This window comes from Pseudoalteromonas sp. PSi26 (assembly GCF_054960575.1).
The window spans coordinates 1-57,671 of record NZ_JBHNYT010000004.1 but is presented as its reverse complement, the minus strand read 5'-3'; the positions used below and the strand labels follow the sequence as shown (position 1 = coordinate 57,671).

At 40.7% G+C, this 57,671-nt stretch carries 54 protein-coding genes and 4 pseudogenes (1 of these 58 running past the window's edge); 32 read left to right on the top strand and 26 right to left on the bottom strand.

From position 1 onward, the window contains the following. On the top strand, positions 1-276 hold the 3' portion of the coding sequence (locus ACFI34_RS05600) for a TetR/AcrR family transcriptional regulator (protein WP_462672724.1). Its footprint begins 252 nt before the window's first position; the window shows 276 of its 528 coding nt (coding positions 253-528); its start codon lies off the left edge, out of view; the stop codon is at positions 274-276. Positions 277-344: 68 nt separating this feature from the next. Here the strand turns inward: ACFI34_RS05600 and ACFI34_RS05595 are convergent, their stop codons facing one another. Together ACFI34_RS05595 and ACFI34_RS05590 are read right to left on the bottom strand one after the other, a co-directional pair. After that, positions 345-1,811, bottom strand: coding sequence for a carbon starvation CstA family protein (locus ACFI34_RS05595; protein WP_462672723.1), 1,467 nt, complete (start codon positions 1,809-1,811; stop codon positions 345-347). Positions 1,812-2,112: 301 nt separating this feature from the next. Then, complete coding sequence (locus ACFI34_RS05590; protein ID WP_462672722.1) at positions 2,113-3,030, bottom strand: carbohydrate kinase family protein; 918 nt, start codon at positions 3,028-3,030, stop codon at positions 2,113-2,115. A gap of 129 nt (positions 3,031-3,159) precedes the next feature. Between ACFI34_RS05590 and ACFI34_RS05585 the strand changes: the two are divergent. The 8 genes and pseudogenes from ACFI34_RS05585 to ACFI34_RS05550 form a co-directional block, all read left to right on the top strand. After that, a pseudogene (locus tag ACFI34_RS05585) lies at positions 3,160-3,291 on the top strand (ankyrin repeat domain-containing protein); the annotation flags it as partial. 231 nt (positions 3,292-3,522) lie between these two features. Further along, entirely contained in the window at positions 3,523-4,176 is a 654-nt protein-coding gene (locus ACFI34_RS05580; protein WP_462672721.1) for a TetR family transcriptional regulator C-terminal domain-containing protein, read from the top strand. A 3-nt stretch (positions 4,177-4,179) separates the two neighbouring features. Further along, the gene (locus ACFI34_RS05575; RefSeq protein ID WP_462672720.1) at positions 4,180-4,665 is read left to right on the top strand and encodes a putative 4-hydroxy-4-methyl-2-oxoglutarate aldolase; all 486 of its coding nucleotides are present in this window, start codon (positions 4,180-4,182) and stop codon (positions 4,663-4,665) included. Positions 4,666-4,998: 333 nt separating this feature from the next. Further along, entirely contained in the window at positions 4,999-6,207 is a 1,209-nt protein-coding gene (locus ACFI34_RS05570; protein ID WP_462672719.1) for an amidase family protein, read from the top strand. After that, entirely contained in the window at positions 6,204-7,769 is a 1,566-nt protein-coding gene (locus ACFI34_RS05565; protein ID WP_462672718.1) for a gamma-glutamyltransferase family protein, read from the top strand. The genes ACFI34_RS05570 and ACFI34_RS05565 overlap by 4 nt, the downstream gene beginning before the upstream one ends. A gap of 11 nt (positions 7,770-7,780) precedes the next feature. Beyond that, a complete protein-coding gene (locus ACFI34_RS05560) occupies positions 7,781-8,605 on the top strand; it encodes a sulfite exporter TauE/SafE family protein (protein WP_462672717.1) in 825 nt (274 codons plus the stop codon). Positions 8,606-8,608: 3 nt separating this feature from the next. Beyond that, complete coding sequence (locus tag ACFI34_RS05555; protein ID WP_462672716.1) at positions 8,609-9,838, top strand: pyridoxal-phosphate-dependent aminotransferase family protein; 1,230 nt, start codon at positions 8,609-8,611, stop codon at positions 9,836-9,838. Positions 9,839-9,853: 15 nt separating this feature from the next. Further along, positions 9,854-11,140, top strand: a complete 1,287-nt coding sequence (locus ACFI34_RS05550; protein WP_462672715.1) for an allantoate amidohydrolase — start codon at positions 9,854-9,856, stop codon at positions 11,138-11,140. Positions 11,141-11,931: 791 nt separating this feature from the next. On the opposite strand, the gene ACFI34_RS05545 is transcribed toward ACFI34_RS05550, so the two are convergent. The 3 genes from ACFI34_RS05545 to ACFI34_RS05535 form a co-directional block, all read right to left on the bottom strand. Then, positions 11,932-12,318, bottom strand: a complete 387-nt coding sequence (locus ACFI34_RS05545) for a hypothetical protein (RefSeq protein WP_462672714.1) — start codon at positions 12,316-12,318, stop codon at positions 11,932-11,934. A gap of 313 nt (positions 12,319-12,631) precedes the next feature. Next, the gene (locus ACFI34_RS05540; protein ID WP_462672713.1) at positions 12,632-12,883 is read right to left on the bottom strand and encodes a Rho-binding antiterminator; all 252 of its coding nucleotides are present in this window, start codon (positions 12,881-12,883) and stop codon (positions 12,632-12,634) included. Positions 12,884-12,893: 10 nt separating this feature from the next. Further along, entirely contained in the window at positions 12,894-13,733 is an 840-nt protein-coding gene (locus tag ACFI34_RS05535; RefSeq protein WP_462672712.1) for a DUF417 family protein, read from the bottom strand. Between the two features lie 501 nt (positions 13,734-14,234). Between ACFI34_RS05535 and xdhA the strand changes: the two genes are divergently transcribed. Genes xdhA through puuE form a run of 8 tightly spaced genes read left to right on the top strand, consistent with a single transcriptional unit; the run spans position 14,235 to position 23,306 of the window. Then, the gene (gene xdhA, locus ACFI34_RS05530; RefSeq protein WP_462672711.1) at positions 14,235-15,743 is read left to right on the top strand and encodes a xanthine dehydrogenase small subunit; all 1,509 of its coding nucleotides are present in this window, start codon (positions 14,235-14,237) and stop codon (positions 15,741-15,743) included. Continuing rightward, a complete protein-coding gene (xdhB, locus tag ACFI34_RS05525) occupies positions 15,730-18,069 on the top strand; it encodes a xanthine dehydrogenase molybdopterin binding subunit (RefSeq protein ID WP_462672710.1) in 2,340 nt (779 codons plus the stop codon). Before xdhA ends, xdhB begins: the two co-directional genes overlap by 14 nt. Continuing rightward, positions 18,062-18,952, top strand: a complete 891-nt coding sequence (gene xdhC / locus ACFI34_RS05520) for a xanthine dehydrogenase accessory protein XdhC (protein WP_462672709.1) — start codon at positions 18,062-18,064, stop codon at positions 18,950-18,952. The genes xdhB and xdhC overlap by 8 nt, the downstream gene beginning before the upstream one ends. Next, positions 18,949-19,449: a 2-oxo-4-hydroxy-4-carboxy-5-ureidoimidazoline decarboxylase gene (uraD, locus tag ACFI34_RS05515; protein WP_462672708.1), complete on the top strand. Its 501-nt coding sequence runs from the start codon at positions 18,949-18,951 to the stop codon at positions 19,447-19,449. Before xdhC ends, uraD begins: the two co-directional genes overlap by 4 nt. Next, a complete protein-coding gene (uraH, locus tag ACFI34_RS05510) occupies positions 19,446-19,796 on the top strand; it encodes a hydroxyisourate hydrolase (RefSeq protein WP_462672707.1) in 351 nt (116 codons plus the stop codon). The genes uraD and uraH overlap by 4 nt, the downstream gene beginning before the upstream one ends. A 2-nt stretch (positions 19,797-19,798) precedes the next feature. Beyond that, positions 19,799-21,163: a guanine deaminase gene (gene guaD / locus ACFI34_RS05505; protein WP_462672706.1), complete on the top strand. Its 1,365-nt coding sequence runs from the start codon at positions 19,799-19,801 to the stop codon at positions 21,161-21,163. A gap of 3 nt (positions 21,164-21,166) precedes the next feature. Next, on the top strand, positions 21,167-22,378 hold the full coding sequence (locus ACFI34_RS05500; RefSeq protein WP_462672705.1) for a urate hydroxylase PuuD: 1,212 nt from the start codon (positions 21,167-21,169) through the stop codon (positions 22,376-22,378). Position 22,379: 1 nt separating this feature from the next. Beyond that, positions 22,380-23,306, top strand: coding sequence for an allantoinase PuuE (gene puuE, locus ACFI34_RS05495; RefSeq protein ID WP_462672704.1), 927 nt, complete (start codon positions 22,380-22,382; stop codon positions 23,304-23,306). A 35-nt stretch (positions 23,307-23,341) separates the two neighbouring features. Here puuE and ACFI34_RS05490 read toward each other — a convergent pair whose 3' ends face one another. From ACFI34_RS05490 to ACFI34_RS05470, 5 genes and pseudogenes are all read right to left on the bottom strand, one after another. Then, complete coding sequence (locus ACFI34_RS05490; RefSeq protein WP_462672703.1) at positions 23,342-23,860, bottom strand: hypothetical protein; 519 nt, start codon at positions 23,858-23,860, stop codon at positions 23,342-23,344. 67 nt (positions 23,861-23,927) lie between these two features. Continuing rightward, a pseudogene (locus tag ACFI34_RS05485) lies at positions 23,928-25,082 on the bottom strand (EAL domain-containing protein); the annotation flags it as partial. After that, the gene (locus ACFI34_RS05480; RefSeq protein ID WP_462672702.1) at positions 25,082-25,702 is read right to left on the bottom strand and encodes an SGNH/GDSL hydrolase family protein; all 621 of its coding nucleotides are present in this window, start codon (positions 25,700-25,702) and stop codon (positions 25,082-25,084) included. The pseudogene ACFI34_RS05485 and the gene ACFI34_RS05480, both read right to left, overlap by 1 nt. Next, positions 25,702-26,211 (bottom strand): DsrE family protein, encoded by a 510-nt coding sequence (locus ACFI34_RS05475; protein ID WP_462672701.1) that lies wholly within the window; start codon positions 26,209-26,211, stop codon positions 25,702-25,704. The genes ACFI34_RS05480 and ACFI34_RS05475 overlap by 1 nt, the downstream gene beginning before the upstream one ends. A 66-nt stretch (positions 26,212-26,277) precedes the next feature. Then, positions 26,278-26,751 (bottom strand): flavodoxin family protein, encoded by a 474-nt coding sequence (locus ACFI34_RS05470; protein WP_462672700.1) that lies wholly within the window; start codon positions 26,749-26,751, stop codon positions 26,278-26,280. A 78-nt stretch (positions 26,752-26,829) separates the two neighbouring features. Between ACFI34_RS05470 and soxR the strand changes: the two genes are divergently transcribed. The 3 genes from soxR to ACFI34_RS05455 all read left to right on the top strand — a co-directional run bounded on the left by soxR (position 26,830) and on the right by ACFI34_RS05455 (position 29,146). Then, positions 26,830-27,291 carry a redox-sensitive transcriptional activator SoxR gene (gene soxR, locus ACFI34_RS05465; protein ID WP_462672699.1) on the top strand — a complete coding sequence of 154 codons (462 nt, stop codon included), beginning with the start codon at positions 26,830-26,832 and terminating at the stop codon, positions 27,289-27,291. Between the two features lie 138 nt (positions 27,292-27,429). Continuing rightward, positions 27,430-28,071 (top strand): hypothetical protein, encoded by a 642-nt coding sequence (locus ACFI34_RS05460; protein ID WP_462672698.1) that lies wholly within the window; start codon positions 27,430-27,432, stop codon positions 28,069-28,071. Next, positions 28,061-29,146 carry a rhomboid family intramembrane serine protease gene (locus ACFI34_RS05455; protein WP_462672697.1) on the top strand — a complete coding sequence of 362 codons (1,086 nt, stop codon included), beginning with the start codon at positions 28,061-28,063 and terminating at the stop codon, positions 29,144-29,146. Before ACFI34_RS05460 ends, ACFI34_RS05455 begins: the two co-directional genes overlap by 11 nt. 56 nt (positions 29,147-29,202) lie before the next feature. Here ACFI34_RS05455 and ACFI34_RS05450 read toward each other — a convergent pair whose 3' ends face one another. After that, on the bottom strand, positions 29,203-29,589 hold the full coding sequence (locus ACFI34_RS05450; RefSeq protein WP_462672696.1) for a DUF1294 domain-containing protein: 387 nt from the start codon (positions 29,587-29,589) through the stop codon (positions 29,203-29,205). Positions 29,590-29,641: 52 nt separating this feature from the next. Between ACFI34_RS05450 and ACFI34_RS05445 the strand changes: the two genes are divergently transcribed. Further along, complete coding sequence (locus ACFI34_RS05445; protein ID WP_462672695.1) at positions 29,642-30,172, top strand: hypothetical protein; 531 nt, start codon at positions 29,642-29,644, stop codon at positions 30,170-30,172. A 63-nt stretch (positions 30,173-30,235) separates the two neighbouring features. Here ACFI34_RS05445 and ACFI34_RS05440 read toward each other — a convergent pair whose 3' ends face one another. Then, the gene (locus tag ACFI34_RS05440; protein WP_462672694.1) at positions 30,236-30,778 is read right to left on the bottom strand and encodes a carboxymuconolactone decarboxylase family protein; all 543 of its coding nucleotides are present in this window, start codon (positions 30,776-30,778) and stop codon (positions 30,236-30,238) included. A gap of 110 nt (positions 30,779-30,888) precedes the next feature. Between ACFI34_RS05440 and ACFI34_RS05435 the strand changes: the two genes are divergently transcribed. Beyond that, positions 30,889-31,476 carry a TetR/AcrR family transcriptional regulator gene (locus tag ACFI34_RS05435; RefSeq protein WP_462672693.1) on the top strand — a complete coding sequence of 196 codons (588 nt, stop codon included), beginning with the start codon at positions 30,889-30,891 and terminating at the stop codon, positions 31,474-31,476. A gap of 77 nt (positions 31,477-31,553) precedes the next feature. Here the strand turns inward: ACFI34_RS05435 and ACFI34_RS05430 are convergent, their stop codons facing one another. The 5 genes from ACFI34_RS05430 to ACFI34_RS05410 form a co-directional block, all read right to left on the bottom strand. Then, on the bottom strand, positions 31,554-33,674 hold the full coding sequence (locus tag ACFI34_RS05430; protein ID WP_462672692.1) for a methyl-accepting chemotaxis protein: 2,121 nt from the start codon (positions 33,672-33,674) through the stop codon (positions 31,554-31,556). 103 nt (positions 33,675-33,777) lie between these two features. After that, complete coding sequence (gene arsJ, locus ACFI34_RS05425) at positions 33,778-34,995, bottom strand: organoarsenical effux MFS transporter ArsJ (protein WP_462672691.1); 1,218 nt, start codon at positions 34,993-34,995, stop codon at positions 33,778-33,780. Between the two features lie 29 nt (positions 34,996-35,024). After that, entirely contained in the window at positions 35,025-36,035 is a 1,011-nt protein-coding gene (locus ACFI34_RS05420; RefSeq protein WP_462672690.1) for an ArsJ-associated glyceraldehyde-3-phosphate dehydrogenase, read from the bottom strand. Between the two features lie 38 nt (positions 36,036-36,073). Next, a complete protein-coding gene (locus tag ACFI34_RS05415) occupies positions 36,074-36,427 on the bottom strand; it encodes a metalloregulator ArsR/SmtB family transcription factor (protein WP_462672689.1) in 354 nt (117 codons plus the stop codon). Between the two features lie 187 nt (positions 36,428-36,614). After that, positions 36,615-37,043: an organic hydroperoxide resistance protein gene (locus tag ACFI34_RS05410; protein ID WP_286248757.1), complete on the bottom strand. Its 429-nt coding sequence runs from the start codon at positions 37,041-37,043 to the stop codon at positions 36,615-36,617. Positions 37,044-37,178: 135 nt separating this feature from the next. Between ACFI34_RS05410 and ACFI34_RS05405 the strand changes: the two genes are divergently transcribed. Beyond that, positions 37,179-37,637 (top strand): MarR family winged helix-turn-helix transcriptional regulator, encoded by a 459-nt coding sequence (locus ACFI34_RS05405; RefSeq protein ID WP_462672688.1) that lies wholly within the window; start codon positions 37,179-37,181, stop codon positions 37,635-37,637. On the opposite strand, the gene ACFI34_RS05400 is transcribed toward ACFI34_RS05405, so the two are convergent. Continuing rightward, a complete protein-coding gene (locus ACFI34_RS05400) occupies positions 37,626-38,525 on the bottom strand; it encodes a LysR family transcriptional regulator (RefSeq protein ID WP_462672687.1) in 900 nt (299 codons plus the stop codon). The two genes, ACFI34_RS05405 and ACFI34_RS05400, sit on opposite strands and share 12 nt — an antisense overlap. Positions 38,526-38,635: 110 nt before the next feature. On the opposite strand from ACFI34_RS05400, the gene ACFI34_RS05395 reads away from it, so the two are divergent. From ACFI34_RS05395 to astB, 3 genes are all read left to right on the top strand, one after another. Beyond that, entirely contained in the window at positions 38,636-39,652 is a 1,017-nt protein-coding gene (locus tag ACFI34_RS05395; protein ID WP_462672686.1) for a zinc-binding alcohol dehydrogenase family protein, read from the top strand. After that, a complete protein-coding gene (locus tag ACFI34_RS05390) occupies positions 39,649-40,752 on the top strand; it encodes an L-dopachrome tautomerase-related protein (protein WP_462672685.1) in 1,104 nt (367 codons plus the stop codon). Before ACFI34_RS05395 ends, ACFI34_RS05390 begins: the two co-directional genes overlap by 4 nt. A gap of 412 nt (positions 40,753-41,164) precedes the next feature. Then, positions 41,165-42,511 (top strand): N-succinylarginine dihydrolase, encoded by a 1,347-nt coding sequence (gene astB, locus ACFI34_RS05385; RefSeq protein ID WP_462672684.1) that lies wholly within the window; start codon positions 41,165-41,167, stop codon positions 42,509-42,511. 77 nt (positions 42,512-42,588) lie between these two features. Here astB and ACFI34_RS05380 read toward each other — a convergent pair whose 3' ends face one another. After that, a complete protein-coding gene (locus ACFI34_RS05380) occupies positions 42,589-43,443 on the bottom strand; it encodes a mechanosensitive ion channel family protein (RefSeq protein ID WP_462672683.1) in 855 nt (284 codons plus the stop codon). Positions 43,444-43,787: 344 nt separating this feature from the next. Between ACFI34_RS05380 and ACFI34_RS05375 the strand changes: the two genes are divergently transcribed. Both ACFI34_RS05375 and ACFI34_RS05370 read left to right on the top strand, forming a co-directional pair. Next, positions 43,788-44,786 (top strand): DUF4382 domain-containing protein, encoded by a 999-nt coding sequence (locus ACFI34_RS05375; RefSeq protein ID WP_462672682.1) that lies wholly within the window; start codon positions 43,788-43,790, stop codon positions 44,784-44,786. A 227-nt stretch (positions 44,787-45,013) separates the two neighbouring features. Then, positions 45,014-45,694, top strand: coding sequence for an SDR family oxidoreductase (locus ACFI34_RS05370; protein WP_006794417.1), 681 nt, complete (start codon positions 45,014-45,016; stop codon positions 45,692-45,694). Positions 45,695-45,818: 124 nt separating this feature from the next. Here the strand turns inward: ACFI34_RS05370 and ACFI34_RS05365 are convergent. The 3 genes and pseudogenes from ACFI34_RS05365 to ACFI34_RS05355 all read right to left on the bottom strand — a co-directional run. Beyond that, a pseudogene (locus ACFI34_RS05365) lies at positions 45,819-45,914 on the bottom strand (VOC family protein); the annotation flags it as partial. Next, positions 45,910-46,317, bottom strand: a pseudogene (locus tag ACFI34_RS05360) (transposase); the annotation flags it as partial. The pseudogenes ACFI34_RS05360 and ACFI34_RS05365, both read right to left, overlap by 5 nt. Before the next feature lie 214 nt (positions 46,318-46,531). Continuing rightward, positions 46,532-46,873 (bottom strand): hypothetical protein, encoded by a 342-nt coding sequence (locus tag ACFI34_RS05355; protein ID WP_025256661.1) that lies wholly within the window; start codon positions 46,871-46,873, stop codon positions 46,532-46,534. Between the two features lie 404 nt (positions 46,874-47,277). On the opposite strand from ACFI34_RS05355, the gene ACFI34_RS05350 reads away from it, so the two are divergent. Further along, on the top strand, positions 47,278-48,591 hold the full coding sequence (locus ACFI34_RS05350; RefSeq protein WP_462672681.1) for a M20/M25/M40 family metallo-hydrolase: 1,314 nt from the start codon (positions 47,278-47,280) through the stop codon (positions 48,589-48,591). 64 nt (positions 48,592-48,655) lie between these two features. On the opposite strand, the gene ACFI34_RS05345 is transcribed toward ACFI34_RS05350, so the two are convergent. The 3 genes from ACFI34_RS05345 to ACFI34_RS05335 all read right to left on the bottom strand — a co-directional run bounded on the left by ACFI34_RS05345 (position 48,656) and on the right by ACFI34_RS05335 (position 51,316). Beyond that, on the bottom strand, positions 48,656-49,453 hold the full coding sequence (locus tag ACFI34_RS05345) for a response regulator transcription factor (protein WP_462672680.1): 798 nt from the start codon (positions 49,451-49,453) through the stop codon (positions 48,656-48,658). 133 nt (positions 49,454-49,586) lie between these two features. After that, entirely contained in the window at positions 49,587-50,303 is a 717-nt protein-coding gene (locus ACFI34_RS05340) for an SIR2 family NAD-dependent protein deacylase (protein ID WP_462672679.1), read from the bottom strand. Then, the gene (locus ACFI34_RS05335) at positions 50,303-51,316 is read right to left on the bottom strand and encodes a Kelch repeat-containing protein (RefSeq protein WP_462672678.1); all 1,014 of its coding nucleotides are present in this window, start codon (positions 51,314-51,316) and stop codon (positions 50,303-50,305) included. Before ACFI34_RS05335 ends, ACFI34_RS05340 begins: the two co-directional genes overlap by 1 nt. Positions 51,317-51,797: 481 nt before the next feature. On the opposite strand from ACFI34_RS05335, the gene ACFI34_RS05330 reads away from it, so the two are divergent. From ACFI34_RS05330 to ACFI34_RS05320, 3 genes are read left to right on the top strand one after another with little or no spacing between them, the layout of a single operon-like run. Beyond that, positions 51,798-53,858 carry a TonB-dependent receptor plug domain-containing protein gene (locus ACFI34_RS05330; RefSeq protein ID WP_462672677.1) on the top strand — a complete coding sequence of 687 codons (2,061 nt, stop codon included), beginning with the start codon at positions 51,798-51,800 and terminating at the stop codon, positions 53,856-53,858. A gap of 9 nt (positions 53,859-53,867) precedes the next feature. Then, a complete protein-coding gene (locus ACFI34_RS05325) occupies positions 53,868-54,398 on the top strand; it encodes a YfiR family protein (RefSeq protein WP_462672676.1) in 531 nt (176 codons plus the stop codon). A gap of 1 nt (position 54,399) precedes the next feature. Next, positions 54,400-56,409, top strand: a complete 2,010-nt coding sequence (locus ACFI34_RS05320) for a putative bifunctional diguanylate cyclase/phosphodiesterase (RefSeq protein WP_462672675.1) — start codon at positions 54,400-54,402, stop codon at positions 56,407-56,409. 7 nt (positions 56,410-56,416) lie between these two features. On the opposite strand, the gene ACFI34_RS05315 is transcribed toward ACFI34_RS05320, so the two are convergent. Further along, positions 56,417-57,052 carry a methyltransferase family protein gene (locus tag ACFI34_RS05315; protein ID WP_462672674.1) on the bottom strand — a complete coding sequence of 212 codons (636 nt, stop codon included), beginning with the start codon at positions 57,050-57,052 and terminating at the stop codon, positions 56,417-56,419. Positions 57,053-57,671: the final 619 nt, after the last annotated feature.

The window sequence follows — 57,671 nt, the reverse complement described above, 5'->3', positions numbered from 1 at the left end:
CTATTTAGACTCGCATTGGTGACCGATAAAAAAATGTGCTTATGCGGTTTACTTGGCGCCGAGAGTGACAGCTTACCTGAAAAAGTACGTGAAGAAGTAAAGCGCTTTTTCACTCAAAATTTAACCTGGCTAAGCGCAGCGCATTCGGTCAACGGTGAACAAAACCCACAAAAAGCAGCTATTCAAACGGTAAGTATGCTTGAGGGTGCAATGATGATCAGTAAAACACTCGAGGATCACAGCTACTTTGATTTAGCAACGCGAGATAGTAATTAACCACACGTTTTAGCGCATAAAAAAAGCGAGCTTAAATAGCTCGCTTTTTAGTTTTACACAGAAATTATTTAAACTGCTGGGCTCGGTTTATGCTTAGCATGCACAATGGCAAGTATGATCAGGCCAACCACCGCGACCCCTGCACCTATGGGTTTACCTAAATCGCTCGATAAGTTAAAACCAATTGCAGCTGTTGTGATATACGACAAGGTCACAGCCGTTGCAATTACCGCAGGAACACTGACAATCCAATGAAAGGTACCACGGTCAAACAAATACTTAGTAGCAAGCCATAGTACACTGGTAGAAAGCAACATATTTGAAAACGCAAAGTAACGCCAAATTAATGAAAAATCCAACTTAGTCATAAAGTAAGCAATAGTTAGAATAGGCAAAGCCAACAACAGACGATTACGTATACTTTGCGGAATATTAAAGGCATCAACTACCGTTAAGCGCAGTGAACGAAATGCGGTGTCGCCTGAGGTAATAGGGAAAACAGCAACCGCAATAATTGCCATAATACCGCCAAATACACCTAAGTAACTATTTGCAATATGGTTTACAACTAAGCCAGGACCACCTTGATCAAGCATTGCTTTTAAACCAGCATAACCTTCAGGGAAAGCCGCAATACCAGCCAATGCCCAAACACAACCAACTATGCCTTCACACATCATGGCACCGTAATACACCGGGCGTACATATTTTTCGTTTGTTAAGCAACGAGCAATAATAGGTGCTTGCGTTGAATGAAAACCACTAATAGCACCACAGGTAATGGTTATGAATAATAGGGGCCAAGTTGGTAACCCGTCGGGGTTTGGTGCTAAAAAGTCATGCGCGTGATCGGCTTCAAAATACGCCAAAAAGTCGCCAGCAACCGGTAAATGTGGCGCGTTAATAAGTAACGACACGGCAACAGCGACTGTCATTACAATCATTAACAAACCAAAAATAGGGTAAAAGCGTGTAATGATCTTATCAATTGGTAACAGCGTCGCTAAAAAGTAATAAGCCAAAATAGCCAATACCCAAAAAGTATTATTGGCTAAAAATGTACCTTCAAATAAATTTAAGTTACTAAGTAAACCCGCTGGGCTCATTATGAATACTACACCAACAAAAAATAACAGCATTGCGGTGAAAATAAGCATAAAGCCTTTAAATACAACATTGTAATAGTGACCAGCTATTTCAGGTAAGCTTTTACCGTCTTCTTTTATACTCATTACACCTGAGAAAAAGTCGTGAACAGCGCCACCTAATACATTTCCTAACACAATCCATACAAGCGCAACCGGACCATATAAAGCGCCCAGTATAGGGCCAAAAATTGGACCCACACCCGCAATATTTAAAAATTGAATTAAAAAAGCACGAACAGGGTGAATAGCCACGTAATCAACACCTTCACTAAAGCGTTTTTGTGGTGTATCAACCGTTGAATCCATGCCTGCTTGTTTTTCTACAAATGGGCTATAAAACTTATATCCCAAAATTAATATGGTGAGGCAAATAAAAAAGATAATCATAAAGCACGTTTCTCTTTTGTATGTGTATTTAGAAGCGCAGTGTGAATCGCTCCGCATTATGTTGACCTAATAACCTCAGAACAGTATCAAAGCTGTTTGTGACAAACAATTAGACGTTTAGCTAATACCTTAGTCGCAATCGCTCATGATTTGTTCACTTTATGAAGTAATTTGAAAGCTCGTTTATAAACCTGACGAATGCAGCTGTTTAAGCGTTCACAATGTGTGTTTACCACACTATTTTTAGACAAAAAAAAGCGGCTAAGCACATTGCTTAAGCCGCTTTCAACACACAATTTTTTTAAAGAGGACGCATAAATTCGTTAATTTTTTCATGAGTCAATGTAGGTGTAGCACCTGCACTTTCTGCAACCATAGCCCCTACCGCACAGGCAAAATCAACCGCATGCTGAGCACAATCGCTACTACATAACTGATATATCAATGAACCTAAGAATGAATCCCCAGCACCCACTGTGTCTACAACACTAATTAAATAGCCTGAATTGTAATAATTTTGGCCCTTAACCTTTAACAGTGCGCCGTGACTGCCTTTGGTTACACATAAATATTCAGTGTTAGTTTGCTGTGCAATAAACGCTAAGTTTTGCTCAAGCGAATGGAACTTACAGCCCATTGCTTTGGCAATTTCGTAAAGCTCTTCATCGTTTAACTTGATAAAATCTGCTTTATTCATTAAATCTACTAATGTGTCTAACGTGTAGTGTGGCGCACGTAAATTTACGTCAAACACTTTAAAGTTAGCTACATCAACTAATTGGTTTAGCGTAGCAAGAGAGGCTTCGCTTTGGCCAATTAGGCTGCCAAATACAAATACATCACTGGCTTGTACTTTTTCAATAAGTGAGTCAGTAAGCTCAATGTTATCCCACGCAGTGTCGGCTACTATTTCGTAACTGGCTGAACCGCTTTTATCGAGAGTAACTTGTACGGTGCTGGTTTTTTTGTCGTTATTAACAGCAATATAATCGCAACTTACGCCTTTGCTTTTAATTTCGCTTAAAAGCTCAGCACCTAACTTATCGTTACCTACAGCGCTTATCATGTCGGCTTTAATACCAAGCGAGTTAATACGTACACACATATTCAGAGGTGCGCCACCTAAACGTTTACCAGAGTCAAAACAGTCCCATAGCACTTCGCCAAAGCAACTTACGCTTACGTCTTTACCTTGTTTAGAATCAATTAAAATGCTCATTATTAGTTACCTTTAGGCTCAAGCACGTTTTTCATAATTGCTTTAATTTTACTTGCAGGTGCGTATAACGCGTCTACATTGTTTTTGTAGTGAGACGTAAATGCGCTTTGCGTGTTTAAATCACCAAATAAGCTTGTTAGCCTTGATTGCGATAACGCCCACCGAAATAAAGCAGGACAAACAGCCGAGCAATTTGCACAAACTTTTGGCCAACAAAAAGTGCTCGACTTATTAGCACAGGTAAATAATGAAAAGAAATAACAAGGGGCTGTTGATCTTTGTGAATTAACACGTTTATAAACTGGGCGTTATTTGATCAGGGCGCGAGATTTGTAATCCAGTGGGCTTAGTAAAGTTCAAAATAAAATAGTAAACGTCATTAGTCGAAGCATTAGCTAATGTGTGTATTGAAGTGTTGAAGCTACTTTAGTAATTGACCTTTCGGTCAGTAAAGCTACAATCAATCAACACGTTAAACTCGCATAATAAATAATGACCACACAAACAAAACCAAATAAAAAAGAAGTCACTCGGGAAAAAAACCAACTGCTTATTTTAAATGCTGCCGAGCAATTGTTTTCTCTTAATGGGTATGACGGTGCAAGCATGAGTATGGTTGCAAAAGAAGCGAACGTGCCTAAAGCTAACATACTGTATTACTTCAAAAGCAAAGATGGCCTTTACGAAGCCGTGATAGACCGAATAATAGCAAACTGGAACTTAGGCCTTGATAACGTCACCGCTGAAGACGATCCTGCTGTAGTGCTTTATAACTACATAAAAAGTAAAGTAATACTTGCCGTAAACCAACCTCTACAATCTCGTTTATTTGCCAATGAAATTTTACGGGGCGCACCGTATTTACAAAACTACTTTAGAACAAATACCCGCCCTTGGGTTAAACAAAAAATTGATGTGTTTCAGTCCTGGATGGACGCAAAAAAAATAGACCAAGTAGACCCTCATCACCTTTTATTTACTATTTGGTCAACAACACAATACTACGCTGACTTTCAGGCAGAAGTACTTTTAGTAATGAATAAACTTGAATATGACGAAACCGACGTGGCACAAATAACACAATCAATTGCCCACATAATTTTAAAAGGTATTGGCTTAAAAATACCCGTTCAAAATGAGAGCTAACACATGGAAAACTTTACAACCCCCGACCTATTCGACGATCACCGCAATTCGGTTCAAGTAGCAGATAGTGGCTTGCGCCACTTTGGTAAAAAAACCACCTTTAGTGGCCAAGCAGTAACGGTAACCTGCCCAGAAGACAACTCGTTTGCCGCCGATGTTCTTCATCAAGATGGTAAAGGGAAAGTGTTAGTAATTGATGGATTTGCTAGCAAACGCTTTGCTTTTATTGGCGACATTATGGCCGAACGCGCGCTACAAAATAACTGGGAAGGTGTTGTAATAAATGGTTGTTGCCGCGATATAGAAATACTTGCAACAATGGATTTACCGGTAATGGCCCTTGGTTCAACCCCTCGCAGCACTCTTAAGCGCGGTTTTGGCGATAAAGACCAAGCTATCAATATGCTAGGCACCGCAATAGCGCCAAACGATTGGTTGTACGGTGACGTTAATGGCCTAATAATTAGTAAAACCCCCCTTATTAAATAAGCTCATGGAAAAAACAAACCAACTTGGTGCAACAATGCACCAAACTGGTTTGTTTTACGCTTAAAAACACCCATTCTCAAACGTTAAAATTATAAATACCCCTCTGCAACGCCTAAAAACCTGACCAATCGGACAAGAACAGAGTTTTGGCATCTGTTTTGCTTATACTAAGTTTGCTAAAACCAAAGTCACCAATTAAAAGTGCAATGAATACTTTGTAAATAAAATAATATATTACGTAATGAACTTAAAAAAATAACGACAACAGTCTCTTTTAATCAATTTAAAATTAGTAAATAACCATTTGGTCAGTTTTATTTCATAGGTTACAAAATGAACACGCAATCAAAAACTAAAAACACAGGCATATTTTGTGATCATGGACCGAGTAATTGGCAATCAAAACAAACAGGCACACTAAATACTAAGCGCATTGCCGTAAAAGATGTATTTGCCGTTAAAGAGCATAAAAACAGTGCAGGTAATCCACGCTGGTTTAAAACACATCCACCAGCTAAACAAACCGCAAGTAGCGTAAACAAATTAATGGATGCGGGTTGTATTTTTACAGGCTTTACCCATACCGACGAACTTGCTTACAGCTTAGAAGGTAATAATATTCATTATGGCGCAGCACAAAACCCTAAATTAAAAGGGCACGCGTGTGGGGGTTCAAGTATGGGCTCAGCCGCCGCGGTAGCCGGCAATTTAGCTGACATTGGGTTGGGCACCGATACCGGCGGCTCAATTAGAATACCCGCAAGTTACTGCGGCTTATTTGGCATTAGGCCAAGCCATAACGTAATTGAAAAAGACGGCCTAATCCCGCTAGCACCGCCTTTTGATACCATTGGTTGGCTTACCCAAAGCGCAGAACTATTAGAAAAAGTAGGCGACTTATTGCTACCAAATCAAACGGTGAGTAGCGTAAATACCTTGGTTATTTGCGAGCCGTTATTTGAGCTAGTAAGCCCAGACTTGCAAGCACCTATTAAGCAACTACTAGAAAAAACCAAACCTTATTTTAAACACCACAAAGAATTTGCGCTGCCGAAAAACAGCATTTTAAGCGAACTTGCCGATAGCTTTAGAATACTGCAAGGTCGTGCTATAGCTAAAGCGCATAAAGATTGGCTTCAATTGCCAGGGCACCCTCCCCAGTTTGCTCCGGCAATTGCAGCCCGTTTTAAAATGGCACTGGCACTAACTGCCCAAGAAGAACAAGAAGCACTTAATATACAAACCGAGTGGCAAACATTAATCGCTAAAAACTTAAACTCAAACAGCTGCTTATTTTTGCCAACCACGCCAACAACCGCACCTAAATTGGGCGCCGACACAAGCGCACTGCGCATGCAAATTATAACTTTATCTGCTATTGCGGGCTTGAGCCGCTCGGCACAGGTTCACTTACCATTGGCTAATTTAGATAATGGCCACCCTTATGGGTTTTCACTCATGATGAGCCATAACAACGATAAAAGCTTACTTGCCTGCGCAACACAATTAGCTGCATATTTTAAACAGGAAACTCTCACATGAACGCACACAACATTGCATTTACAGCCCCGCACTTTGCTGCAACAGAGGCGGGCACATTAATATTAAAACAAGGCGGCACGGCATCAGAAGCAATGGTAGCAGCAGCCGCTGCTATTAGCGTGGTTTACCCTCATATGAACTCAATTGGTGGCGACAGCTTCTGGCTTATTGATAACCCAAATCAAAATACCCCTACAGCAATTGATGCCTGCGGGCGCGCACCAAACGACATCAGCGCCTACAGCAATGAGCAACAAATACCAGAGCGCGGCGGTTTAAGCGCGCTTACTCAAGCAGCTACGCTCCGCGGCTGGCAAAAAGCCCTTGAGGTAGATGAACACGCAGCCCTGCCATTAAGTACCATTTTAGGCCCCGCTATTAAGCTTGCCCGCGAAGGTTTTACTGTTACCAAAAGCCTTCAAGCAGGTTGCGAAAAACTAGCAACGGTTGCTAATACCAACGATGCCTTTAAAGCGCTATACATTCCCAACGGTAAACCGTTACAAGCAGGGCAACACTTTAAAAACCCAAAACTTGCCAATACCTTTGAGAATTTAGCTAAACATGGCTTAAATGCGTTTTATCAAGGGCCTTTAGCTGACTCATTTGCGGCCGATTTAGCAAACGCAGGTAGCATTATTACCCCAGCCGACATTGCCAATACACAAGCCGATGTAGTTGCCCCACTGAGCGCTAATTTGTCGGGTATTAATTGCTATAACTTACCGGCACCTACACAAGGTGTGCATTCGCTGCAAATAATTGGCGCGGTCAATAAGTTAAAACACAACGCCAACACCGAAGCCGACTGGACCCACTTAATTGTTGAGGCAACCAAACAAAGCTTTACTCACCGCCCTACACTTTGGGCCGACCCGGAAGCACTCGGCGATGATTACAAAAATGCACTAACCGATGATCGCCTAAACGAGCTTGCCAATAATATTGATATGAATACCGCCCAAAAATGGCCGTTCAATACTGAGCCCGGCGATACCGTTTGGATGGCAGCACGCGATAAAAACGGCCAACTAGTGAGCTTTATTCAAAGTATTTACTGGGAATTTGGTAGCGGCATACTCATGAGCGAAGGCGGGTTTGTATGGAATAACCGCGGTTTAAGCTTTAGCTTAAACAACCAAGATACCAATGCACTAGCGCCAAATAAACGCCCAGCACATACCCTTAACCCGGCTATGGCTAAATTTGACGATGGCAGACGCCTTGCCTATGGCACTATGGGTGGTGAAGGCCAACCACAAACTCAAGCCGCTGTATTTGCCGGATACGCGTGGCGAAATAAGTCAATTAACCAAGCGGTAAGCGATCCGCGCTGGTTACTTGGCCGCACATGGGGCGACACCAGCACAAATTTAAAAATAGAACACAGCCTCGCTTTGCAAATACAAGATGAGTTAAATCAACGCGGACACGACTGGGTAAGCGTTGAAAACAACAACGAAATGATGGGCCATGCAGGTGCAATTTTAGATACACCCACAACCCTTGAAGCTGCAACGGATCCTCGCTCTGATGGCCGTGCAACTGTTTCATCAACGTAGTAGGAACACACATGACAGAAATAATAAACCAATGGCCAATTATTGTGGCCTTAATAGCAACCGGCATTTTTGCAGGTATTTTAGCAGGCCTTTTTGGTGTAGGCGGCGGTATTGTTATCGTACCTGTACTGTATTTTTTACTACAAGGGTTTGGCGTAAGCCCTGAGTCGGCCATGATGATAGCCACCGCGACATCGCTTGCCACCATAGTGCCTACGTCTATTTCATCTATTCGCTCGCACCATGCAAAGGGAAACATTGACCTTGCTTTAATTAAATACTGGGCGCCGTTTATTTTAGCAATGGCCGTTGTAGGCAGCTACTTAGCGCACTCAATACGTGGTAATGCACTGGTACTTATGTTTGCGTGTATTGCTATTTTAGTTAGCCTTAACATGTTATTTAGAGCCGGCGCCCCTGCCCTTGTAAGTAAGTTACCAGGTAAATTTGGCCAAGGCATAATGGCAAGTATTGTTGGTGGCTTATCGGTAATGATAGGCATTGGCGGCGGCACAATTGGTGTGCCCATGCTTAGCGCATTTAACGTACGTGCCCATGTTGCCGTAGGCACTGCAGCCGTATTTGGCTTATTGATTGCGCTACCGGGCGTAATTACCTTATTAAGTATTGGCACCACGCCAACCGATGCTCCCCTAGGTACGTGGGGGTTAGTTAACCTCCCTGCCTTTTTTCTTATTATTCCGCTGACTATTTTGTTTGCGCCTATTGGCGTAAAAATTGGTAGCAAGCTAGATCAAAAACAATTAAAACGCGCTTTTGCCGTTGTATTAATGATAACGGGCATTCGCATGCTTATTCAGACTCTCGGAGCCTAAAACATGTTTAGCAACACGCAAATTCAAACCTTAAATCCGCCGCAGCGTTTACTCATGGGGCCTGGGCCAATTAACGCAGATCCACGTGTACTGCGTGCTATGTCGGCGCAGCTAATTGGCCAATACGACCCAGTAATGACCGGTTTTATGAACGAGACCATGGCCCGCTATCGCGAAATATTTAAAACCAAAAATGAATGGACCCTGTTAGTTGACGGTACATCACGCGCAGGAATAGAAGCCGTTTTATGCTCTATTTTACGCCCTGGCGATAAAGTACTGGTACCAATTATGGGCCGCTTTGGCCACTTGCTTGCTGAAATAGCCGAGCGCGTAGGCGCAAAGGTACATACCATAGACGTACCCTGGGGCGAAGTATTTACCCCAGAACAAATAGAAAAAGCCATTGTTGATGTAAAACCCCATGTACTTGCCATGGTACAAGGCGATACTTCAACAACCATGAACCAGCCGCTTGAACACATTGGTGATATTTGCCAAAAGCACGATGTATTATTTTACTGCGATGCCACCGCCTCAATTGTAGGTAACGATTTACCCGCCGATGAGTGGAAACTCGATGCGCTGTCGGTTGGTTTGCAAAAATGTTTAGGTGGCCCGTCTGGCTCTGCGCCATTAACACTAAGCGAGAAATGCGCCGATTGGATCCAAAAACGCAAAAAAGTAGAAGCGGGTATTCGTACCGCACAGCATACCGACGGCACCGAGCCATTTGTACGCTCAAACTACTTTGATTTAGGCATGATCATGAATTACTGGGGGGAGGAGCGCCTTAACCACCACACCGAAGCCACCAGCATGCTGTATTGCGCATCAGAATGTGCCCGCATTGTTATTGAAGAAGGCGTAGATAACTGCGTTGCCCGCCACAAATTACACGGCGATGCCATGCTAACGGGTATTCAAGCGCTGGGCTTAAACGTATTTGGTGACATAAGTAATAAAATGAACAACGTAGTGGGTGTGTATATTCCCGAAGGAATTAACGCCGACCATGTACGCGGACAAATGCTAACCGACTTTGGTATTGAAATTGGCACCTCGTTTGGGCCACTGCATGGCAAAATTTGGCGTATTGGCACTATGGGCTACAACGCCCGTAAAGATGCCGTATTACAAACATTGGCAAGCCTAGATGCCTGCCTACATGCCAACGGTTACAAAGGCCCTAAAGGCGAAGCCGCTATTGCCGCCCTTTCCCATTACAAATAATAAAAAGGATTTAGCATGACGATTGCAAGCCCACTCCATGAGCCATTATTAAACAGCGAGCTGGCTAATAAATTTGCTGCGCGCGCCTTAAGGCGCTGTAAAACTCTCAGCGCACTATCGCAAATGCAAGGCGGCATTCACCGCGTTTATTTATCAAAAGAGCACAAAGAGTGTAATAGCGTTACTGCTGCGTGGATGGCTGAGGCGGGCATGCAATCGTGGCAAGACGAAGTAGGCAATTTATGGGGGCGCTTAGCATCATCAAACCCACATGCTAAACGTTTAATTATAGGATCGCACCTCGATACCGTACCAAACGCAGGTGCATTTGATGGCATTTTAGGGGTATTACTGGGTATTGAAATAGCCGCCCTAGCACATGAATTAGAGCTAGATCTACCCTTTCATTTAGATGTTGTGGGTTTTTGTGATGAAGAAGGTACCCGCTTTGCCACAACGTTAATTGGCTCAAAAGCACTGGCAAACGAGTTTGATCCGCAGTGGTTAAATATACAAGATACAAACGGCATTACCATGCGCCAAGCCATGCTGGACTTTGGCCTAAACCCAAATGATTACGCAAAAGCTGCGCTTAACAAAAACGAATTACTCGGTTATTGGGAAACCCACATAGAGCAAGGCCCCGTGCTTGAGTCGGTAAATCAGGCGTTAGGCATTGTCACTGCCATTGCAGGAGCAAAGCGCGCTATGATCACCCTTACAGGTCAAAGCGGTCATGCTGGTACCACACCTATGAATTTACGTCAGGATTCGTTAGCAGGCTGCGCTGAATTAGTAACCGAAATTGAAAAACTAGCAAACAATGCTAAAAATGGCGAAGTTGCCACCGTTGGGCAAATTCAAGCACGCCCAGGCGCTACAAACGTTATTGCCGGTAAAACTACCATTAGCCTAGATGCACGCGCTCAAAACGATGACGACCTAGCCATATTACTGAATGCAATACATACCCGCGCAGATCAAATTGCAACATCTCGTAATTTAACGCTCGATTGGCAATGGACACACGCAGCCGACGCCGTAGCATGCGATACTCAAATTCAGCAATTGTTTTCTAGCGCATGTAAACTTAACAACCAAGCATCGCCTTCACTTGCCTCAGGCGCTGGGCACGATGCAATGGCAATCGCTCCAATTTGCCCCGTTGGCATGTTATTTATACGCAGCCCAGGCGGCATAAGCCATCACCCAGCGGAAGCCGTTATCGACAGCGATGTAACAAAGGCTCTATGTGTGATGTACAGCGCGCTTGTACTGTATACACAAACGTTAAAAGAATAGTGAAGCTAATCTGTAACAAGAGGTTAAAATGTAAGTATTGCTCTATGTAACGATTAACCTTGTGAGGTTTTACTCGCATGTCACCAAGATGAGTTACAACTACAGCAGTAATAGCAAATACCTGCTTTTTATATTCAATTGTAATATTACTGATGTTTAAACGGCGTATTTACGTCAATTATTTAATAATGTAACTAGGTGGTAGGTTAGCAATCAGATTGCGGCTGTGTTTCCATGTATTCTTCCACAACTTCTAGCTGCCCCTTCTACGTTCTTTTTAGAAGCATATAATAGCCTTTATCGGTATAATATTTATTTTCAGAATATCGGTGTGCCTTGATCTTGTAGCCATTTCCTTCAGACTTTATTGCTATGTTTTTGAATGTGCTTTTGTCATTTTTCATTTTTCATTTTTGCCAGTGGCATTACACGTTGTACAAGCACCTTCCACTGTTCACCCGTAATTTCCATTTGACGCTCCTACCATGCGGGTAAACGCGATAGGAATGAATTTTGGCATCGTTTGCATATAAAGAAGCAACTTCCACGACAAAATTACTACCTAACTTCGTATATTCATCAAAAAACTTTTCGCATTTTCCGATGCATGTGAAATGCTCGACATTAAAACTGCAACAGCGAGTATAATTTTTTTCAAATGTTGGCTCCTTACTAAGATTTATGATTGCTAACGCTCGCATATAATGCGGGGAATGCTTGGCTATAATTAGCAGAGAATGAGTCTCAAAAGAGCATTTAACGCCATTTTTAATGCGCTTGATATATGCTGACTATGCCTGCTGCGGTAATTTTAATTGCTTATAAACTTTCTTACACTTACCACAGGTTATATCTAATTCGAACTTATAGTTAACGCACTGAAAAAAGAAGCCATACACTTTACTCCCAATTTTTATAAACGTGAGAACAAACGCTGTTGCCACCATAAAACTAAATTCATAAGCGCCATTTTCGTAGAGTGCTGAATCTATACACAACTCAACAAATAAAAGTGCCACAACCTTATAGTGCTTGCCAATTATCGCAATAACAAATGTAAAAAAAGCTATAAAATAAGCAAAACCTTGTGACTCTTCAGCTAAAAAAGCCAAGAAACCTATTGGAATAGATAAACAAAGGCTAAGAAAAAGAAATCCCACCATATCGATTTTTGACATCCAAAAGTCAGTTTTAAAACTATTTTTTGTTTTGCACTTACTACACTTTAACAACAACTACTCCAAATAAAGGATATGACTTTTGCCGTAAACGGCACACATAATATAGCTTAATAATCCCACCAATAACAGCAATGTAAACAAGCAATTAAGGAATATAAAAGTGACTTTTTATAAGATACAAAAACCGTATTGATAAGGTTATTGGGTTGCGAATTAGAGTAAAAGTTGTGGATTATATACATAGTTTGTTTTTAATAGAGTTTTACAGCGCTGCCTTTGCACCATTATTAATAAAGCTAAAGTAGAGTGTTTAATTAGCCTCAAAGTTTACATTATCAAAATAAGGGTTGTGAGAAAGCGCTTTAAGTGCACTAATTGTAGTAAGTACAATTAGTTGCAGCTCGCTATTTACGTTAACAACTATGCATTCGTCTCTATTAGCATTGCGTTTTGTATCAGTTGCTACCCCACACACAACATCGCCATTTTTTAATATAAGCTCAATGCTTAAATGGTGCATACAGGCAATTTCGATGTAGTCGTATTGGTGGCAACTAACCATACAGTTCTCTTTATTTAGCTGGTTTAAATAACATTAAAGTGGCAATAACAACTAAGTTGCCTACATACCATAAGTCTTTAATTACAAATTGCCCTAAACGCTCTAATAATGTGCTTGAGCTCAATGCGCCATTTGCGGTAATTAAAAATGTTTGGGTCATTAAAAACACACTTAAACACGCTAAGCCACTAACAATAATAAGCTTTTTATTATTAAGTAAAATACCTATGCCAAGTAGCACTGCAAATAATACATCAAACCCACCAATTACGTTTGATGCACCTTGCACACTAAATACCGTGTATAACCACGACATAAACGGTGAGGTTTCTATCAGGCTTACAATGGCTTTGGCTTCAAACTCATAAAATTTCATGCCACCAATCCACAGTAAAACCATAGCAACCGGTATAAAGTTTAAAAGTACGTGTTGTTTGTCTGTTAGCTTATTTTTATAAAACAAAAATAAATACAAAGGGATGACTGCAAAGTATTTAATAACGCCTTGCCCACTACCAATAATTGGAAAGCCGCCTAACTGGGCCACCCAACGGTTGCTGGCTAATAAAGTAAGTAAAGGCACTATGCTAACAATTAACGCGAAAACTAATGCTGGTGTAGGTTTTATTAATTTTAAATGCGCGGCTAGAGTGGCAAGAGCTAATGCAATCATAGTGCTTCCGGTTAGCAAGCCTATCATTTTATTATTTAGTGAAGTATTGAACCCATAAAATTCAAATGTTGCTACAAGTGCATTTGGGTTTGCACCCAAAGCAAACGATACGCCAAGCAACGCAAAGCTGAGTGTAAGTATGAAGGTGAGTGCGTTATTTGTGTGTGTTAAGTTCATTATGTGCCTATTAAATCTGCAATGGCTAACTAAGACCTCGTTTTTTCTAAAAAGCATTCAACCTAGCTAAAAAAATATCCTCGCTTATGTAATTTTAAATAATTATATAAATGCACTTTTTAAAAGCACTTTTTAAAAGCACTTTTTAAAAGCACATAGCTTACAAGAATAAACATATCCTATTGGTCAAGTTAACACATAAAAGCGATTAAAAAGTAATGCAAAAAATAACAAACTAAAACATAACTACTCGATAAAAACCAAATAAAAGCAATTAAAATAAGAAACTTAAAACCTTTTTATAACTTTATAAACTTCATTTAAAACCTTATTCACCCTCTTAAAAAGCAAAAAGCTAACCGATCGGTCAGATTTGGCATGTTAACTGCAAAGTATTAATCATAATAAAACAGCTTTTTTCTTACTTGCGCAATAACAATACGAAAAAGCAAACAACAAACCTTATTAAAAACAGGGTGTTAAAAAGCTAAGGGGGTCTGTGTGATTCAGTTTTTATTAAATGACACGCCAATAGAAGTACAAGAATGTTCGCCAAGTCTCACCATTTTGGACTGGCTACGCACCAAAAAAGGGAAAGTGGGCACCAAAGAAGGGTGTGCTACGGGCGATTGCGGCGCGTGCACAATTTTAGTCGGCGAAGAAAAAACCAACTCAAACGGTAACCCAGTTTGGCACTACCAAACCATGAACAGCTGCCTGCTTTTATTAGGTAATGCACACGCAAAACACATAGTAACTGTAGAGGCTGTAACAACGGGGCTTTACCCAACCCTTGATGACTTACACCCAGTACAACGCGCATTAGTAGAATGTCATGGTTCGCAATGCGGTTTTTGTACCCCAGGTATAATAATGAGCATGTTGGCGCTTTATATTAATAACCCGAGTTACCCAGGTAAAAAGGCCGCTATTCATGCTTTAGGTGGCAACTTATGCCGTTGTACTGGCTACAGCCCTATTTTACTCGCAGTAGAAAAAGCCTACAGCTATGAGCGCAAAAATGAGCCTTACTCAGCCATGGCCGCTCAGTTTAAAGCCTCACTTAATACGCAATATGATGACGATGTTCCATTTTTAAAAAATGGCCCACGCAAATTCTACTTGCCTCAAAATGCTAAGCAGCTAGTTGAACTAAAAGCGCTATATCCGCATGCACACTTGGTTGCTGGTGGCACCGACTTTGCCATTGAGCTTAGCCAAAACATGCTATTGCCCGATGTAATAATATCCCTAAGCCAAGCTAAAGAGCTGTGTACATTAAGCGATAACAACGGCGAGCTACATATTGGTGCAGCACTCCCTTACAGCCAATTTGTAAACGCTTTTTACACTTACTACCCAGAGTCTAAAGAGCTGTTTGAACGCCTTGGCTCTAACCAAGTACGTAACAGTGGCACCTTAGGTGGCAGCATAGGCAATGCCTCTCCAATTGGCGACCCAGCCCCATTATTAATTGCACTTAATGCCACTATGGATTTATTAAGCGCAGCAGGCACGCGCACAATAAACGTGGCCGACTACTTTGTTGATTACAAAAAAACAGTCATTAATAGCGATGAAGTCATTAGCAAAATTACAGTGCCAAAACGCCCAGACTCGTTAAAGCTTGCGTGCCATAAAATTTCAAAACGCTTTGAAGATGACATATCTACTGTGTGTTTAGTACTGGCTATTGAGCAAACACAAGGCGTAATTAGCAATGCCCGCTGTGCCATGGGCGGTATGGCTGCAATACCCAAACGCGCCACGCACATAGAGCAAAAACTTAATGCTCAGCCCTTACAAGTAAGTACGTTTATAGATGCCGCAGCCGCTATAAATGACGATTTTTCCCCAATGAGCGATGTACGCAGCAGCGCACATTACCGCACTACAGTAAGCAAAAACTTGCTACAGCGTATTGGTATTGAGTTTTGCGATGCACAGCCTAGTAGCAATAAAAATAATAACAACATTGCCATTACGAGGATCTCACATGCGTCACTTTGAAATGGATAAACTAAAAGCCCAAGGCGGAAGCGTTGGCCAATCTAAGTACCACGAAAGTGCAATAAAACAAGTATGTGGCAATGCAAACTACGCCGACGATAACCCAGAGCCTCATGGCTGCTTACACGCCTACCCTGTACTTGCGCCTATTACCAGCGGCTTTATTAAATCAATCGATACAAGTAAAGCGCTTGAAGTGGCAGGCGTTAAACGTATTTTATCGGCCGATGATGTACCCGGTAAGCTTGATATTGGCCCAGTATTTCCTGGGGATGTGCTATTAACCAATCACGAAATTCAATACCACGGGCAACCAGTGCTAGTAGTAGTTGCCGACAGCTACGAAATGGCGCGCCGCGCTGCTCGCTTAGTGGTTATAGAGTGCGAGCAAACCACCCCCATACTTGATATTAAAGAAGCGATAAAAAAAGAGCACTGGGTAAGGCCGCCACATTCACTTAACCGCGGTAATAGCGAGCAAGCAATAAATAATGCAACCCACCAACTTAAAGGTGAAATACACATAGGCGGCCAAGAACATTTTTACCTTGAAGGACAGATAGCTCTCGCTCAGCCCGACAACGATGGCGGGATTCATGTGCAATGTTCTACGCAGCACCCAACAGAGGTGCAGCACTTAGTTGCTAAAATTTTAAAAAAGCCATTTAGCTTTGTAAACGTAGAAACCCGCCGCATGGGCGGTGCTTTTGGTGGTAAAGAAACCCAAGGCGCACCGTGGGCTTGCCTTGCAGCGCTTGCGGTTTATCACCTTGGCTGCGCCGTTAAAATGCGCCTAGCGCGCAGCGACGACTTTAAACTTACCGGTAAGCGGCACCCATTTTATAACCAATACCATGTAGGGTTTGACGAAAATGGCCTAATTGAAGGCGCTGATGTAACTGTAAATGGGTTTTGTGGTTATTCGCCCGATTTATCTGATGCCATTGTAGACCGTGCAATGTTTCATGCCGATAACGCGTATTACTATCCAGCTGCCACCATTAAAGGGAATCGCTGTAAAGTTAATACCGTAAGCCACACCGCGTTTAGAGGGTTTGGTGGCCCGCAAGGCATGATCATGGGTGAGCTAATAATGGACGATATTGCCGCTAAATTAGGTAAAGATCCGCTTGAGATCCGAAAACTTAATTTATACAAAAAAGGCCGCGACACCACGCCGTATCATCAAACCGTAGAACAGCATATTTTAAAAGATATGATAACCCAGCTTGAAGAGTCGGGTGATTACTGGGCGCGAAAAAAGGCGATTAAAGCCTTTAACGCATCATCCCCTATTATAAAAAAGGGCCTTGCGATGACGCCGGTAAAATACGGTATATCGTTTACCGTACAGCACTTAAACCAAGCGGGAGCGCTCGTGCATGTATATAGTGATGGCTCGATACATTTAAACCATGGCGGCACCGAAATGGGCCAAGGCTTAAACACTAAAATAGCGCAAATTGTCGCCCATGGGTTTGGCGTTGATTTTGACGCCATAAGCATAAGCGCAACCCGTACCGACAAAGTACCCAACACCTCGCCAACCGCCGCCTCAAGCGGTACCGACTTAAACGGCATGGCGGCACTAAATGCAGTAAACACAATAAAAGAGCGCTTAATAAACTTTATCAGCGAGCACTTTGAAGCAGACAGCCAAAGTATTGTATTTAAAGATAACCTCATTACCTTTAATAAAGGCGAAATTAGCTTTAGCGAACTTGCAAACCTTGCTTATATGAATCGTATATCGCTTTCATCAACCGGTTATTACGCCACCCCTAAAATTCATTATGATAGAGCCAAAGGCGAAGGCCGACCGTTTTTTTACTACGCGCATGGCGTAGCACTGAGTGAAGTAGAAATCGATACGCTAACAGGCGAAAACACCGTAACTCGCGTTGATATTCTGCACGATGTGGGCAGCTCAATTAACCCAGCACTTGATATAGGCCAAATTGAAGGTGCCTTTGTACAAGGTATGGGCTGGCTTACCACCGAAGACTTACAATGGAATGATAAAGGCCAGCTTGCAAGCTTTGGCCCTGCTAACTATAAAATTCCGGCTATTGGCGATACCCCTGCCGAATTTAACGTCAATTTATATAACTCGGCCAATCCAGAAACCACCGTATTTAGGTCAAAAGCAGTTGGCGAGCCGCCGTTTATGCTGGCCTTTAGTGTGTGGAGTGCGATTCGTAACGCCATAAGCAGTGTGGCCAATTACAAATACACCGCCCCACTTGATACGCCAGCAACACCTGAGCGTGTATTAAATGCAATTGAGCAAACCGCCAGCTGGTTTAAGGAGCAGCAACATGGCTAATTTAAATGAGTCGTTTCAGGGTTTTCATACTCAAAATTGGGCGCAAGCTATAAACGAGCACGAACAAAGCGGCACTAATTATGTTATTGCCACTGTGCTTGGCACCAATGGCTCAACCCCACGTGGTACAGGCTCTAAAATGGTAATAAGTGGCGAGCATATTTACGATACCCTTGGCGGTGGTCATCTTGAATACGTAGTAATAGAAAAAGCCCGCGAGCTACTTGCCAAAGGTGAGGCCACCCAAGTGATAGAGCAATTTAACCTAGGCGCAAATTTAGGCCAGTGCTGCGGCGGAGCTGCCACCGTAATGCTTGAGTGCATGCAAAGTGAGCGCTTTACGCTTGATATTTATGGCGCAGGCCATGTAGCACAAGCGCTTATTGGTATATTGGCACAGCTGCCTATGCGTATACGTTGGATAGATAGCCGCGCCGATGTATTCCCACAGAACATTCCTAATAACGTAGTAAAAGTGGTTGATGAAGAGCCATCAGAGCAAGTAAAACGCGCGCCCAAAGCTAATAATTACTTAATATTAACTCATAACCACCAGCTCGATTTTGCACTCACACAAGCCATTATTAAACGCGCTGATGCCAATTGGCTTGGTGTTATTGGCTCTGATACCAAAGCAAAACGCTTTAAACAACGCTTAGCTCATCGCAATTTTACCACCGAGCAAATAAAGCAAATGACCTGCCCTGTTGGGCTTGAAAATATAACGGGCAAGCTCCCTATGGAAGTGGCTATTTCAATTAGCGGGCAATTAATTGGCCTTTATCAAGCTATGCAAACCCATCCACCCAAACGCCAAGGCCTGCAATGGCGTGCACTTAAAAATGCCTTAATTAGCACCACGCACGAGGAAGAAAACGCATGAGTAGCTTAAAAATTAACGACCTAAATACAGCGCAAGCGCATCAAGCCTTAGAGCACTGCTGCACAGCCCCTAACTGGGTAAGCGGTATGTTAAATATCATGCCATTTAAAAATAAAGAGCACCTATTTCAGAGCGCGCAAAGCGTATGGGATAGCCTAGGTGAGAGCGATTATTTAGCCGCTTTTGAAGGCCACCCGCAAATTGGCGATTTATCAACATTAAGTAAAAAGTACGCCGCTACAGCGCAAAAAGCGGGGCACGAACAATCTGGCATGAGTAAAGCAAACGAGCAAACCCTTAAAAAAATGATTGCGCTAAATAAACAATACCTCAGTAAATTTGGCTTTATTTTTATTGTGTGTGCCAGCGGTAAAAGTGCTGAGCAAATGCTTGAACTTATAGAGCTACGCATACACAACACCCGCGAAAAAGAGCTAACAATTGCCGCGGGCGAACAAGCCAAAATAACAAAAATAAGATTGGAGTCATTGCTATGAATAAAAGTATGAACAAAAGCCCTATCACTACCCATATTCTCGATACCAGCACAGGTAAACCGGCTGAAAATGTAGCTGTACAATTGTTTGTATACACTAATAACGAGTGGCAATTAATAGCTCGAGGTAAAACAAATAGCGACGGGCGAATTACCGACTGGCTCAACACAGACGTAGAATTTGCCACCTATAAACTGGTTTTTGACTTAAACAGCTATTATGAAAACCAGCCTACCCCAGCGTTTTACCCAGAAGCGCAAATAACCTTTAGATTACAAGATGAAAAACATCATCATATTCCGTTATTGCTTAGCCCATTTGGCTACTCAACGTACAGAGGTAGCTAACAATGAGCACGCAAAACAATAATAAATTAACCGTAATTTGTGCCAACATACTCGACTTTGTTGACGACCCTGCCATAGCCGGCGACACCGCCCATCGCTATTTTGAAAAAGGCGCGTTAGTTATTCAAAACGGCAAAGTCGTTAACCTTGGTTACGAGCAAGACATACTGCCAAGCTTAGATAAATCAACCACTATTATTCGCCACGATGGCAAATTGGTAATGCCCGGCATGATAGACACACACATACATTTGCCGCAAACCGAAATGGTCGGCGCGTATGGCGAGCAGCTTTTAAGTTGGCTTACCGAATACGCCTTCCCAACCGAAAAAAAGTTTGCCAGTGAAGTGTACTCAAGTGAGGTTTCAAACCGCTTTTTAGATGAGTTATTACGTAACGGCACCACCACCGCGCTAGTTTTTGGCACGGTGCACCCGCAATCGGTTGATGCCTTTTTTAGCGAATCGCAAAAACGTAATTTACGCATGATTGCCGGCAAGGTAATGATGGACAGAAACTGCCCTGACGATTTATCAGATTGCGCGCAAACCAGTTACGATCAATCAAAAGCACTCATAGAAAAATGGCACAATGTTGATAGGTTAAGCTATGCGGTAACGCCACGTTTTGCGCCTACATCAACCCCTGAGCAACTACAAAAATGTACTCAATTATTAGAAGAATACCCCGACACTTACCTGCATACGCACTTATCTGAAAACAAAGACGAGTGTGAATGGGTAAAAGGGTTATTCCCAGAAGCTGATGACTACTTACGTGTTTACGAGCAAGCTAAAATGGTGCGTAAACGTTCGGTATTTGCTCATAGTATTCATTTATCTGAGCGCGAGCTTTGCTGCCTTGCCGATAACAACGCGGCTATTTCGCACTGCCCTACTTCTAACTTATTTTTAGGATCGGGCTTATTAAATTTAAAAGCCTGTGAAGAGCATGGTATTAACGTAGGTATGGGCACCGATGTTGGCGCAGGAACAAGTTTTTCGTTGCTACAAACCGGTAATGAAGCGTACAAAATTCAGCAGCTTCAAGGTCAAAAATTCTCAGCCTTTAAGGGCCTATACTTAGCAACTCTTGGTGGTGCACGGGCGCTTGATTTAGAGGGCACCATAGGTAATTTTGCAATAGGTTGCGAGGCTGACTTTATTGTAATGGATTACGCCGCCACCTCGTTTTTAAAGTTCAGAATTGGCCATGCCAAAACCCTTCACGAACAGCTTTTTGCCATGATGATGCTAGGCGACGACCGCTGTATTGAACAAACCTACATTATGGGTAAAAGCGTGTATAAACGCGATGATAAAAAACAATTTACAGCCACCCAGACACCGCAATTAGAAGAGGCTTAGCCAATGGAAAATTATTTATTTGAGCTTGCTCATTTAGTACTGCGTTATTTTCATGTCATTGCAGGCATTGCGTGGATTGGAGCGTCGTTTTATTTTGCGTGGCTTGATAATAACTTACAAACCCCGCCACAGTGGAAACAAGACAAAGGCATAAAAGGCGATTTATGGGCCGTGCACGGCGGTGGCTTTTACGAAGTTGCTAAGTATCAAAATGGCCCTGAAAAAATGCCGCACACCCTGCATTGGTTTAAGTGGGAAGCCTACACAACGTGGATCACAGGTATTTTATTATTTAGTCTACTTTATTATGTTGGCGCCGATGTTTACCTAATCGATAACAGTAAAAGTGAGCTAAGTAAATTTGCCGCTATTGGTGCATCTCTTGGCTTTATTGGCTTAGGTTATGGTGTTTATCGATTATTATGTAAAACCCCGCTTGTTGAAAACGGCAAAGCGTTTATTGCTGTGGTTATTGGCCTATTGGCCCTTTGGACTTATGGGGTTGATCAGCTATTTAGTGACCGCGCTGTGTATATTCATGTAGGTGCGCTTATTGGCACGTGTATGGTTGGCAATGTGTATCACATTATTATGCCAGGGCAGCGCTACATGGTAAGCGAGGTAGAAGCTGGCCGTATTCCTGATTCCGCACCGGGTTTAAAAGCAAAGCTGTGCTCTATTCATAATAACTACGCCACGTTACCAGTGGTATTTATTATGCTGAGCAACCACTTTCCTTACACCTACAGCCACAGCGTTGGCTGGCTTATATTAATTGCGCTATTTGGTATTGGCATGTGGATACGCCATTACTTTAATTTAAAGCACCAAGGCGTTAATAAACCCTCGGTACTTATAAGTGGTATTGCCGCCTTTTTCGCCCTAATGCTTGCTATAGCTCCATGGCCTAGTAGCACAACAAATACAGGCGAAAACGCACTTTTACAAGCAAGTATTACCGACACTCAAGTGTGGGATATAATCAGCAAGCACTGTACACAGTGCCACAGTGAAACACCCACCTCTGAGCTTTTTCAAACAGCGCCGCTTGGCTTTAAGCTCGACTCTATTAGTGATGTAAAAAAAGCCAGCACGCTTATTCATACCCGCGCGGTTATAACCAAAGATATGCCACTGGCCAATATGACCAAAATGACAGACACAGAGCGCGAAACGCTAGGCTTTTGGCTCACAGCACTTAAAAAGGAGCAATAACATGAGCGAGCAATTTAAACACTACCCGCGCGATTTAATTGGTTATGGCTCACAGGTGCCCCATGCAAATTGGCCCAATAAAGCCCGCATTGCTGTACAAGTGGTATTAAATTACGAAGAAGGCGGCGAAAACTGTGTATTACATGGTGATTCAGCGGCCGAAACATTTTTATCCGAAATAGTCAGTGCCCCACATGTAGAAGACCGCCATATAAGCATGGAGTCTATTTACGAATATGGCTCGCGCGCAGGCGTGTGGCGCTTACTTAAACTTTTTAAAAAATACGATATACCGGTCACCATTTTTGCTGTGGCAATGGCCCTTGAGCGCCATCCCGATGTAGCTAAAGCTTTTGTTGATGCAGGGCACGAAATAGCAAGCCATGGCCTGCGTTGGATTAATTATCAACATATAGATAAGCAAACCGAGCGCGAGCACATGCAAAAAGCCATTGAGATCATTCAAACGCTTACCGGTAAAAAGCCCTCAGGCTGGTACACCGGGCGCACAAGCCCAAATACTGCTGCCCTTGTGGTAGAAAATGGCTCATTTTTATATGATGCCGATGACTACAGCGACGACTTACCCTTTTACAGTATTAAAGAAGGTAAACCACAGTTAATAGTGCCTTACACCCTTGATGTAAACGATATGCGCTTTGCTGCAGTGCAAGGCTTTAATGCCGGCGATCAATTTTATAATTATTTAAAAGATGCATTCGACACGCTTTATGAAGAAGGCGATCCACAAGGTGAAAACGCCCCAAAAATGATGTCGATAGGGCTGCATTGTCGCTTAATTGGCCGCCCTGGGCGCATTAAAGCCCTCGCACGATTTTTAGAATATGCTAAATCGCATGAGCAAGTGTGGTTTGCCACGCGCGAACAAATCGCCGAGCACTGGCTCAAAACCCATCCATACAAATAAAATCCATGGCCGGCTATAAAATTACCGGCCTCATATTATATTTTTGCCTTTAACTTATTGAGCGCATCAACAGAGAAACCACGGTCGTAAAAATATAATATTTTCCCTGTGCTATCTATGAGAATAACGCGCGAATTGTTAGGGCTTTGGTTACCAGTAAACTTTTGCACCGTTTCACCGTCTTTATAAATAGTAATAACACCACCCCATAACTCTTTAGGAATACCTTTGCGCATGCCATTATCAATAAACGTGCTAAACATACGCGGTGCCATGCCGGCAATGGTAGGTAACTCATAGGTAGGGAGTGTTACACCTGCCATATCTAAACCGATTAACCAGCGATCAATATCAAACTGGCTATCTTGTTTATAGCCTATAAGCAGCAAGGTTTTTTCAGTGTTAAAATCACTCGGAATAACAAATTCTTTCTTCTCTAAGCTTTCGCCAGTAATCGTTGGAAATTGCTTTCCAACAACTTGCTGATTAGGGTATTGCGATGCGCAGCCAGTTATTAAGAGTAACAAAAGCATTGTAAATATTGATCTAATCATTCTAATTAGCCTGTTTTTATAATAAATTTAGCTGCTTATACGCTTTAAAATAGATCGTCGATCTTTTTTAAAGCGTTTGCTGTGCTATATACCGTTTAAATTTATCGACCTTCATTGGCCGGCCATATTTCCAACCTTGCCCATAATGTACACCGGCTGTTTTTAACATAGCCTCTTGCTCTGTTGTTTCTATTCCTTCAGCTACACAGGTGTAGTTAAACTTACGCACTAACTCCATAATATTAGGGATCATAGACGCTTTTAAACCTTGTGTTGCTATATCTTGAACAAAGGTGCGGTCTATTTTTAACTGATGAAAACTTAAATTTTGTAAGTTTCTTAAATTGGAGTAACCCGTTCCAAAATCATCGAGCGACAAATTAAATCCAGAGTCAACTAGCGTTCTAAAATGAGCATGCGCAATACTGGTATCGAGGTACTCGTCTTCGGTTATTTCTAGACAAATAATAAAGCGTGAATTAATAAGTGCAGGCTCTTGTGTCAACAGCGATACATTTCCAAGCTCTACATCGCAAGGAAATATATTAATAGACACCTTAAAACCCGTTGGTAAATCGTCCAACTCTGTAAGCTCTTTAAGTACTTTTGCTATCATTGCTTGAGTAAACGACCACGTTAAATTATTTTTTCGTATCACCGGGATAAACTCATCGGGGTACAGTGGCCCGTATTTGTCTTTAAACCGAGCTAGCACCTCACAACCAATTACTTTACCTGTGTGCAAACAAATAATAGGTTGGTAAGTCCAATGAAATGAGCCCTTTGCTAAGCCTTTACGCACTCTATTATTAGTAGAGCGACGAGCGGCAATTTGATAATCCACTATTAGCGCGCTCGACACACCCGTTAGGCAGGTTAAAATAAGAGAAATGATCAGCAAAAATTGATTGTCAGCGAAAAACTCACTCCATGGTGTTCTAACCGCAACGCAATATCCTTTATTTTTATTGCTGCACATAAGTGCGGTTTCAAATGGTATTTGTTTGTGGCTTACAAGCAATTTACTCAAGCCGCTTTTACCTGCCAAATGAAATTACTCAGAACCCGTTTTATACGTTATTTCCCAGTACGGTGCTGCAATATTACTGCGACTAATGGCTGCAGTATCCATAATTAAATTATAGTTACCCTGCCTTACAATCACGACCTGCATTATTCGTTCTTCAAAAAGTAAAATTTTTAACTTAGGCTCAAACCGAACTATGCATCAACTTCATTTATTAAATTACACACTAAACCCGCTACTTCAGCGTGCTCATCAGCATCAATATGCACCCCATCAATAGCTGAAACAGTAATACTTTGCTGTAAGTCACAAAAGTAGGCTTTTTTAGCACGGGCAATATTTTCAAACTCTTTACTCAAAGCTAGGTTTTTACTCGGTGCGCCCTCGTAAACATGTTTATATTGCCCTACACAGCTAACATAGGGTGGGCTCAATATTATGAGCTTGGGTTGTTTATTACCCTCATAAAACATTTCAATACTATCTAGTAAGTTTGTTAAGCCTTGACCTATTTGCTCAGGCGTTAATTTAAAGCGCTTTTTTAAATCGTTAGTACCAAGGGCTATCACTATAGCAGTCAAAGAGTACGCTTCTAAAAGTGGTTTTAAATAACTTACCCCCGATAAGTCCCCATTAAATGGTGGATTATTCACAAGCGTACGATTAGGCTGCCCTGCTTCTATAATAGCAAATTGGTCACCTAGCCTTTCTGCTAATACCGACGGCCACCTTACTTTTTCCTCAAACCGCTTTCCCGTTGCGGGGTTTAACCCCCACGTATTTGAGTCACCAAAACATAAAATAGATTTTTTCATTAAAATGGATTCAAAGTGTAACCTTGCTGCTGAAGTTGAGCATGCGCGGTCATAGCAGATAAAGACATGGTAACGCCTTGTATAAGCTGTTTAGGCGTTACTTTAAAGTGAGTAGCCGACTGCCCGCACACAAATACCTGCGTGTTATTTGCCAATAATTGTTTTATTAAGCTCGCGTTTTTATTATCAACGTTAAAGCGTTTTTTATATTCATCGTTCGATAGCACATCTACACTTGCACCACCATGTATAACTAATGCTAACTGAATGCTCTCTGGTTTAATGCCATGTGCAACATGCATATTTATAAAGCGGGCAAGTGAGTTCATCGCATTATTTTGCTCGCCTTTTTTAGCGCCATCGGCCACATCAAACGCTATTTTAAATTGAGTCGAATCATTAATCGCTGCATGCTCTGGTACTTTATAGTAATAACCAAAACCGTTAATAGGTTGCTCATTAGCGAAAGATAATGGGCTTAACAACAAAAGTAATAGTAAAAATTTCATAAACAATCCTTTGGCTTTTTTAGTGTATAAATAAAGTACCAGATGCTTTGTATAAAAGGCAGTTATTCACGATAAAGTGTGAGAAGTTTTATGGTGATGCGTTAAAAAACGCATGCCTAAATAACTAAATGTGTTTTTAAACATCGCAACAAAAGCATCTGGCGCCTCACTCGACGACGCATTAGACAACAACGAAAAATCTTTACTGCGCAGTAAACGCAACTTTGGTTTTAAATGTTCGTCATCCATGTAATCGGTAATTCTGTCTATGAATGCTTTCATTTGTGTTGTGGTGCTATACCAATACACTGGCGAAGCAAATACCCAATGGTCGTAATTTAAAAGTGATTCAAAAAGCGAGAAAAATTCATCATCAGTATATTTTTTACTGTAACTGTAAGGCGGTATTTTAAATTCATCTAAACACACAACATGCAGCTCATTTTGCTCAGCAAAACTTTTAACATGTGCGGCTGTGTTACCATTTTTTCGTGCCGATGAATAAATAATAACGGTGCTACGACTAAGTTTTTGTTGCATTTTTCCAGCTCCTTTTTTAATGTTGAAAGGAGCTTAAAACCTCAAGTTATATTGAGGTCAATACATGGGATAAAATTAATGTCTGCTGAGCAAAAAAAGCTGATCGACGCCACTTTAACAGTAGGTTACGTAGCAAAAAGAAGTGGTGTAAAAGTGTCTACATTACACTTTTACGAAACTAAACATTTAATAAAAAGCTGGCGAAACAGCGGCAATCAACGCCGCTACAAACCTGAAGTACTTCGCCGAGTGGCCGTGATAAAAGCAGCACAAGCCATGGGCATTTCGCTAGACGATATAAAACAAACACTTGCCTCACTCCCCGATAACCGCACGCCCACTAAAAAAGATTGGTCTGCGCTTTCAAAACGCTGGCAAGCTCAATTAGATGAACGCATAGCGTATATGCAACGCATACGCGACCGCGTAGATGGATGTATTGGCTGTGGGTGTTTATCACTTAAAAGCTGCCCTATTTATAATAAAGACGATCATTTAGGGAGTGAGCAAAGTGGAGCAGTATTGTTAAACAAAGGATAATTTAATCAAAAAATTATGATTGACCTATAAAATAATAAATCAGTAATAATTATAATTAGCTAATACAATATTGATTATAAGCAGAGTATTCTTTAGAATGCTCTGCTTAAAAAGGAAGCAATACAAAAGGATTTTGCAATGACCCCAACAACTCCCTCTACCCAGAGTGAAACAAAAAGCCCTGCAGCTACTCAAAAGTTAGCTCAGGTTCTCAGAACCGTTGATAATAAAGAACTAAAAAGTACAGGCTTTTGGTTAAATCAGTTTTTTATGGTGATCTCGACAATTTTTGGTGTTTATCTGGCCGCACAAAGTGGCTTAGAGCAAGCCTTAAAATTTGATTCATTTAGTAAAATAGAAGATAACTACTACCTCAGAACATCTTTATTTGATGAAGTTAATGATAATGTAAATACCGTTGCAGAGTACGCCGAACGCTTATCAAAAAGCCCACCAAAATCTGAAATGGAATTTTTTAAGCCTACCTTAGAAAAGTATATTTGGAAAACAATGCAGTTTTCGCCTACCACACTCGAAACACCCAGTGAATTTTTGACTAAAATTCGTAGGTTTTATTCTAGAGCCGAATTTCTAATTAACGCTGCCATTGAAAGAAAAATGTCTGCTAAACAAGCCGCAATAGAGCTAAAAAAAATAACTAATTTAATTAAAAATGAAACATTACCCGCCTTAAAACAAAACGCGGAACAATTAAAAATGGAATTAAAACAGAATAATATTTCTGTCGGATCACTAAAGGAACTAACAAATGCCAATTAAACATTGCCCTCATTGTAAAACCCATGCTTTAGAAGTCACAAATTATCAAGGTGAAGAAATAGACATATGCCGTGAATGTGGCGGCCTTTGGTTTGAAAAAAATGAAGTTAATCGCATGATTAACGAAATCAACGATGGTCCTGTCGGTGATAAATTTGAAACCAGCTTTGGTGATTCATTAGGTATTTCAGAACTTGATTGTCCTGATTGTGATAAAAGCTTGGAACGTTTTCATCTTCTAGAAGATTTTCATACCGAAATTGATATTTGTAGGCATTGTGATGGTACCTGGATTGATAAAGATGAGCTTGATACCGTTGAAAGAAGTCCAGAATTAAAAGCTACCCTAAACGAGCTAAATCAAGGAACAAGCTGGAAAACGTATTTTTTTCAGTTTTTAACTCAAATGCCCGTTGAATACAATATAAAGCCTCAACGAAAGTCTTGGGTTACTTATGGTTTAATTGCACTAAATACATTGATTTTTGCTTTATATTTTTTCAATAAGGAAATATTTGGCCTTGCTCTTGAACTTTTTGCCATGACGCCCGCAGATATAAGTGAAGGTAATAAGGTATGGACACTGCTAACTTGTGTGTTTCTGCATGGTTCAGTAATGCACCTACTTGGTAACATGTACTTTTTATATGTTGTTGGTGACAACTTAGAGGATGTTTTAGGGCATAAGCGCTTTTTAATCTGGTATTTAGTGTGTGGGCTAATTGCTTCTCTCTCCAGTTACCTTGTTAGCCCTACATCTGCAATACCTAGCGTAGGTGCAAGTGGTGCAATTGCAGGTTTATTTGGTATGTACTTAATGTGGTTTAGGCATGCCAGCCTCACTTTTATGATTATCATTTACCAGAAAAAACTTTCTGCAGCTTGGTTTTTTGCAATTTGGTTGATTATTAATATATCTGGTGCGTTAAGCGGCCCTGATGGCATTGATTATGGCGCACATATTGGGGGCTTTGTTGCCGGATTATTGATTGGCTATTTTTTAAAAAATAAAATTTTAGAACAAAACCCTATTATTAGATTACTCAACCAAAGCGAAGCACAGTTAAAACGCTAATGTTGTGATTCAATCATCTCCCTACTGATTTAGTTATTTTTCAGTAGGGTCGTTTTTTAAGAGCTTACTTTAGCTATTTCCAAATACCTAACAAACTTTAAAGCAAAAAAATATAAAACTACATTTAATAAAATGCACACCCAAAGTACCGTTATAAAACGCTTTTTTTGTGATTTATGACGCAATAATTGCTGAGCTATTAACGCCCCTGGCCAGCCCCCACATAGCGCTAATAAATGAAGAGTTCGCTCGCTTGTACGAGTTACTTTTTTATTTACCGACTGCTTAGCTTTGTGTTTATCCCATGCATAAATAATAAATGTAACGACACTAAGCGTACTTATGAAAGTTGGCGCAAAAATAGTTATGCCCCATTTAAAATGTGCAACCCATAATATGAATATAAAAAATAAGGATAGAATTATTAAGGTTTTCTTTATCAAGTAATTATCGCCTATACTGGTTTGTATCAGTTCAAAAAATAAGAGAATAATTATGACATATTTTAAAGTGCTATTTTTTACTTTGTGCTTTTTAGCTTTTACAGCTCACGCAAAAGAACAACCACTTAAACTTGATAAACACCTTAGTGTATTTCAGCCTTATTTAGGGTCGTGGCAGGCCGATTTTGATGTTGCACCAGGCACTAAACCAGTTCAAGACGTAGGCTTATGGGAGCGTGCGCTTAATGGTAAGGCAATAAGAACAAAGCACTCTATTAATGAGGGTGAGTATGGTGGCGAGTCGATGATTTTTTACGATAGCAAAAAAGACTCATTGGTTTTTTATTATTTTACAACAGCCGGTTTTTATACAAAAGGCACTATAAAAGTACTCAGCCCTACGCAGTTTGTTGCTTACGAAGAGGTTACAGGTAGTAAAGAAGGCATTACTAAAGTGAAGTCGACCAGCGATTTAAAAGATGGGAAATTGGTTGTGTCTACCTCCTATTTAAAAAAAGGTGAATGGACTAAACCAGAGTCACGCATTTATACGCGCAGCAATCAAACCGTTAAATTCAAATAGCTCCATGTGCTTACGACACAAAAAAGGCAGCTTTCGCTGCCTTTTTTGTTAATTATAACGCGATTATTTTGCGAATTTTTTAAATGGTTCGTCCACTGGCGTATTTGCTAGGTGGTTAGTGTAGTTGCTCATTACCTTTTGCGATAAACCTACAATAATCTCTAGTAGTTGCTGTTGACCGTAACCCGCAGCAAAAAACTTTTCTATTTGCTCGTCACTAATTACGCCACGTTCACGCGTCATAGCCAGTGTTGTTTCACGTAATGTTTCGAGTTTTGCATCTTCAAGCGGTGTTTTATTCACTAAAGCATCAACAATACCTTGGTCAACTTTCATTGACGCGGCAATGGCACTGTGTGCTGGTACACAGTAATGACAGTCATGTTCAACGTTAATTGATTGCCATACCACTGTTAACTCTTCTGCGTTAAACGAAGTGTTTTGAAATAATTCGTGAAGTACTTGGTAACCTTTTAATAGCGTTGGTGCTTCAGCCATTACTGCGTGTAAATTAGGTAACATGCCAAATGCAGCAACTGAATCGGCTAATAAAGGTTTTGACTCTTCAGGTGCATTTTCTGCTGTATATAAAGTAAATTCTGCCATTGTTAGCTCCAAAATAAGTTGTTTAAGTAACGTCGAAGCACATATTATTTGATTTTGAACGACCGCTCAAGTTAAAATTGAGCAAATGTTCAAATTAATTGAGAAACAGCATGGTCAACAAAGTTAAATTTGAGCGCGAGACTGTTGTCCGCCTTGCCAGTCAGCTATTTTGGGAAAAGGGATTTAATGCCACTTCCACCCGCGATCTGCAAGATGCAATTAATATGCGCCCAGGTAGTATCTATTCTGCGTTTGGCTCAAAGGAAGGGTTGTATATTGAGTCTTTAAAAAATTACACCATGCAAATAGAAGATCAAATAAAAACGTGTTTATTGGCTTCGCCTACTATTATTGGTGGTTTACAAACGTTTGTTGAAAACGTCATCATTAAAGATAAAAAAAATGCCCCGAGCGCCATTTGTATGCTGGTAAAAGCAAATTGTGAGTTTGCCGACGAAGACAGCTGTTTGTATTCATTAAGCCTTGATTTATCAGACAAGTTTGAAGCTTATTTAAGCGATTTATTTGCACAAGCCATTGCGCGTGAAGAGCTAAAAGGCGAGGTTAGCCCAAAAGACTATGCTCGCTTTTTTAAAGTACAATTTACAGGCCTACGCGGCTATTTTAACCGCCCGGGTGTCGAAGAGCTTGCACAACCTATGATCGATCAAATGTTTAAAATTATGAAAACGCTCTAAACTAAACAACTCAATTAATGAAAAAACGGCGGTAATATAATTACCGCCGTTTTTTATTTTTAGGAATGATGTACCTGTTAGGTTTTTAACTTATTGAGTTCGCTATCTTGTTGAGCAACCAGCTTATTAAGAACTTCGCTACTATCGCCTGCCTGTGAAGATAAACCAGACAACTGAGATGCCGCATCAGAAATAAGCGTTAAATTACGATTTATTTCTTCTGTTACTAGGCTTTGCTCTTCAGCCGCTGTTGCAATATGCGTTATTTGATTGGTTATTTCATCCACTTTTACAACCACACTGTGCAACGCGTCAAAGGCGACAGAGGTTTCGTCAACTGCGTTTTGTGCTCTTACAACGCCTTTTTCTATTACGGTGGAAGCATTACCAACCTCATGCAGTAGGCTGTCTATTAGGTTGCTAATATCATCAGTAGATGAACGGGTTTTAGAAGCAAGTGCTCGTACTTCATCAGCTACAACGGCAAAACCTCGGCCGTGTTCGCCTGCCCTTGCAGCTTCAATGGCTGCATTGAGTGCCAGTAAGTTAGTTTGCTCCGAAATAGTTCTGATCACATCTAAAATTTGCGTTATGTCTTTACTACGCGTCGCTACTTTTTCAACTGCTTGGTTTGCCTCTTTTATTTCTTCAGACATGGTTTTTACTTGCGTCATAGCCGACGACAAGCTCGACTCACTGCTTACCACTAAGCCGTTTATTTCGTCAGCTTGCTGCGCTGATTGTTCTGAAGCTCTTGCAACTTCAAGCGCCGTTGCGCTCATTTCGTTCATAGCGGTAACAACGCTTTCTATTTCTTTAAACTGCGCCTGCACATTATGTTTTGTGTCGATGGCTATATGCTGGGCAATTTCGCCTTGTTGCTTAGTCTGATCTGATACGGCTTTAAGCTCAGCAATTAGGGCGCGTAATTTAGTTAAAAAGCGGTTAAAGCCACCAGCCAGTGCAATTAGTTCGGCATGGCTGTCTACATTTAAGGTGTGTGTTAAGTCGCCTTCTGAACTGGCTAGGTTATCAACGCGTTCTTGTATTTGTTCAAGTGGGGCTATAACACCTGCCACAACAAATTTCATAACTACAAAAGCAACCCCCGCAATAATTAAACCGGTTACTAAAATAATAGTGCCCAACGCTGCTGCGGTACTTTGCATATTTTCACTCAAAGCCTGTGGGCCAGCCAGAGCTAAATTTGCAGGTACTTCAATAATAAGCGACCACTGAGTGTCTGCAAGCTTTATATTTATGGGGTAATTAACCAGGTAAGTGTCATCCGCTTTTAAAAGATTGTTTTCACCTCGTACCTTTTCAACTTTACTGGTAATAGTAGATGACATTGCTTCTTTGTAAGGCCGGCCAAGCTTGGTTTTGTAGTGGCTACTGCCTACGATTAAACCAAAATCACTTAATAAGGTAACCTTAGCTTGACCGTTATACAGCTCTTTTGAAAGCTGCTCTGTTAACTTTTGAAAAACCGGCAACGTTAAATCAACGCCAGATATACCAACAAACCGACCGTCTCTGACAATAGGAACCGTAAGAGACGTCATCATTTCTGAGTTGCCTGGCGTAATTTCGTATAAGTAAGGTTCCATAATACACGGCTTTAACTTGTCTTTAGCACACAAATACCATTCAGACTCTCGCAGGCCAAATTCATTAAGCTTAGTGAAATATTTTTCGGCAGGGTCGTCTACAATTTGCTGCTCGACCGCGCCTTCTTTACTGCGTGTAAAATAAATTTCGAGTGTACCAGCACCATCAACAGAGTGACTGTAGCCATTTGTAAATTGAGTATCTTTTGAATCATACCCATTTACTTCAAACTGGGAGTAGATGGAAGAAAGCGACTCATTATTATTTAAAATGGATTTATTAAGATTAACAACGGATTCGCGACTAAGTGCATCATTACCCGCCGTGCCACTTAATATGGCAGCTAATGAAAAAGGGACACGGTATGCCTCGTTAATAAACCCTGCAATTCTTTCACCGTATACAGCCGCGTTTGCACTTAGTTTTTCTTCAACTTCTGCCACTATGTATTTTTCTGACTGGCTTGATAGCTTATTGTTACTCGACGACAGCTCCCACCACAGAATGCTCGATAGCAGTAACACGGTTATAAATATGCTACCTACTGTAAGCCATAATAGTTTTTTTGCTAACGATATTTCTCGCATTGACCTGCCCTTTGTTTAAACTACAAGTACAGTTTAGACGGTTTTACTAATCAAGCTATCGATAACCGCGAACAAAATTTAATTTAATACAATACGTTGAGTTTTAACGCTTAGCCAAAATAGCTGTGGTTATTGAGGCACCTATGAGTAAAGCAACGCTCACCCACAAACACGCTACAAAACCATAAACCTGAAACACCCACCCCGAAAGCACGGTGCCCACTAAACGCCCCATTGCATTGGCCATATAATAAAAGCCAACATCAAGCGATACACCATCGCTTTTAGCAAAGCTGACAATTAAGTAACTATGCACAGATGAGTTAACGGCAAATACACCGCCAAAAATAAGTAAACCTATAATTAGCGTGGCATGCACGGCCACATCAAGTTGCATGAAAAGAGCTAATAGTGCTGTTACACCACTTAGCAGCAACACCCATAAATAGGCATGTTTAACGGTATCAACGTTTGAGTTACTGGTGCCGGTAATACGCGGCGCTTGCGATTGCACACCACCGTAGCCAATTACCCAAAGTGCCATAAAGCCACTTACCCACCAAAAGTTCCAGTTAAATTGCTGGGCTAAATAAATAGGTAAAGCCACTACAAACCATACATCACGCGCTGCAAACAAACATAACCGTGCTGCGCTTAATAAATTTATTGCACGAGATTTAGAGAAAAGCTCTTTAAACTTGGGTTTATTTTTAGCCTTGCCCATGTCGCCTTTTAAAAATACAACGCTAATAACCCACGCAATAGTGAGTAATAAAATTAGGGCTTTTAAAGCACCTACAAAACCCATTACAGTAAGGAGTAAACCACCTAAAAAGAAGCCGACCCCTTTTAACGCATTTTTTGAGCCCGTTAAAATAGCCACCAATTTATAGAGCTGGCCTTGGCCGCTTTCTCCCTCGGGCACTAAGTGTTTAATGGCGCTTTTGGCGCTCATTTTATTTAAATCTTTGGCTATACCGCTAAGCGCTTGCGCCGCCATAACATAAGCCACGGTTAGCCATTCACTTGGCGCACATAACATGGCAAGCGCCATTATTTGCAGCGCCAAGCCAAAGTTCATGGTTTTATTCAGGCCTAAATGAGCCCCAAGCCAACCGCCCACTAAATTGGTGATCACACCAAAAATTTCGTAAAACAAAAACAGCATGGCAATGGCCAGTGCACCATACCCTAACTGATGAAAATGCAGCACCACCAGCATACGGAGCGCGCCATCGGTTAAGGTAAATGCCCAGTAATTACCGGTAATAATTAAATACTGTTTTATTGCTGTAGGTAAATTAGCAAGTTGCTCAAACATGGGTAACGCCCTTTAAACCTTATAAATGGTTAAACCAAGTCGCTTTTAGCAACTTTAAGCATAAGCTCGGCAGTACGGTTTGCGTAGCCCCATTCGTTATCGTACCAGGCGTATAATTTAAGCTGGGTATTATTAATAACCATGGTAGAGAGCGCATCAATAATGCTACTACGCGGGTCGGTTTTGTAATCAATCGATACAAGCGGCTTTTCTTCGTAACCTAATACACCAGCAAGCTCGTTTTTAGACGCTTGAGCAAACCATTCATTTACCTCAGCGGCAGTTACACCACGCTCAAGCTCAAATACACAGTCGGTAATAGATGCGTTAGTTAACGGTACGCGCACGGCATGGCCATTTAATTTACCTTTTAGCTCAGGGAATATATGCGTAATGGCTGTTGCACTACCGGTTGTGGTAGGTATTAAACTTGTCCCGCACGAACGAGCACGACGTAAGTCTTTATGTGGCGCATCAATAATAGTTTGGGTATTAGTAATATCGTGAATAGTGGTCATTGAGCCGTGCTTAATGCCTACTTTTTCTTGTAGTACTTTTACAATTGGCGCTAAACAGTTAGTTGTACACGAAGCCGCAGTCACAATTTTGTGCTCATCTGGGTTATATAAATTATCGTTAACGCCCATAACCACATTTAAAATGCCGTCTTCTTTTACCGGTGCGGTTACCACAACGCGCTTAACACCTTGTGCTAAATATTGATTTAACAGCTCAGTGGTTTTCATTTTACCGCTGGCTTCTATCACTACATCGCAATCAGACCAATCGGTATCGCTAATGGTTTTATTATTGGTAACTGCAATAGTGTGTTTGCCTACACTAAAGCTATTCTCGTTTGCTGTAACGCTGTGTGCTAAACGGCCGTGCACTGAGTCAAACTCTAATAAATGAGCATGTGTTTTAGCATCGCCCACTACATCGTTTACTTTAATAAATTCTACTTCTGGCCACTCTAAAGCCGCGCGCAGTGTTAAACGTCCCATACGGCCAAAGCCGTTAATACCTACTTTAATTGTCATAATAAATACCTTTAATAAAGTTATATCAATTTGCTTAATTAACAGCAGCTTGCTGCACGCTCAGGGCGATTACCCATTGCATTGAGTCGATTTAAATCGTCGTTATAAAACGCAGAATTTTCGTTTTTGGTTTGTGCTATTACGCTAAGAGCCCATTGTGGCAGGGCTTTATTAATACTGTAATACACCCATTGATTTTGCTTACGGTCGCTCAATAGGCCACACTGCCTAAGTTGCGCTAAATGGCGCGACACTTTAGGTTGGCTCAGTTCCAGCGCAGCAACAAGCTCACACACACATAGCTCTTGCTCATGGCTAATTAATAACATGGCTCTTAAGCGCGTATCGTCGGCTAAGCATTTATAAAATTGAAGTGGGTTGAGTTGTTCCATAGCATCCTCGTTTAGTTAGTGTGCATACAATAAAACAAGATTAGAATATATGAAATAGTGAATATACGATTTTTCGTATATTCACTTAAAAGCCCGCTTCAATTAATGTGATCTCTAGTAAATTGCAGCGCACAAAAAAGCCCAGTGGCAAACCACTGGGCTATTACAATGCTAAGTAATCAGTTAATTAAATAACCGAAAGCTCCACTTCAATATTACCGCGTGTAGCATTTGAGTATGGGCATACTTGGTGTGCTTTATTTACCAGCTCTTGCGCTGCTGTTTTATCCATATCACCGAGTGATACAGCTAATTTAACTGCAATGCCAAAACCGCCTTCAATCGCGCCAATAGAGACTTCAGAATTAATATGTGTATCACTTGGTAGAGCAATTTTTTCGCTACCGGCTACAAATTTTAGTGCACCAATAAAGCACGCTGCATAACCAGCTGCAAATAATTGCTCTGGGTTTGTGCCTTGTCCGTCGTCACCACCTAGCCCTTTTGGGGTTGATAGTTTCACATCTAAACGGCCATCGTCTGATTTAGCTACACCTTCACGGCCACCGGTTGCAGTTGCTTTTGCTGTGTAGGCAACGTTTTGTAATACATTCATAGTGAACTCCAAAGTTTATTAATTAATTTAGTTTGCATGCAAAATGATAGAGCAAGTAATTAGGGATTGCAAATACTTTGCATGCAAATTAAAATGTTTTTTGAGTTGAAGGTATTAACGCACTAGGAGTTAGGTATGTCATTTGAGCAATTAAAGTTAAAAAATCAGCTTTGTCATAGGTTATATATGGCATCAAATAGCATTGCACGTGCTTACCGTGAGCCTTTAGCTGCACTTAATTTAACGTATCCGCAGTATGTAGTAATGATGGCGCTGTGGGAGCAAGACAAAATAACCATAGCGCAGCTAATAAATAAAACAGCTATTGATGGCGGCGCTATGACCCAAATACTCAAAAAAATGACCGAAAAGTCTCTGCTGGCTGTTATTAAAGATGAGCACGATAAGCGTAAGCGCCTAATTCAGCTTACCCAAAGTGGGCAAGCCCTTAAAAACGAAGCTGCTGATATTCCAAAAAATATATTATGTAAGTTTGAAAGTGTAGACCCCACACAAGCCAAACAGTTAATGCAGCTGCTTGATTTAGTAATAAGCGATTTAACAACTAAAAACGATGATGAGTTAGCCCACTAACGCGGTTATTTTTTGTTGAATAAACGCCCTAAATGCGCTGATCACTGGGGTCATTTGGCGCCGATCGGCGTACATCATATAAAGCGGTAGCGGATCGCTTTTCCACTCGGGGCATAAATGAACGAGCTGCCCACTTGCTAAATCATCAATTACATCTAAGTACGACTTATACGCAATACCTTTGCCCTCTAGCGCCCAGCGCCTAACCATTTCGCCATCGTTTACTATGTGTTGGCAATTTAGCTGCACTTTTTGCACTTCGCCATTTTTATAAAATCGCCATTCTTTAAACACTTCACCAAAGCGCATAAAGGTAATGGTGGTGTGCTGCGTTAAGTTAAGGGGATGTGTAAGCAATCCATTGTTTGCCACATATTCAGGAGAAGCCACTAAAATACGCGCATTATTTAAAAAAAGCGGCGCTGCAATTAACTGCGAATCTTTTGGTACACCAAAGCGCAGTGCAATATCAATTGATTGGCTGTAAATGTCGCTTACTTCGTCACTTAAATGCAGTTTAAGTTTTACATGTGGGTAATGTGCTAAAAACTCATTAAGCCATTCACTTAGTTTATTACGCCCTAAATCGCACGGGGCCGATACCTGTAGCGTTCCCGTTACTTCGCCTACTGCGGTTTGTACTGCAGCTACCCCTTGTTGAATAAGCGATAGGGAATCTTTGGCGTAACTTAAAAACTGCTCCCCTGCCACACTTAAGCGTAAGCTACGAGTAGAGCGAATAAACAGCACGTTTCCTAAGTCTTTTTCTAGGCGCTTAATAGCTGCACTTACCGCCGCTGGGGTTTGCGCGTTTTGCCGTGCGGCTTCAGAAATACTGGCGCAACTGGCTACATCTATAAAAGTTTGAATATCGTTAAATGATCGCATATTTTCAATTAAAATTTGAAAGTGCTTTAGTTTTTCATGTCTTTTTCTATTTTTCAACTGAGCTATAGTGCTTACATATTAAAAAGCACTTAAAATCACCAGGAACCCATATGAAAGCATTTGGCTATAGCAAAAACTCTAAAACGCTTACAGCAAGCTCTATACAAGCAATTGAACTTGATACACCAACCGCTAACGGGCACGACCTACTTATTGAAGTAAATGCTATTTCAATAAACCCTGTAGATACAAAAATACGTGCCAATGTAGCGCCAGAGCAAGGCTACAAAGTATTAGGTTGGGACGGCGTAGGCATAGTAAAAGCCGTTGGCGACTCGGTTTCGTTATTTAATGTGGGGGATCGTGTATTTTACGCCGGCGATTTATCGCGCCAAGGCAGTAATGCGCAATTTCAATTAGTTGACGAGCGTATTGTAGGGCGTGCGCCTAAAACATTAACCGATGCACAAGCCGCAGCGCTGCCGCTAACCAGTATTACCGCTTACGAAATGCTGTTTGATCGCCTGCAAGTGCCTAAAAATAAGCAAAATACTCAGCAATCTATGTTAGTTATTGGCGCCGCAGGTGGTGTTGGCTCTATTTTAGTACAGCTTGCCAAGCAACTTACTGGGCTAAACGTAGTAGGTACTGCATCACGCGAGCAAAGCGTAACCTGGCTTAAAGAATTGGGTGCTGATCACGTGCTCGATCATTCTAAAAACTTAAACGAGCAGCGCAAAGAGCTCGGTTTAACTGAGTTTGATTACGTTATTAGCTTAACCCACACCGAACAATACCAAGACCAAATAGTTGAGTGTATTAAACCGCAAGGTAAATTTGCGCTAATAGATGACCCTACATCGTTCGATATTTTAAAGTTTAAGCGTAAATGTATTTCAGTGCATTGGGAGTTTATGTTTACCCGCTCGCTTTTTACTACCGCCGATATAACAGCGCAGCACACCTTACTTAATGAAATAAGTGAGCTTATAGACGCAGGTACACTTAAAACCACGCTTGGGCAAAATTTAGGCCCAATAAACGCCGCTAATTTATATAAAGCGCACCAAATTTTAGAATCGCACACCTCACGCGGTAAACTTGTTTTAGAAGGCTTTGAAGCATGAATCAGATTAAAAAAATACTTTTAGTTGCAGCCTATAGCACTGCGTTTTTAACCAGCAGTGTGTTTGCGAATACCCAACCTACGCACACCGATTTAAAAACAGTTGCTACATTCGACGCGCAGCACCCGCCAGGTAATATTGCTATTACGCCATCGGGTCGTAAGTTTTTATCGGTACATGGTTTTTACGGCCAAAAACAAAAAATTATGGAGCTATTAAACGATGGCACCACCAAACCCTACCCTAATGAAGAATGGGCATACGCGTACAAAAACGGTAAAGGGTTTTACGACGTACTTGGCATAAATGTATCTGCTGATGGCGTGTTATGGATGCTTGATACCTCAGGCCCTGATCATGCTGGGCGTTTAATCGGTTGGGATACCAATAAAGAGCAGCTGCATAAAATAATTTATTTAGCTAAACCCACCATTACCGACACCTCGTTTTTAAACGATTTAGTTATCGATAATAAACACGGCGTTGTATACATTGCCGACACCGCACAAGGCAGCCAAGCCGCTATTATTACCGTAAATTTAAAAACAGGTGAGGCGCGCAGAGTATTACAAAATAGCCCATACACCACAGCCGAAAACATCGACATGGTCATTGAAGGGCGCACCATGAAACTAGGCGGCCAACCAGCACGTTTAGGGGTAAACCCAATCACACTCGACCCAAGCGAACAGTGGCTTTACTTTGGCTCTATGTCTGGCACATCGGTTTACCGTATTGCCACAAGCGATATTAATAATAAAAGCCTGAGCGCAAGCGCCCTTGAAAGTAAAGTAACGCGTTACGGCACTAAACCCATTTCAGATGGTATTATTGTTGATGGCGGCGGCAATGTGTATGTTACAGACATAACCAACGGCGCGATTGGTGTAGTAAAACCAAGCGGTAAATACCACGTATTATTTAAAGACGAGCGCTTAAGCTGGCCTGATGGCTTTAGTTATGGCGCCGATCATAAAATATATTTTACCGTAGATGAGCTACATCGCTCGCCAGTATTAAATAACGGTAAAAATGCCAGCCAAGGAAAATTTAGTGTGCTGTCATTCGACCCGCTAGTAAGGGGTAAAGTAGGCCGCTAATTACCACGTATAAAACAAAAGCCACGCACCTGCTGCGTGGCTTTTTGGTGCAACTTTTAAGCCTTTTAGCCTCAAAGTGGTGCTAAGGGCTTAAAAGTTATTTTTAGTGTTTTAATAAATATCTGATTTGTATTCATAAAATATTCAATTAACAGTTGGCATAATTCTTTCAAAGTACAGATGTGTTCAGTGAAACTTTCAAGGAAAATACCATGGCTAACCTATACCACACCCTTTACCTACTATGGCGTTTAGACATTAGCGTATGGCAGGTAAACGATCCGAGCAATACCCATACTACGTGCGATAAAGAGCGAGTTTACAGCCGATAAATTTCGTATTTATAGGCTTTGCAAGCGCGGCCATTGCGTTGTATTGTTAAGTTACTAAAAACAATATGATTGGAACGTGTATGCACGCCTTAGAAGTAAATTTTGATGGCTTAGTTGGCCCTACTCACAACTATGCGGGTTTATCGTATGGTAACGTTGCCTCGTTAAATAATGCGGCAAGTTTTTCAAACCCTCAAGAAGCTGTGTTACAGGGCCTTGAAAAAATGAAAGCCATGCACGACAAAGGCCTAACACAAGGTGTGTTTGCGCCCCACGCACGCCCCGATTTAAACGTACTACGTCGCTTAGGGTTTACCGGCAACGATTCGCAAGTTATTCATAAAGCATTTAAAGCCGACCCTATTTTATTGCGCGCGTGTTATTCGGCCTCTGCAATGTGGACCGCTAATGCCGCTACTGTTTCTCCATCGCCGGACACCCTCGATGGCAAAGTGCATTTTACCTCAGCTAATTTAAACAATAAGTTTCATCGCTCGCTAGAGCCTGCAACCACTACCCGCTTACTAAAAGCCATGTTTAATAACGATAGCTATTTTGCACACCATACGCATTTACCCGATCAGGGCTTTTTTGGCGATGAAGGCGCGGCTAACCACACCCGACTTTGCGACAGCCACGGCGAGCAAGGCCTAGAAATGTTTGTATTTGGTGCAAGTGCCTTTAACAGCCAACTACCAAAACCGGCTAAGTTTCCTGCAAGGCAAACACTAGAAGCCTCAGAAGCCATTTGTCGATTACATAACTTAAAAGAATCGAGCCAAATTTTACTGCAACAAAACCCAGATGTAATAGACCAAGGCGTGTTTCATAACGATGTAATTGCAGTTGGGAACGAAAACGTACTACTTTGCCATCAGCAAGCATTTTTAAACCAACAAGATGCCCTGCAAGAAATTCGCGATGCCTACACCGGCAGCAAACAGCTATACATAATTGAAGTACCTACCGATAAAGTAAGCATTAGCGATGCAGTAAGTAGTTACTTATTTAATAGCCAATTAGTAAGCCTAGACGATGGCTCAATGCTATTAGTAGCGCCACAAGAGTGTCAACGTAACAGCGCAGTAAACGCCTATATTGAAGAAATGATTTTAGCGGATAACCCTGTAAACCAAGTGCAGTTTTTTGACCTGCGCCAAAGTATGCAAAATGGCGGCGGCCCTGCCTGCTTACGTTTACGCGTAGCCCTTAACCAACAAGAGCTAAGCGCAGTAAACCCAGAGGTTATTTTAACCGATACTAAATACACACAACTTTGTGACTGGGCAAAACGTAACTACCGCGATAAGCTAGGCGCAAGCGACTTTGCCGACTCAGCCCTACTCACCGAAAGCTACCAAGCACTGGATGAACTAACCCAGCTGCTTAATTTAGGCTCAGTGTACGACTTTCAATTAGAAGGTTAATACTCGTCAGCAAAAAGCTAATACAAAAATAGCGAGCCAAGGCTCGCTATTTTTATTTGTGTTTGTGCTAATAGAGTTTAAATATCTTTATTAACCGTTACTGCCGATGCCATCGACTCAGATATATGCAACGTACGCTGCGGAAACGGAATGCTCAGCCCCGCGCCTTCTATGGCCTCTTTAACGCGTTTATTTAAATCCCACACGGTTTGCCAGTAATCGCCATTTACAGCCCATGCACGTAATTGAATATTTACTGCGCTTTCGCCTATTGAGGTAACCATTACTTTAGGCGCTGGCTCTGCGAGTAATCGGCTTTCTGATTCGGCAACTTCTTTTAGTACATTTAAGCCAACATCAATAGAGTCGGCGTACGAAATTCCCACTACTATATCCATGCGCCTTTTACCGTTGCGGGTAAAGTTTTTAATGTTGCCGCCCCACACTTTACCGTTAGGCGATGCGATATAAAGGCCGTCGGTGGTTTTAAAAATGGTCGTAAATAAGTTTATTTCTTTTACTGTACCAAGTGTGCCACTCGCATCTACAAAATCGCCTATTTTAAATGGCCTAAGTATTAATAACATAATGCCAGCTGCAATATTACTTAAGGTGTTTTTAAGCGCCAAACCAATCGCTAAACCCGCCGCGCCCATTAGCGCTATTAAGCTTGCCGTATTAACGCCAAAAATATCTAAAATAAACAGCCCAGCAATTATGTAAACTAAATACCCCGCAATGCTCGATAAAAGCGGCAGTAGCGTTTCGTCTACTTTTTTTAATGGCGACTTAGAATTTTTAATCGCTTTTTTTACTGAACGCGCAATAAGCGCACTCGCAACTAAAATAGCCAAGGCTAATACCACTTTGTAACCTAAAGTGATGATAGTTTCTGAATGGCTTTGCCAAAACACAATAAGTCTATCTTTCATACATATTCCAACTATGGGCTGATTATCAGCAAGAATTAAATCTATACACTTCAAAAGAAGTGGCGGGAGTATATAGTAAAAATTTTAAAGCGATAGCATTAAAATAAGTGGAAGGTGTGCCTATATCAGCAAATTAATTGGGCAAAGTTTTTCTTTTTTTCGCTTAAATTTTCACTCTTAAAACCTTAGTGCTCACAAACTAGTTAACCTATGGCGTACATACTTTTGTTCAAAAATGCGCAAAGTAAAATAAAGATTCATTTCAAGTAACTATTCTAAAAACCTATTCAATCTAAATTCAGCTTAGCTCTTCTACAATCCGCTATAAACTAAAGGAGTAAATCATGAATTTTAAATCAACATTAGTCAGCAGCGCCGTTCTTTTTGCATTAGCCGGGTGTGGTTCTTCAAGTGATGACAATGACACAACACCGCCACAATCTAGCGACAAATCAACCTTTAGCCTTGGTGTGTCAGATGCGCCGGTTAGTGGTTTAAAAGCGGTTAACGTCGTGTTTGATTCAATCACTATTAAAACACAAGGCGATGAAGAATTCAGTTTTGAAACCCGAAGTGAAGCTGACGCATCTCAACCACAAATGGTTAATTTGCTCGATTACACCGGGGACGATGTTTTTGAGCTGCTTGACGATCAAGAAGTGCCTGCAGGCGAATACTCGTGGATCCGCGCTCAGGTTATAAATGGCGATACTAATAATCTTAGTTTTACATCTCACGTAGTATACGAAGACGACAGCATTGCTCCACTCGTAGTAAAAAGAAAAGGGAATGATGGTGTAGGCGAAATACAACTCGATGGCTTTACACTTAACCAAACTGATAACGACTTTGTTTTAGAATTTGACCTAAAAAAATCGCTGGTCGATCCCCAAAATAATGAGGAGATCTTTTTAAAACCTAGAGGCGTACGATTACAAAATCTTTCTGAGTCACAAGAAATTGAAGGCACAGTAAGCCAAGCGCTTATTAATAACTGTGAAACAGACAATATCGCTACTGCTGCTGCAGATTCAACGTTTGGACACGCCGTATATTTATATTCATCAGATGCTCAAATACCTAAAGATATATACGAAATAGATGAGCAAACCCCAGAAGATGCTCCACTTGCGACCGCAAATGTTGTATTTGATCAAGACGATAACCAATATGAGTTTGAGCTTGCTTTCATTACACCTGGAGACTACCAACTTGGCTATACGTGCACCGCACATATAGACGATGCAGAGCTAGAAGATACTGATTTCACTGTTTATCAACTTAAGCAAATTAGTGTACCGCAAACTGAGGACCTTTCATTTAGCTTTGACATAACACAATAAACGTATAGCGCACTTTAAGGTGCGCTTTTTTATAAAAAGTATAACGAAAACGAACACTCCACCTTCACAAAAATCCATTAAAGCCACTGACCTAACATCATCCAAATAATTCATTCGAAAAGTGTCCTGCATTCAAGCCCCGTTAACCCAGAACTGGTACAGTTAATAGCACGTGTTAGTTAAACCGTTCTTATCATTTTGAATATGTAAACATAGGAGAAATAATCATGGCGAAAGAAAAAGTAGTTCTAATTACAGGTGCCTCTAGTGGCATAGGTGAAGCGAGTGCAAAAACATTGGTTAATAACGGCCATAAAGTCATTCTTACCGCCAGAAGTGAAGATAAATTAGCTGAATTAGTTGAGTCATTAGGTGAAGATAACGCACTGAGTGTCCCCGCAGATGCCACCGACTTTACCGAACTTGAAAACGTAGTAACAAAAGGGCTTAAAAAATTTGGCCGACTAGATGCCGCATTTGCTAACGCAGGTATGGGCGTTTCAACCGCAGGCACTGAAAAAGGCGACCCCGATGAATGGTCAACCATGATAGACATAAACATTAAAGCCCTACTTTGGACGGCAAAAGCTACATTGCCACATTTACGCCAAAACAAAGGCCACTTTATATTAACCAGCTCAGCCGCTGGCCGTAAGCCAATAAAAGGCTCTATTTACGGTGCAACTAAATGGTTTGCTTACGGGTTTGGGCAAAACTTAGCTGAAGAAATGAGCGAATGGAACGGCCGCTGTACCACCATAGCCCCAGGTATGGTAAACACCCCATTTTTTGATGAAGCTAAACCCGACAAACTCGACCCGCAAGATGTAGCCGACGCGGTATTGTTTGCAATAGAAGCAAACCAGCGCAATAGCGTACGCGAGATATATTTAATGCCCACTAACTAACGTTGATTTTGAGTTTGAGCTGTCAGGTTTAATGCCAATGGCGTTAAACCTGACGGTTTTTTATACTTAAATGAGGTTGGATTTTAATAGCGTAAGTTTGAATACTGCATAATTAAAAATCTGATTAGCTGCGTATTTCTACACGCCAAGGTGGATTAACTCTATTAACACCCGCCCAATATAGCTTAATTTTATGTCCTGACGGATCATGCAGTACGGCCTATCAAGCCTTCTTCATCACATATCATCAATACTTGCGTAAATAGTGGCTCAATCTGTTCGTGCATTTTGGCTACGAAACCCGCTATTGATGTGTAATGCGGCTGAATATCCCCTGACACACTCATGAACAGAATATTGTTCTCACAGGCCTTGGCTATTCGGCGGCTACTTATTAACCCATGCGCATAACCGAGTAAAATAATCTTTAACATGACCGTGGGCGGATACGCCGCAGCACCCGTTTTATCGTTGTTATACCACGCGTCAAAGCCCGACAAATCGAGTTTATTTTCGACAATATAACAAAGCGCATACTCAAAGGTACCTGGTAAAATTTGCTCAGCGAAATTGATGGGAATGAATTTATTTTGGCAGGATAAGTCAGGCTTGTAGTTGGCCATAACAATTTACCGTGGGTGAATAATATCTATTAGATCACAGTAACCCTGTGGTTTCAAGGTTAAAAAACAATCAGTTTTGTATAATAGGATATGTTTCTAAAAAGAGTAATTCTACAGCCTCAACACCCGCATAACGGGCAATAACACGTAGGCTAAAATTGGAGCGAAGCGACTGAGCCTACGTGTTATTGTCCCAGCGAGCCTGCGAGCGAGTTTATGCGATTGTTATACGATTTCTGTCGCGTGCCTTTATTTCTGAAGCTTTTTTTAATGCCCACCAACCTATGACTGCACTCATTACAATCCTCGTAGGGAAGTATGCTAAAGCAGGCACAGAAAACAACCAAGATGCAAAGTCTTTAGGCATAACCACGAATGCGACGCTTTTTACCCAATATATAACCTCTACATAGCTTTTTAGAAATTCATCTAAAGATATACCAATAGAGACGAGGTCTGAGGACATAGCCAGCCATAAAGCGTATATACCTAGCCCGCCATCTCCGAAGCTTCCAATAACTGAAGACCAACCAATAAAGAGTAAGAATGCGCGCACAAATGTGTCCTTCCGTGAATCGTATAACAATTTAGTCTACGACATTTGTCGTTTTACAAACCGACAAATATCCATATATTACAGTGATTTTATCCTAGCTATAAAATAAACACCTGTAAACAAATAGTTAGCTTCGCCTTAGCTTTCTTAAATGAAGCAAAACCCCAAAATGGTGGAGATCAGTAATATTAGACAAATCGTTGTTTAGTTATACCGGTTGGTTATTAATTAACAAATCATATTTTAAATACCTGAGTTTAAGCCAGTAACGCATACCCCTTTAACCCTTAACCATGCAACTCGTTACTGCTTATAAAATTAGTTAAAAATCACACTCTACTTCTATTGAACCCGTTGTATTTTTACTTCATATTAGCTGAACTACATTCAATTATTAGGCTGTTATGTCCCTTTTAAAATTTAGCCAAGCACTTATATTTATCCTTGCAAGTACCCTACCGCTTACAAGCTATGCGGCACTTAATAAAAACGAGCGTGAAATAGTAAAACAAGTTGAGCAAAACATGCCGCAAGCGCTTGAAGAGATAAAAGAAGCGGTAAATATTAATAGCGGTTCACTGAATATTGAAGGCGTAAAAAAGGTGGGCGCGCTTGCAAGCTCGCAACTAAAAGCCATTGGTTTTGAGGTTGAATGGTTAGATGGCAGCGCGTTTAACCGCGCAGGGCATGTATTAGCAACTCATGAGAGTAATGATCCCAATGCAATAAAAATACTGATGATCGGCCATCTTGATACGGTGTTTGCCAAACACGATAACTTTACTGCCTACAAACAAATTGATGAACACACCGCGAGCGGCCCAGGGGTAGCCGATATGAAAGGTGGTAACACTATTATAATTACCGCCCTCAAAAGCTTACAAGCCCTTAATTTACTTGAAAACGTAAGCATAAAAGTACTGCTTACCGGCGATGAAGAAAGCAGCGGTCGTCCACTTAGTTTATCTAAACAAGCCATTGTTGATGGCGCAATATGGGCTGACGTAGCGCTAGGCTTTGAGAACGGCGATAACAATATAAAAACTGCGATGGCGGCGCGCCGTGGTTATACCGGCTGGACGTTAAATGTAACGGCCAATGCTGCACATTCATCGCAAATATTTAGTGACAATGTGGGCTATGGCGCTATTTACGAGGCGTCGCGTATTCTAAATAACTTTAGAGAGCAACTTGCCACGCAACCTAACTTAACCTTTAACCCTGGGCTTATTGTAGGCGGTACAAATGCCGATTACGACAGTGCTAACTCGTCAGCCACGGCGTTTGGTAAAAATAACGTAATTGCGCAAACCGTGCATGTAGCGGGTGATTTACGAGCGCTTTCGCCAAAGCAGGTAGAAGGCGCTAAAAAAGTAATGCAGCAAATAGTGGCTAAAAGCTTAAATGGCAGTCACGCTGAGCTTATTTTTGAAGACGGCTACCCACCAATGGGGCTCACTGAGGGTAATAAAAAGCTGCTTGCACTGTATAGCCAAGCAAGCCAAGATTTAGGTTATAACAAAGTGGTGGCTGCAAACCCACGTAATGCCGGCGCGGCTGATATTTCGTTTGCTGCAAACCATGTTGATATGGCACTTGATGGCCTTGGCCTAATGGGTAGTGGCGCGCATACTAAAAACGAAACCGCCGATTTAACCAGCCTAAATAAAAACACCGCTAAAACAGCGCTGCTTATTTATCGATTAGGCCAGATGTAAAGTATTTAAAACGAGTGCTGTTATTTTTCCACTCGTTCAAATACATGTGATGAAAAAATATCTATCACGACATTATTTTGAAGAGCAACTCTCGCACTGTGGCTGGTTCAAACGGTTTATCACAAATGGCATCAACGCCCGCTTGCGCAATATTGGCTAAGTGAGTGTCGTTTGCCTCTGAGCTCACCATTAAAATAGGAATATGCGAGTAAGCATTTGAGCCACGTACTGTTTCGGTTAACTCGCGACCATCCATTTCTGGCATGTTGTAATCGGTAACAATTAAATCGAATGACTGCTCGTTAAGTTTTTCAATTGCTTGTTTACCATCTTCTGCTTCAACCGGGGCTGGAATTCCCATACCAGCAAGCACACGAATAATATGCTTGCGCGCAAAACGGCTATCGTCAACAACCAGAACACGTAATAAAGTGACATCAAAATGCTCTAGTTCGACCTCTTCTTCTGTAATTATATCGAGCGTTGCTTTTAATGCGCGTGTAATTGCATCTGCACTGAATGGTTTAGGTAAAATAGCTAATACGCCCGACTGCCTTAATTGCTCTAGGTATTTTTTATTTCTTTCGCTCGAGATCAACATAAACGCTTGGCTTTCTGTGCGTGGGTTTGAACGAATGCTTTGTAACAGAGAATCTGCAGTACCATCGGCTAGGTACATGCTACTAATAACTAAATCTGGGTGATACTTTTCTAGCAATGCTAACGTTTGCGCTTGATTACTTGCAGTTTCTACTTGCGTTACACCACATTGAGTTAGTGATTTGATTATCAGTTTTTGCTGAACCTCTGACGGCTCTACTAATAATATTGATAAATTGGCTATTGCAGTTAAATCACTCATGTAACTCTCTTGGGTTATGTTATTGCTAAACGATTTCGATTTTACATTTTCATTATAAAACAACATGTATCACTGGGGTTAACAAAACGAATATTTTTATGCATTTATTTGTAATTTTTAAGATTATAAAAAATTAAAACTGCTGAATGTACTCAAGTGCGGTCATTTTTTTATAACTTACATTTGGGTGTAGTATGTGAGCAGGTTTAGGATCGACCACCTCGATAGGTATGTTATAAGTACGGGCTATTTCTAATGCCATTTGGGTGATATTTACACTAAACGAGGTGCCCATAAATACAATTTTATCAGCGTTGAGCATTCGCTGCTGTGCTTGGGTTATTCTGTAAAGCTCGGTGTAAAATTCATCAAATAACAACACAAATGGCTTAAACGAGTGGTTAAGCTCAGGTGTTTGGTTTTGAATGTTAAATAGCTCAAAAAGAGATTCATGCAGGCGGCTTTCATCTACATTATCCCACGGGGTCATTAGCGGTTTAACAGTTTCGCCTTGCTCATGAAATAGCGTCATTTGATCGAGCCTGCCGTGTATAGCAATGTAATTTTTGTTACCGGCTTTGCCATCAAGCCCATCTATATTTTGGGTTATTAAGTTTTTATCACTCAACCAATGATGCACGTCATTAGGGCCATGGTTACGATACGTTGCAAAACGGTTGTAATACCAAGCTAAAAACTCGCGTGGATTATTTTGATACATTGCGCGCGTTGCCATTTCCATAGGCGTATAGTTTTTACTGCCTATAGTCCAAAATCCTTCTTCCCCTCTAAACGTGGGTATACCACTAGCCGCGCTTACCCCTGCGCCGGTAATATAAAGCGTATTCATTATTTAACCTCGTAACCTAGCACATCATTAATAACTTGCTGTTGGTTATTCATTCCACCAATACGATATAAAATACCGTTATGCTCTAGTAAGCCTCGGTGATCCATCGTTGCGGTTTTAAGTGGCTGCATGACTTGCCATGTATTATTTTTAATATTAAAGCGCCATGCATGACGACTTGCTGGAGCTGGCTTTTTGTTATAACCAATGCCATCGTAATTATAGGGGTTGCTTGAGCCAGCTAGCATGTAAATATGGCCATTATAGCTTGTAGCAGCCATACGATAATGTGCTTCGCCTGTTGGGTGTGGCAGCGTTCGCCAATCTATTTTTTGTGGGTTGTTGACATTTATTGTGCCTTTTAAACACTGTGCAACCCCTGCAAAAGAGCGGCGTGAATTTGGATTTGCTTGGGTTTTTACTCCATCACATATAATAATAGTGTTCCCACTAATAGCCGCAGCTTGGCCAAAAACAGGCTCACCTAAAAACGGTGAAGCTTGCTGCCATTTATTGGTATGTGTGTCGTAAACCTGTACTAAATTTACGTTGCCATCGTTGTGCCAACCGCTAATAAGGTATATGTAACGCTCTTTGTAGCTTAGCGCCACACTGTCATCTACTGGGACTGGCATAGACTTGAGTTGCGTATAACTATTTGTGGTTATATTGTATTTATACACGTCGGGGCTCGATATTTCCGTGTGATCTGCAGCAACAGTGTAGCCACCAAATACATAAGCGTATTTGCCTATACCAACTGCTGTACTTGCTAAACGCCCCTTAATTGGCAAGCTAGAAGGTACTGCCAATTTAGCCTGCCATTGGCTTTCTCCCAGCTTTAATGCCCACACTTTATTATGTACATCACTAAATTGTTTATTTGAAGCTAAGCCCATAAAGCTTAAGAAATAGGTGTTATTTTGCGCTGTAACTTTAGCTACTGCATTGTTTGCAACAGGCTCAGGTAAAGCAGGAAGGCTAGCTAGCAGTGCAGAAAAAATAAAACTCATATAAAAATAATCTTGTTAAAGGTTAATAAAGTAAGGTTAATTTATTTTTCAACGCTGAACCAGTTTTGATAAGCCTTGTGATGCACTTGCTGCTTTCAACAGCTCCAAATATAAAATAAGTCAAAGCTACTTTTTGTTAAATTAACTTTATGAACTTACGTTAAGTGTAAAAATCATCCGCTTTTAGTTGATATAAAAAACAATTAAATATGGACTTAATACTTTTGTTTAAAGATAATATGTATTGTTAATCATTTAAAACTAGTATTAATGAAGCTGTGTATACGTTAGTTATGGTTTACTTTTAATTGTGGTTGCTTTATAAGCTAATGATATATTGAAAAAAGTTAAAGGCTCACATAAAAAGTAGCAACGTATTTTTGCTATATTTACACTATTCATAATGTTAATGTAATGTTCTTCAAATTTTTAAGAAAAGCAATTTCGCTTATATAATTTATGACTAGGTAGGAGTTCCTTAGTGAAAATTTCGCATCAATCACTATGGCCATTATTGTTTTTATCGCCGCTTGTAATTGCAGATCCTTTTGAAGATGCAGAACTCGATCTTAGTGCACTAATGGAAATGGATGTTCAAGTAACGTCGGCAATGAAGCGAGCTCAATCTGCATTTGACACAGCCTCGTCTATTTATGTTTTAAGTAAAGAGCAAATTAATAAATCTGGCGCAAACTCAGTACCAGAAGCATTAAAAATGGTACCTGGACTTATCGTTAGGCAACTTGATAATAATCAATGGGCAATCTCTTCGCGCGGTGTTGCGTCTCGATTTTCAAGCAAGCTTTTAGTCATGGTTGATGGGCAAAGCTTATATACACCTAAATTTGCTGCTGTCTATTGGGAAACACTGAATGTCCCACTTTATGATATTGAACGAATAGAAGTTATTCGCGGTCAAGGCGGCCTATTGTGGGGCACAAATGCAAATAATGGTGTGATCAATATTATTACTAAAAACAGTATTGATACTCGTGGCGCCTACGCGAATGCGACTACCGGTAATCAAATAAATATTGATGCTAACGCGCGATATGGCGGCGACTTAAGTAATAAAGGCAGTTACCGTATTTATGGTCATGTAAAAGACGCTAATGAGTCAAAAAAAGGGATTTCACTCACGCCTAGCGACACAGCCAAACAACATTCTTTGGGTTTGCGTGCTGACTTTACACCAAGCGACGAGTGGTCTGCTTTAATACAAGGTGATGTTACACACTCTAACTTAGGCCAAAACTACCGTGGAGTTATTGACGAGACCAATAAAAACGTTTCATTTTCTGGAGACTTATCACGTACTGATTCTCGTGTTATGGCACGCCTAGAAAATAGAATATCTCCCGACGCAAACCAAATGTTGCAAGTGTCATGGCTAAAGCAAAGTGGCAACCAAACATATATAAAAGAAAACTTTGAATCTATAGATATAGACTACCAAATGAACTTTTTATATGACTCTTTGCAGCTAGATTGGGGCTTGAATTACAGATATAACAAAATATCTTTCGAGGAAAGTGTATTTTTAGACAGTGATAAAGACCTAGACAATCTTCAACAATATGGTGGATTAATCCAAGCCCAATATAATGTTATACCCAATTATCTTGATTTAGTTGTCGGCACTAGGCTCGACCACAATGATTTAACTGGCTGGGAAAACCAACCATCGGCTAGGGTTATCTATAAGCCACAAGAGCGCCATCTAATATGGGGCGCTATATCCAGAAGTGTGCGTACACCTACCCTGATAGAGTTTAATGATGACTACAAAGTGAATGGGACAGTTGTAGAAGAGGCTCTTGGTGGAAGTACTGGCATTAAAGCTATTGATGAATATGCGATTGCCACTTACCTCAATGGCAACGACAAAGTTGAATCAGAAAACTACGTTTCATACGAATTAGGCTACCGCTTTGAAGAAAATAACACGTCTCTCGATTTGTCCGCATTCCATACAGATGCCGATAATATAGCAGCGATTAGATTTAACACCGACCCCAATCAGTTTCTACCTGCTATACGTTTTTTTCAGCTCGGTCAATTTGAACAAGCGGCATTTGCGCTTACTCAAACTCGTGTCGATCTTGATGTTGTTTCGCAGGGTGAAACAACAACTAACGGGTTTGATATAGTTGCAACCTGGCAACCGCTGAATAACCTAAGTACAGAACTAGGGTATAGCTATACAAAAATTGATTATGATTTACCCGAGGGAGCAACACCAACTATAGGTTTTGATTCAACTAATAGACAAGTATTTGGCAAAGTAAACTATACGCTTTTTAATAAACATACCATTTTTGCAACGCTTAGAGTTGAAAACTCAGACGCTTATAATACCGACCGCTACACAACAATGGATATAACTTGGAATTATCAAATTAATCAAACATGGTCTTCGGCTTTGTCGGGTAAAAACTTATTTGCAGGCTCCCATATAGAATATAACAACACTCGTGAAACCTACACACTGTCTAACTACATTGATGAATGTATAACATTTTCAATTAAAGCCAGTTTTTAAGATTATTTAATGCAGCTATTAAAACTTTTACTCAACGGGCTATTAATTACATTAACACTATTTTTTAGTGCTAATAGTGCTGCGACTGAGAAAGAGTATATGCTCAAGGCTGGTTTTTTATATAACTTTGCTCGCTTTGCAAACTGGGTAACACCGACGTACCATAGTAATAACTTTACATTATGTAGCCCAGACGAAACATTCATCAACATTGCTGATGTTGCACTCACTAAGCGCAGTATTAAAAAGCGCCCATTAGTAAATAAACACATATCACTTAATAGTAGCTCACTAACACAATGCAACATGGTATTCATTACATCAAAAACATACCAAGATTGGGTGAATACTCCTGGTTTAACTTATCAAAATATTTTATTAGTGGGAGAAAGTGACGGATTTATAGAAAACAATGGTCACATAAGATTTTTTCTATCAAGCGGTAAGGTCCGTTTCGAAATATCACCTAATAACCTTAAATCAAATGGCTTAACAATAAGCTCTAAAGTATTACGCCTTGCGCGAATTGTGGATAGTTAGAATGAAAAGACTATTCACCTTAGACACTATTAGTAAAAAGCTGCTTTTTATACTGATGAGCGTAGCATTTATATCAAGTAGTATTGTAACTGTAGCATTTGGTACATACGAATTAAGCAGTGCAAAAGGCGAACAAATAGAAAGTCTAAACTCTCTATCAAACATGATGTCTCCAAATATAGCCACCGCACTTATCTTTGAAGATTTAGAAGCAATTCAAGAACTAATAAAGCCTATTCTTACTCGTACAGATGTAATCTCTGCTATTGTTACTAATCGAACTGGAGATATTGTAGCAAAAACTAATTCGCACATGTTATCCGATAATGTTGAGCATGCTGTTGAAGTAAAAAAACAACTGACTATAGATGGTAACAACGTTGGCGAATTAGTAATCTATGCTAACAATAGCTATATCAATAATCGAATAGATTTTTATGTAAAGTTTATAATTAGTCTCACGCTACTATCCTTTGCTGTCAGCCTAATTATTTCATTGTTACTGAGGCGTCGTTTTTTAAGCCCCATTTTATATTTAGCTCAAACAGCTAACGACATCACTAAATCAAATGACTATAGTTTACGTGCCGAGCAACTCTCTAATGATGAGGTTGGCGAATTAACCGTATGTTTTAACGATATGCTCTATACAATAGAGCAACGTGAACACGCTTTAGAAAATCAAGTTAAAACACGTACCCAAGAGCTTGAAAATGCTAACAGCGAACTTCACCGCTACGCATACCAAGATGGTTTAACCGACTTACCTAATCGTCGTTTTTTCTACGAAGAAATACAAACGCTTATCAGTAATGACAATACAAGCTTTGCATTGATATTTTTAGACCTTGATGGTTTTAAAGACGTTAATGATAGCCTAGGCCATGACTACGGAGATTTACTGTTACATCATGTAGCCAATAGACTCAAAGCATGCATAAAAGATGAGGATATAATTGCAAGATTAGGCGGAGACGAATTTACATTAATTTTAAAAAACGCTAACCAAACAATCGCTGTTAAAGTTGCTGATAAAATCAAACAAGCATTAGTAAAACCGATACAATTAAAAGAAGAAACTGTATGTGTTACCGCAAGTATTGGGATTACTCTTTATCCTGAGCATGGTAGTACAGTAGAAAAGCTTGTAAAACGTGCAGACCAAGCAATGTATTTGTCTAAAAAGAAAGGTAGAAATAGGTACGAGTTTTTCTCTTATTCAATTGAAGAAAAAGCCACTGAGAAAAGAAAACTCATAGAAGAAATAAAACTTGGTTTAAAAGAAAATCAGTTTGAATTGTACTATCAACCTATTTTTTCTGTTGATGGTAAGAGCATTACTAAAGCCGAAGCATTGATCCGCTGGAATCATCCACAAAAAGGATTAATAGGGCCTAATGAATTTATCCCTATTGCAGAAAAAAATGGCTTAATAAGCGACATAGGCCGCTGGGTGAAATCGCAAGCAATAAAAGACTGCACTTTGTTCAATAAATTATCTAAACGCCTTATACAAGTTAGTATTAATACCTCACCATTGGAGATTGATCGCTCTGGTGAGTGGGTTGAGCAATGGATACAGGCAAGCGAACAATTCAATTTACCCGAACACTCTGTCTTAATAGAAGTAACAGAGAACACCCTAATGGGAACTGATTCAGAAATAAAACGACAGCTCAAACGCCTCAGTGAATTTCAGATAGATGTTGCTATTGATGATTTTGGCGTGGGTTACTCATCACTGGCATACTTGCAACGATTAGATATCGACATCCTTAAAATAGATCGTTCATTTATAAAGGATATAGAAAAAAATGATAATAGCATTGCACTAGTAAGGGCAATTATCACAATGGCCCATAACTTAAATGTAGAAGTAGTTGCTGAGGGAGTAGAAAAACAAGAGCAGTACATGTTACTAAAACAGATGCAATGTGATTATATTCAAGGCTATTACTTTTCTAAACCAGTTTCAAAAAATGTGTTTATCAGCGAATTCATTGAAGAGTAACGCACAATTAAAACCACCGAGGGACTACCTGTGAATATTCTTTATATTCAGCGGTAAAGCTCTCTGTTAAATGCTTTTCTTCTACCAGAGTTTGCCTGTAAATAGCTGCGACCCCAACGGCTAAGCATATTAAACTAAATAAGCTTGGCAACGCTAAGAAAAATCCAATTTGAGCGGCTATCACGCCCAAATACATAGGGTTTCTAGAAAACTGATATAACCCTTTTGTTTTTAATTCCCGTGGACCGTTTGGATCAACCCCTGAACGCCATAATGAGGCCATATTGAAATGAACAAGCATAGATAAAGCAAAGCCTGCTGTCAAAAGTACATTGCCAAACATAACACCTGGCCAATCATTCAAACCAGTAAAAAGCCCTAGGTAATTATCAAGCGAAGGAAGAAATACTCGCAACACACATACAAACCATATCAAGGCTCTAAAAAACTTAAACGCAGTATGGTTCCACCAACTTGCACAATACCTAACTCCAGGAAAAACAATGTTTTCTTTCGCAGTACGTGTCATATAAATAATTCTATAGGTATAAAAGCCTGCTACAAATGTATAAAACAAAGCAAGGTAGATACGAGTAAACTCTATTAAAGAAGGTGGGCCATCAATAAATAAGGGGAAAGACATAGAGGACCCTGAATGAGTAAAAACGTTAGCAAAAGGAGAGCATAAAGCCCATAAGGACTTTTAACAAGTAAAGTTAAACAAAACCAATAATAAGTTCTCTCTATAAGAAGTATTATCCAATACGCTTATTTTAATCGCTAGTATTTTTTATATTGTTATAAACCTTAAATCATTACATAGAGAAGTAAATCTGTAAAAGTTACCATGAAATAGAAATTATTATTGTGTATAAAGGCTGCCTTACGCGGTGATCGCCTTCGCTCTGTTTTGTTTCACTACTGAGTGCGGTTTGGGCTCTTGGCTATTTATTAAACCCCAGACAGCAAAAAAACCATCACATTGCTGTAACGGGTTTCTCTTATTTGGAGTCCATGCGCTACGCATTAGAATAACATAGTACCCACAGCGGTGAAGTGCTTCACTACCATCGCTCAATGCATTTGATAGCCCAAAGCACTGTCCACAAAGAGGCGTTTAGCTTAAGAGACGCTGCGCTTTAGAGAAGAAAGTGCTGAATATTACTTTTCTATAGACGTAAAAAAGCCCGATTAATTCGAACGGGCTTGCTTGTATTTGAAGTCGGTGCGCTACGCAGTAGAATGTCGTGGAGCCCACAGCA

Bases quoted from the DNA above. Each gene is read 5' to 3' on its own strand.
- ACFI34_RS05595 (WP_462672723.1), bottom strand. From the start codon at position 1,811: ATGATTATCTTTTTTATTTGCCTCACCATATTAATTTTGGGATATAAG.
- ACFI34_RS05590 (WP_462672722.1), bottom strand. From the start codon at position 3,030: ATGAGCATTTTAATTGATTCTAAACAAGGTAAAGACGTAAGCGTAAGT.
- ACFI34_RS05580 (WP_462672721.1), top strand. From the start codon at position 3,523: ATGACCACACAAACAAAACCAAATAAAAAAGAAGTCACTCGGGAAAAA.
- ACFI34_RS05575 (WP_462672720.1), top strand. From the start codon at position 4,180: ATGGAAAACTTTACAACCCCCGACCTATTCGACGATCACCGCAATTCG.
- ACFI34_RS05570 (WP_462672719.1), top strand. From the start codon at position 4,999: ATGAACACGCAATCAAAAACTAAAAACACAGGCATATTTTGTGATCAT.
- ACFI34_RS05565 (WP_462672718.1), top strand. From the start codon at position 6,204: ATGAACGCACACAACATTGCATTTACAGCCCCGCACTTTGCTGCAACA.
- ACFI34_RS05560 (WP_462672717.1), top strand. From the start codon at position 7,781: ATGACAGAAATAATAAACCAATGGCCAATTATTGTGGCCTTAATAGCA.
- ACFI34_RS05555 (WP_462672716.1), top strand. From the start codon at position 8,609: ATGTTTAGCAACACGCAAATTCAAACCTTAAATCCGCCGCAGCGTTTA.
- ACFI34_RS05550 (WP_462672715.1), top strand. From the start codon at position 9,854: ATGACGATTGCAAGCCCACTCCATGAGCCATTATTAAACAGCGAGCTG.
- ACFI34_RS05545 (WP_462672714.1), bottom strand. From the start codon at position 12,318: ATGTCAAAAATCGATATGGTGGGATTTCTTTTTCTTAGCCTTTGTTTA.
- ACFI34_RS05540 (WP_462672713.1), bottom strand. From the start codon at position 12,883: ATGGTTAGTTGCCACCAATACGACTACATCGAAATTGCCTGTATGCAC.
- ACFI34_RS05535 (WP_462672712.1), bottom strand. From the start codon at position 13,733: ATGAACTTAACACACACAAATAACGCACTCACCTTCATACTTACACTC.
- xdhB (WP_462672710.1), top strand. From the start codon at position 15,730: ATGCGTCACTTTGAAATGGATAAACTAAAAGCCCAAGGCGGAAGCGTT.
- xdhC (WP_462672709.1), top strand. From the start codon at position 18,062: ATGGCTAATTTAAATGAGTCGTTTCAGGGTTTTCATACTCAAAATTGG.
- uraD (WP_462672708.1), top strand. From the start codon at position 18,949: ATGAGTAGCTTAAAAATTAACGACCTAAATACAGCGCAAGCGCATCAA.
- uraH (WP_462672707.1), top strand. From the start codon at position 19,446: ATGAATAAAAGTATGAACAAAAGCCCTATCACTACCCATATTCTCGAT.
- guaD (WP_462672706.1), top strand. From the start codon at position 19,799: ATGAGCACGCAAAACAATAATAAATTAACCGTAATTTGTGCCAACATA.
- ACFI34_RS05500 (WP_462672705.1), top strand. From the start codon at position 21,167: ATGGAAAATTATTTATTTGAGCTTGCTCATTTAGTACTGCGTTATTTT.
- puuE (WP_462672704.1), top strand. From the start codon at position 22,380: ATGAGCGAGCAATTTAAACACTACCCGCGCGATTTAATTGGTTATGGC.
- ACFI34_RS05490 (WP_462672703.1), bottom strand. From the start codon at position 23,860: ATGATTAGATCAATATTTACAATGCTTTTGTTACTCTTAATAACTGGC.
- ACFI34_RS05480 (WP_462672702.1), bottom strand. From the start codon at position 25,702: ATGAAAAAATCTATTTTATGTTTTGGTGACTCAAATACGTGGGGGTTA.
- ACFI34_RS05475 (WP_462672701.1), bottom strand. From the start codon at position 26,211: ATGAAATTTTTACTATTACTTTTGTTGTTAAGCCCATTATCTTTCGCT.
- ACFI34_RS05470 (WP_462672700.1), bottom strand. From the start codon at position 26,751: ATGCAACAAAAACTTAGTCGTAGCACCGTTATTATTTATTCATCGGCA.
- soxR (WP_462672699.1), top strand. From the start codon at position 26,830: ATGTCTGCTGAGCAAAAAAAGCTGATCGACGCCACTTTAACAGTAGGT.
- ACFI34_RS05460 (WP_462672698.1), top strand. From the start codon at position 27,430: ATGACCCCAACAACTCCCTCTACCCAGAGTGAAACAAAAAGCCCTGCA.
- ACFI34_RS05455 (WP_462672697.1), top strand. From the start codon at position 28,061: ATGCCAATTAAACATTGCCCTCATTGTAAAACCCATGCTTTAGAAGTC.
- ACFI34_RS05445 (WP_462672695.1), top strand. From the start codon at position 29,642: ATGACATATTTTAAAGTGCTATTTTTTACTTTGTGCTTTTTAGCTTTT.
- ACFI34_RS05440 (WP_462672694.1), bottom strand. From the start codon at position 30,778: ATGGCAGAATTTACTTTATATACAGCAGAAAATGCACCTGAAGAGTCA.
- ACFI34_RS05435 (WP_462672693.1), top strand. From the start codon at position 30,889: ATGGTCAACAAAGTTAAATTTGAGCGCGAGACTGTTGTCCGCCTTGCC.
- ACFI34_RS05430 (WP_462672692.1), bottom strand. From the start codon at position 33,674: ATGCGAGAAATATCGTTAGCAAAAAAACTATTATGGCTTACAGTAGGT.
- arsJ (WP_462672691.1), bottom strand. From the start codon at position 34,995: ATGTTTGAGCAACTTGCTAATTTACCTACAGCAATAAAACAGTATTTA.
- ACFI34_RS05420 (WP_462672690.1), bottom strand. From the start codon at position 36,035: ATGACAATTAAAGTAGGTATTAACGGCTTTGGCCGTATGGGACGTTTA.
- ACFI34_RS05415 (WP_462672689.1), bottom strand. From the start codon at position 36,427: ATGGAACAACTCAACCCACTTCAATTTTATAAATGCTTAGCCGACGAT.
- ACFI34_RS05410 (WP_286248757.1), bottom strand. From the start codon at position 37,043: ATGAATGTATTACAAAACGTTGCCTACACAGCAAAAGCAACTGCAACC.
- ACFI34_RS05405 (WP_462672688.1), top strand. From the start codon at position 37,179: ATGTCATTTGAGCAATTAAAGTTAAAAAATCAGCTTTGTCATAGGTTA.
- ACFI34_RS05400 (WP_462672687.1), bottom strand. From the start codon at position 38,525: ATGCGATCATTTAACGATATTCAAACTTTTATAGATGTAGCCAGTTGC.
- ACFI34_RS05395 (WP_462672686.1), top strand. From the start codon at position 38,636: ATGAAAGCATTTGGCTATAGCAAAAACTCTAAAACGCTTACAGCAAGC.
- ACFI34_RS05390 (WP_462672685.1), top strand. From the start codon at position 39,649: ATGAATCAGATTAAAAAAATACTTTTAGTTGCAGCCTATAGCACTGCG.
- astB (WP_462672684.1), top strand. From the start codon at position 41,165: ATGCACGCCTTAGAAGTAAATTTTGATGGCTTAGTTGGCCCTACTCAC.
- ACFI34_RS05380 (WP_462672683.1), bottom strand. From the start codon at position 43,443: ATGAAAGATAGACTTATTGTGTTTTGGCAAAGCCATTCAGAAACTATC.
- ACFI34_RS05375 (WP_462672682.1), top strand. From the start codon at position 43,788: ATGAATTTTAAATCAACATTAGTCAGCAGCGCCGTTCTTTTTGCATTA.
- ACFI34_RS05370 (WP_006794417.1), top strand. From the start codon at position 45,014: ATGGCGAAAGAAAAAGTAGTTCTAATTACAGGTGCCTCTAGTGGCATA.
- ACFI34_RS05350 (WP_462672681.1), top strand. From the start codon at position 47,278: ATGTCCCTTTTAAAATTTAGCCAAGCACTTATATTTATCCTTGCAAGT.
- ACFI34_RS05345 (WP_462672680.1), bottom strand. From the start codon at position 49,453: ATGAGTGATTTAACTGCAATAGCCAATTTATCAATATTATTAGTAGAG.
- ACFI34_RS05340 (WP_462672679.1), bottom strand. From the start codon at position 50,303: ATGAATACGCTTTATATTACCGGCGCAGGGGTAAGCGCGGCTAGTGGT.
- ACFI34_RS05335 (WP_462672678.1), bottom strand. From the start codon at position 51,316: ATGAGTTTTATTTTTTCTGCACTGCTAGCTAGCCTTCCTGCTTTACCT.
- ACFI34_RS05325 (WP_462672676.1), top strand. From the start codon at position 53,868: ATGCAGCTATTAAAACTTTTACTCAACGGGCTATTAATTACATTAACA.
- ACFI34_RS05320 (WP_462672675.1), top strand. From the start codon at position 54,400: ATGAAAAGACTATTCACCTTAGACACTATTAGTAAAAAGCTGCTTTTT.
- ACFI34_RS05315 (WP_462672674.1), bottom strand. From the start codon at position 57,052: ATGTCTTTCCCCTTATTTATTGATGGCCCACCTTCTTTAATAGAGTTT.